Source organism: Luxibacter massiliensis, from assembly GCF_900604355.1.
Taxonomy (GTDB): Bacteria; Bacillota; Clostridia; order Lachnospirales; family Lachnospiraceae; genus Luxibacter; species Luxibacter massiliensis.
The window spans coordinates 2,475,930-2,533,600 of record NZ_UWOE01000001.1 but is presented as its reverse complement, the minus strand read 5'-3'; the positions used below and the strand labels follow the sequence as shown (position 1 = coordinate 2,533,600).

At 40.8% G+C, this 57,671-nt stretch carries 41 protein-coding genes and 2 pseudogenes (1 of these 43 only partly in view); 37 read left to right on the top strand and 6 right to left on the bottom strand.

Annotated elements, in window-relative coordinates:
• From EFA47_RS11665 to EFA47_RS11565, 18 genes and pseudogenes are all read left to right on the top strand, one after another.
• On the top strand, nt 1–1,020 hold the 3' portion of the coding sequence (locus EFA47_RS11665) for an aminopeptidase (protein ID WP_122643433.1). 411 nt of this gene lie to the left of the window's left edge; only the last 1,020 of its 1,431 coding nucleotides appear in the window; its start codon lies beyond the left edge, outside the window; its stop codon occupies nt 1,018–1,020.
• 273 nt (nt 1,021–1,293) lie between these two features.
• Nucleotides 1,294–3,918, top strand: coding sequence for a pyruvate, phosphate dikinase (gene ppdK / locus EFA47_RS11660; RefSeq protein ID WP_122643432.1), 2,625 nt, complete (start codon nt 1,294–1,296; stop codon nt 3,916–3,918).
• A gap of 158 nt (nt 3,919–4,076) precedes the next feature.
• Complete coding sequence (locus EFA47_RS11655; RefSeq protein WP_122642779.1) at nt 4,077–5,684, top strand: IS1182 family transposase; 1,608 nt, start codon at nt 4,077–4,079, stop codon at nt 5,682–5,684.
• A gap of 553 nt (nt 5,685–6,237) precedes the next feature.
• A complete protein-coding gene (locus tag EFA47_RS11645; RefSeq protein WP_122643430.1) occupies nt 6,238–9,537 on the top strand; it encodes an ATP-dependent DNA helicase in 3,300 nt (1,099 codons plus the stop codon).
• A gap of 706 nt (nt 9,538–10,243) precedes the next feature.
• Nucleotides 10,244–10,915: a response regulator transcription factor gene (locus EFA47_RS11635; protein ID WP_122643428.1), complete on the top strand. Its 672-nt coding sequence runs from the start codon at nt 10,244–10,246 to the stop codon at nt 10,913–10,915.
• Nucleotides 10,899–12,314, top strand: a complete 1,416-nt coding sequence (locus EFA47_RS11630; RefSeq protein WP_122643427.1) for a sensor histidine kinase — start codon at nt 10,899–10,901, stop codon at nt 12,312–12,314. Before EFA47_RS11635 ends, EFA47_RS11630 begins: the two co-directional genes overlap by 17 nt.
• A 146-nt stretch (nt 12,315–12,460) precedes the next feature.
• Nucleotides 12,461–13,222: a hypothetical protein gene (locus EFA47_RS11625; protein WP_122643426.1), complete on the top strand. Its 762-nt coding sequence runs from the start codon at nt 12,461–12,463 to the stop codon at nt 13,220–13,222.
• Between the two features lie 413 nt (nt 13,223–13,635).
• Nucleotides 13,636–14,061 carry a DUF3788 domain-containing protein gene (locus EFA47_RS11615; RefSeq protein ID WP_235853256.1) on the top strand — a complete coding sequence of 142 codons (426 nt, stop codon included), beginning with the start codon at nt 13,636–13,638 and terminating at the stop codon, nt 14,059–14,061.
• A gap of 32 nt (nt 14,062–14,093) precedes the next feature.
• Nucleotides 14,094–14,351, top strand: coding sequence for a kinase to dihydroxyacetone kinase (locus tag EFA47_RS11610; RefSeq protein WP_122643424.1), 258 nt, complete (start codon nt 14,094–14,096; stop codon nt 14,349–14,351).
• Between the two features lie 203 nt (nt 14,352–14,554).
• Nucleotides 14,555–15,211 (top strand): flavodoxin, encoded by a 657-nt coding sequence (locus EFA47_RS11605; RefSeq protein ID WP_122643423.1) that lies wholly within the window; start codon nt 14,555–14,557, stop codon nt 15,209–15,211.
• A gap of 100 nt (nt 15,212–15,311) precedes the next feature.
• On the top strand, nt 15,312–16,076 hold the full coding sequence (locus tag EFA47_RS11600) for a DeoR/GlpR family DNA-binding transcription regulator (RefSeq protein ID WP_164689988.1): 765 nt from the start codon (nt 15,312–15,314) through the stop codon (nt 16,074–16,076).
• A 205-nt stretch (nt 16,077–16,281) separates the two neighbouring features.
• Entirely contained in the window at nt 16,282–18,696 is a 2,415-nt protein-coding gene (locus tag EFA47_RS11595; protein ID WP_122643421.1) for a glycyl radical protein, read from the top strand.
• Between the two features lie 146 nt (nt 18,697–18,842).
• Nucleotides 18,843–20,048 (top strand): DNA cytosine methyltransferase, encoded by a 1,206-nt coding sequence (locus EFA47_RS11590; RefSeq protein ID WP_122643420.1) that lies wholly within the window; start codon nt 18,843–18,845, stop codon nt 20,046–20,048.
• The gene (locus EFA47_RS11585; protein WP_235853255.1) at nt 20,033–21,085 is read left to right on the top strand and encodes a DNA cytosine methyltransferase; all 1,053 of its coding nucleotides are present in this window, start codon (nt 20,033–20,035) and stop codon (nt 21,083–21,085) included. Before EFA47_RS11590 ends, EFA47_RS11585 begins: the two co-directional genes overlap by 16 nt.
• A complete protein-coding gene (locus EFA47_RS11580; RefSeq protein WP_122643419.1) occupies nt 21,075–22,724 on the top strand; it encodes an AAA family ATPase in 1,650 nt (549 codons plus the stop codon). The genes EFA47_RS11585 and EFA47_RS11580 overlap by 11 nt, the downstream gene beginning before the upstream one ends.
• Nucleotides 22,721–24,199 (top strand): LlaJI family restriction endonuclease, encoded by a 1,479-nt coding sequence (locus EFA47_RS11575; protein WP_122643418.1) that lies wholly within the window; start codon nt 22,721–22,723, stop codon nt 24,197–24,199. Before EFA47_RS11580 ends, EFA47_RS11575 begins: the two co-directional genes overlap by 4 nt.
• Before the next feature lie 104 nt (nt 24,200–24,303).
• A pseudogene (locus EFA47_RS11570) lies at nt 24,304–24,984 on the top strand (carboxypeptidase-like regulatory domain-containing protein); the annotation flags it as partial.
• Nucleotides 24,985–25,348: 364 nt separating this feature from the next.
• Nucleotides 25,349–27,388, top strand: a complete 2,040-nt coding sequence (locus tag EFA47_RS11565) for a phage NrS-1 polymerase family protein (RefSeq protein WP_164689987.1) — start codon at nt 25,349–25,351, stop codon at nt 27,386–27,388.
• 105 nt (nt 27,389–27,493) lie between these two features.
• On the opposite strand, the gene EFA47_RS11560 is transcribed toward EFA47_RS11565, so the two are convergent.
• Nucleotides 27,494–27,685, bottom strand: coding sequence for a hypothetical protein (locus tag EFA47_RS11560; RefSeq protein ID WP_122643415.1), 192 nt, complete (start codon nt 27,683–27,685; stop codon nt 27,494–27,496).
• A 288-nt stretch (nt 27,686–27,973) separates the two neighbouring features.
• Nucleotides 27,974–28,294, bottom strand: coding sequence for a helix-turn-helix domain-containing protein (locus tag EFA47_RS11555; protein WP_122643414.1), 321 nt, complete (start codon nt 28,292–28,294; stop codon nt 27,974–27,976).
• A 151-nt stretch (nt 28,295–28,445) separates the two neighbouring features.
• Here EFA47_RS11555 and EFA47_RS11550 point away from each other — a divergent pair, with 151 nt between their 5' ends.
• From EFA47_RS11550 to EFA47_RS11515, 8 genes and pseudogenes are all read left to right on the top strand, one after another.
• A complete protein-coding gene (locus EFA47_RS11550) occupies nt 28,446–28,694 on the top strand; it encodes a helix-turn-helix domain-containing protein (RefSeq protein WP_122643413.1) in 249 nt (82 codons plus the stop codon).
• Nucleotides 28,691–29,536 (top strand): hypothetical protein, encoded by an 846-nt coding sequence (locus tag EFA47_RS11545; RefSeq protein ID WP_122643412.1) that lies wholly within the window; start codon nt 28,691–28,693, stop codon nt 29,534–29,536. Before EFA47_RS11550 ends, EFA47_RS11545 begins: the two co-directional genes overlap by 4 nt.
• 21 nt (nt 29,537–29,557) lie before the next feature.
• Nucleotides 29,558–30,568 carry a hypothetical protein gene (locus tag EFA47_RS11540; protein ID WP_122643411.1) on the top strand — a complete coding sequence of 337 codons (1,011 nt, stop codon included), beginning with the start codon at nt 29,558–29,560 and terminating at the stop codon, nt 30,566–30,568.
• Nucleotides 30,569–30,577: 9 nt separating this feature from the next.
• Nucleotides 30,578–31,417, top strand: coding sequence for a hypothetical protein (locus tag EFA47_RS11535; protein ID WP_122643410.1), 840 nt, complete (start codon nt 30,578–30,580; stop codon nt 31,415–31,417).
• Nucleotides 31,418–31,629: 212 nt separating this feature from the next.
• Nucleotides 31,630–32,232: a recombinase family protein gene (locus EFA47_RS11530; protein WP_122643409.1), complete on the top strand. Its 603-nt coding sequence runs from the start codon at nt 31,630–31,632 to the stop codon at nt 32,230–32,232.
• Nucleotides 32,233–32,416: 184 nt separating this feature from the next.
• Nucleotides 32,417–32,680: a hypothetical protein gene (locus tag EFA47_RS11525; RefSeq protein ID WP_122643408.1), complete on the top strand. Its 264-nt coding sequence runs from the start codon at nt 32,417–32,419 to the stop codon at nt 32,678–32,680.
• Complete coding sequence (locus tag EFA47_RS11520; protein ID WP_122643407.1) at nt 32,677–34,368, top strand: recombinase family protein; 1,692 nt, start codon at nt 32,677–32,679, stop codon at nt 34,366–34,368. Before EFA47_RS11525 ends, EFA47_RS11520 begins: the two co-directional genes overlap by 4 nt.
• A pseudogene (locus EFA47_RS11515) lies at nt 34,340–34,933 on the top strand (peptidoglycan-binding protein); the annotation flags it as partial. The gene EFA47_RS11520 and the pseudogene EFA47_RS11515, both read left to right, overlap by 29 nt.
• A 31-nt stretch (nt 34,934–34,964) precedes the next feature.
• On the opposite strand, the gene EFA47_RS11510 reads toward EFA47_RS11515, so the two are convergent.
• Both EFA47_RS11510 and EFA47_RS11500 read right to left on the bottom strand, forming a co-directional pair.
• On the bottom strand, nt 34,965–36,506 hold the full coding sequence (locus EFA47_RS11510; protein ID WP_164689986.1) for a response regulator transcription factor: 1,542 nt from the start codon (nt 36,504–36,506) through the stop codon (nt 34,965–34,967).
• Entirely contained in the window at nt 36,481–38,196 is a 1,716-nt protein-coding gene (locus EFA47_RS11500; RefSeq protein WP_122643406.1) for a sensor histidine kinase, read from the bottom strand. Before EFA47_RS11500 ends, EFA47_RS11510 begins: the two co-directional genes overlap by 26 nt.
• 197 nt (nt 38,197–38,393) lie before the next feature.
• On the opposite strand from EFA47_RS11500, the gene EFA47_RS11495 reads away from it, so the two are divergent.
• The 6 genes from EFA47_RS11495 (at nt 38,394) to EFA47_RS11470 (ending at nt 47,942) form a co-directional block, all read left to right on the top strand.
• The gene (locus tag EFA47_RS11495) at nt 38,394–39,722 is read left to right on the top strand and encodes an ABC transporter substrate-binding protein (protein ID WP_122643405.1); all 1,329 of its coding nucleotides are present in this window, start codon (nt 38,394–38,396) and stop codon (nt 39,720–39,722) included.
• 150 nt (nt 39,723–39,872) lie between these two features.
• A complete protein-coding gene (locus EFA47_RS11490) occupies nt 39,873–40,760 on the top strand; it encodes a carbohydrate ABC transporter permease (protein ID WP_122643404.1) in 888 nt (295 codons plus the stop codon).
• 19 nt (nt 40,761–40,779) lie between these two features.
• Nucleotides 40,780–41,625, top strand: a complete 846-nt coding sequence (locus tag EFA47_RS11485; RefSeq protein ID WP_122643403.1) for a carbohydrate ABC transporter permease — start codon at nt 40,780–40,782, stop codon at nt 41,623–41,625.
• A gap of 23 nt (nt 41,626–41,648) precedes the next feature.
• Complete coding sequence (locus EFA47_RS11480; protein WP_122643402.1) at nt 41,649–43,640, top strand: putative glycoside hydrolase; 1,992 nt, start codon at nt 41,649–41,651, stop codon at nt 43,638–43,640.
• A 117-nt stretch (nt 43,641–43,757) separates the two neighbouring features.
• Nucleotides 43,758–45,230: a leucyl aminopeptidase family protein gene (locus EFA47_RS11475; protein WP_122643401.1), complete on the top strand. Its 1,473-nt coding sequence runs from the start codon at nt 43,758–43,760 to the stop codon at nt 45,228–45,230.
• Between the two features lie 141 nt (nt 45,231–45,371).
• Nucleotides 45,372–47,942, top strand: coding sequence for a transglutaminase-like domain-containing protein (locus EFA47_RS11470; RefSeq protein ID WP_122643400.1), 2,571 nt, complete (start codon nt 45,372–45,374; stop codon nt 47,940–47,942).
• Nucleotides 47,943–48,073: 131 nt separating this feature from the next.
• Here EFA47_RS11470 and EFA47_RS19895 read toward each other — a convergent pair whose 3' ends face one another.
• Complete coding sequence (locus EFA47_RS19895; RefSeq protein WP_164689985.1) at nt 48,074–48,223, bottom strand: hypothetical protein; 150 nt, start codon at nt 48,221–48,223, stop codon at nt 48,074–48,076.
• Between the two features lie 567 nt (nt 48,224–48,790).
• Between EFA47_RS19895 and EFA47_RS11465 the strand changes: the two genes are divergently transcribed.
• From EFA47_RS11465 to carB, 3 genes are all read left to right on the top strand, one after another.
• A complete protein-coding gene (locus EFA47_RS11465) occupies nt 48,791–50,011 on the top strand; it encodes a transglutaminase domain-containing protein (RefSeq protein ID WP_122643399.1) in 1,221 nt (406 codons plus the stop codon).
• Between the two features lie 176 nt (nt 50,012–50,187).
• Nucleotides 50,188–51,258 carry a carbamoyl phosphate synthase small subunit gene (locus EFA47_RS11460; protein WP_122644516.1) on the top strand — a complete coding sequence of 357 codons (1,071 nt, stop codon included), beginning with the start codon at nt 50,188–50,190 and terminating at the stop codon, nt 51,256–51,258.
• Nucleotides 51,258–54,458 (top strand): carbamoyl-phosphate synthase large subunit, encoded by a 3,201-nt coding sequence (gene carB / locus EFA47_RS11455; protein WP_122643398.1) that lies wholly within the window; start codon nt 51,258–51,260, stop codon nt 54,456–54,458. The genes EFA47_RS11460 and carB overlap by 1 nt, the downstream gene beginning before the upstream one ends.
• Before the next feature lie 85 nt (nt 54,459–54,543).
• On the opposite strand, the gene EFA47_RS11450 is transcribed toward carB, so the two are convergent.
• Nucleotides 54,544–55,551: a YeiH family protein gene (locus EFA47_RS11450; RefSeq protein WP_122643397.1), complete on the bottom strand. Its 1,008-nt coding sequence runs from the start codon at nt 55,549–55,551 to the stop codon at nt 54,544–54,546.
• 267 nt (nt 55,552–55,818) lie between these two features.
• Here EFA47_RS11450 and EFA47_RS11445 point away from each other — a divergent pair, with 267 nt between their 5' ends.
• Nucleotides 55,819–56,703, top strand: a complete 885-nt coding sequence (locus EFA47_RS11445; protein ID WP_122643396.1) for a LysR family transcriptional regulator — start codon at nt 55,819–55,821, stop codon at nt 56,701–56,703.
• A 338-nt stretch (nt 56,704–57,041) separates the two neighbouring features.
• Nucleotides 57,042–57,437: a cytidine/deoxycytidylate deaminase family protein gene (locus EFA47_RS11440; protein WP_122643395.1), complete on the top strand. Its 396-nt coding sequence runs from the start codon at nt 57,042–57,044 to the stop codon at nt 57,435–57,437.
• The last annotated feature ends 234 nt before the right edge of the window (nt 57,438–57,671 follow it).

Below are 57,671 nucleotides of genomic sequence, written 5' to 3'. Positions count from 1 at the left end.
CCTCTTGCAATTCACGGAGTGGTGGTCAGAAAGGATGGGACTAAGATTGAGGTTAAAATTGGAGAGAAGGATAAAGAGCCGGTCTTTGTAATTACGGATTTACTGCCACATCTGGGAAAAGAGCAGAATGAGAAGAAGGTTAAAGACTTTATTAACGCAGAAAAAATGGATTTGCTGATAGGGAATATGCCTGCAGCAGGTGATGAACGAAAAACCATTGGAAAAAATAATACAAAGTTTTGTGCAGAAGAAAAAGAAACAAAATACGTGAAAAAGATGGTTTTAAATTTACTAAAAGAGCATTATCAGATTAGAGAGAGTGATTTTATATCAGCTGAGCTGGAAATTGTCCCTGCGGGCAGGGCAAGGGATTGTGGACTGGACCGCAGCATGATCCTGGCATATGGGCAGGACGACAGAAGCTGTGCTTTTGCATCTCTGCTTGCGTTGCTGGAACTGAAAATTTCAAAGCGTACTTCATGCTGCCTCCTGGTGGACAAAGAGGAGATAGGAAGTACTGGGGCGACTGGGATGCGGTCAAAGTTTTTTGAAAATACAGTTGCTGAAGTACTGGAGCTATGTGGGGACTATTCTGAATTGAAACTGCGGCGGGCCCTGGCCAATTCCAAAATGCTTTCTTCAGATGTCAGTGCAGCTTATGATCCTATGTTTGAGGAGTATTTTGAAAAAAAGAATTCTGCATATCTGGCAAATGGACTGGTATTTAACAAATATTCTGGAAGCGGGGGGAAATCAGGCGGAAATGATGCAAACCCTGAGTTTATGGCAGAATTGAGGCGGATTATGGATAAGTACAGAGTGATTATGCAGACAGCAGAACTGGGTGCTGTTGATAAAGGCGGCGGGGGCACTATTGCTTATTTTATGGCAGACTATGGGATGGATGTAATAGATTGCGGGATTCCTGTGCTGAGTATGCACGCCCCTTGGGAAGTATCAAGTAAAGCAGATATTTATGAGGCCCTTAAAGGATATCTTGCCTTTCTAAAAGAGGCATAAAGCTTACAGGACGCAGCATGGCCCAGACAGCGCTAAGATGTGCCTGGTGGGGAGCAGGATAAATTTTCATTTAATTGTTTGGTGCTGAAAAATATAAAAAAACAGAAATATAAAAATAGGAAATACCAGAAGAAAAAATTGTTAAACCAAACCCGCAAAAATTGTAGGAATTTACTGACAAAATGCTTGACTAGCCTAAATAAAACCTTTAGAATATATATGCGACTCAGAGTAATTTTAAATTGAAAAATATTTTTAGGAGGTCATTGAGACATGGCAAAATGGGTTTATATGTTTACAGAAGGTAACGCAACCATGCGAAACCTGCTTGGTGGTAAGGGCGCTAACCTTGCTGAGATGACAAACTTAGGTCTTCCGGTACCGCAGGGCTTTACAATTACAACGGAAGCTTGTACACAGTACTACGAGGATGGCAGAAAGATTAATGATGAGATCATGGATCAGATTATGGATGCCATTACAAAAATGGAAGAGGTTACTGGCAAGAAATTTGGAGATAAAGAGAATCCGCTTCTTGTTTCCGTACGTTCAGGAGCAAGGGCTTCCATGCCAGGTATGATGGATACAATCCTGAACCTTGGCTTAAATGAAGAAGTTGTTGATGTTTTAGCTGCAAAGTCCGGCAATCCCCGTTGGGCATGGGACTGCTACAGAAGATTTATCCAGATGTACTCTGACGTAGTTATGGAAGTTGGTAAGAAGTATTTTGAAGAACTTATCGACAAGATGAAAGAAGAAAAAGGTGTTACACAGGACGTTGAACTGACTGCAGATGACCTGAAAGTTTTAGCTGAACAGTTTAAAGACGAATATAAAGAGAAGATCGGCGAAGGGTTCCCGACTGACCCCAAGGAACAGCTGATGGGCGCTATTAAAGCTGTTTTCCGTTCATGGGACAACCCCAGGGCGAATGTATACCGCCGGGACAATGATATTCCATATTCCTGGGGAACAGCTGTCAATGTACAGATGATGGCATTCGGTAATATGGGCGATACATCTGGCACAGGTGTTGCATTTACACGTGACCCTGCAACAGGAGAGAAGAAGCTGATGGGTGAATTCCTTATGAATGCACAGGGAGAGGACGTTGTTGCCGGTGTCCGTACACCTCAGAAGATTGACCAGTTAAAGGAAGTTATGCCAGAAGTTTATGAGCAGTTTGTAGGCATCTGCAATAAACTGGAGGATCATTACAGAGATATGCAGGACATGGAGTTTACCATTGAGGACAAGAAGCTGTATATGCTCCAGACACGTAATGGTAAGAGAACGGCACAGGCAGCTCTGAAGATTGCATGTGACCTGGTTGACGAGAAGATGATCACAGAAGAAAAAGCTGTCGCAATGATCGATCCTAGAAACTTAGACACATTACTCCATCCACAGTTTGATGCTGCAGCACTTAAAGCTGCCACACCGATGGCAAAAGCACTGGGCGCTTCACCAGGAGCTGCTTGTGGTAAAGTTGTATTTACAGCTGATGACGCTAAGGAGTGGGCTGCGAGAGGTGAAAAAGTCGTACTTGTACGTCTTGAGACTTCACCAGAAGATATCGAAGGTATGAAAGCTGCCCAGGGAATCTTGACAGTGCGCGGAGGAATGACATCCCATGCAGCTGTTGTTGCACGTGGCATGGGTACATGCTGTGTATCAGGCTGCGGCGAGATTGCAATGGATGAGGCAAACAAGAAGTTCACACTTGCAGGCAAAGAGTTCCATGAAGGGGATGCGATTTCTCTGGATGGTTCCACAGGAAATATATATGATGGCTTGATTCCAACTGTTGATGCTACAATTGCAGGCGAGTTTGGAAGAATTATGGGGTGGGCTGACAAGTACAGGACCATGAAGGTACGTACAAATGCAGACACACCGGCTGACGCTAAAAAAGCACGTGAGCTGGGTGCAGAAGGTATTGGACTTTGCCGTACAGAGCATATGTTCTTTGAAGGCGACAGAATTGATGCATTCCGCGAAATGATTTGTTCAGATACAGTTGAGGCAAGAGAGGCAGCTCTTGACAAGATTCTGCCTGTACAGCAGGGAGATTTCGAGGCACTTTATGAGGCTCTGGAAGGAAATCCGGTGACAATCCGTTTCTTAGATCCTCCGCTCCACGAGTTTGTCCCAACTGAGGAAGATGATATTAAGAAGCTGGCTGATGCCCAGGGCAAAACTGTGGAAGAGATTAAGACAATCATTGATGGCCTCCATGAGTTTAACCCGATGATGGGACACCGTGGATGCCGTCTGGCAGTGACATACCCAGAGATTGCAAAGATGCAGACAAAGGCTGTCATCCGTGCAGCAATCAATGTGCAGAAAGCACATGCAGACTGGAATGTTTGCCCTGAGATTATGATTCCTCTGATTGGGGACATTAAAGAGTTAAAATATGTAAAGAAAATGGTTGTTGAAACTGCTGATGCTGAAATTAAAGCGGCTGGAAGCAGTCTGAAGTATGAAGTGGGTACTATGATTGAAATCCCAAGAGCTGCCCTTACAGCTGATGAGATTGCGAAAGAGGCTGATTTCTTCTGCTTCGGTACAAATGACCTTACACAGATGACATATGGATTTTCACGTGATGATGCGGGCAAATTCCTGGATGCATATTATGATGCTAAGATCTTTGAAAACGATCCATTTGCTAAGCTTGACCAGATAGGTGTTGGAAAACTGATGAAGATGGCAATTGATTTAGGAAAGCCAGTTAATCCGAATCTGCATATTGGTATCTGCGGCGAGCATGGTGGGGATCCAAGTTCTGTAGAATTCTGTAATACTCTTGGCCTGGACTATGTGTCCTGCTCACCATTCCGTGTGCCAATTGCAAGGTTAGCAGCAGCACAGGCAGCTATTAATCAAAAGTAATACACCGCATAGAACTGAATAAGAAATTAATTAGTTTCATGTAGAAGAGGGGGCGTTGCAAAATAGGTGAGTAATCACCTATGGAGCAGCGCTCCTTTTTTGTACCCTAAAATAGAAAACGGACTCCGAAGAGTCCGCAATCCATGGTATAATAAGATATGTCAAGTAAATTAAAATACCATAAAAATTATACCGAATTTGGCGAACCTTATCAACTGGTTTTGCCATTAAATTTGGAAGGTTTGGTTCCTGATGATGATTCTGTTCGACTGCTCAGCCACGAATTGGAGGATTTAGATTACAGCTTGCTGTATCAGGCTTACTCTGCAAAAGGCAGAAATCCCGCAGTCGACCCAAAGACCATGTTCAAGATCCTGACCTACGCTTATTCTCAAAACATTTATTCTTCAAGAAAAATGGAAACAGCTTGCAAAAGGGATATCAACTTTATGTGGCTGTTAGCTGGACAAAAGGCTCCTGATCACAGCACGATTGCCCGCTTTCGTACCGGATTTTTGGCAGATGCCTGTGAAAATCTCTTTTACCAGATGGTAAAACGTTTGGGGGATTCCGGGGAACTGTTAAAGGAGACTGTATTTATTGACGGGACAAAGTTAGAGGCCTGTGCAAACAAATATACGTTTGTCTGGAAAAAATCCGTAGGAAAGTGGGAAGAAAAAATGTTTCGGAAGATACAGGAAACCATACAGCTTCTGAACAAGGAATACCTGCAGGATTTTTCTGTCACTTCAGAATCAAGGACCCAGGATTTACAGAACATAGTCCGGTTTTTAGAAAACCGATGCCAGAGAGACAACACCGTTTTTGTCCACGGACGAGGAAAAAAGAAAAGCAAAAACCAACGGTATTTAGAGCTTTTTCGCAGATTTCTTGAACGACAAAGCGTTTATGACTGGCATACGGCAAGTTTTCAGGGAAGAAATAATTATTGTAAAACAGATCCGGATGCAGCCTTTATGCATATGGAAGATGACCATATGAGAAATGCACAGTTAAAGCCCGGGTATAATGTACAGATTGCAGTAGACAGTGAATATATCGTAGCAGCAGATATTTTTCAGGATCGAAATGATGTCTGGACATTGGTTCCTTTTTTAAAGACAATGGAAACGAATCTGGGTTTCCGTTATCCGAGTGTAACGGCTGATTCAGGATATGAAAGTGAAGAAGCGTATACTTATCTGAGAAGTGCAGAGCAAAAACCATACATAAAACCACAGACTTATGAGAAATGGAAGAAACGGAGCTTCAAGCAGGATATCAGCAAACGTGAAAATATGGGATATGACCAAGAAGCAGATATATACATTTGTCATGCAGGGAAATCCCTGTCCCCACTTTTTATCAAAAAGCAGAAAAGCAAGAGCGGGTATGAATCGGAAGTAACCGTTTACGAATGTGAAGACTGCAACGGATGTGCTTATAAAGAAAAATGTACTAAAGCAAAAGGAAATAAGCGGTTATACATTTCAAAAAGCTTTCTGGAAAAACGACAGGAATCCTATGAAAATATCCTAAGTGAAACGGGAATCAAATATCGGATGAACCGTTCCGTCCAGGCAGAGGGAGCCTTTGGTGTTTTGAAAAATGATTACGAATTTCAAAGATTTCTGCTGCGAGGGAAAACCAAGGTAAAACTGGAGATTATTTTGCTGTGTATGGGATACAACATCAATAAACTGCATGCAAAAATCCAGAGGGAACGCACTGGAAGTCATCTTTTTCCAGTAAAAGAGACCGCTTAAAAAACAAGAAAAACAAAGCATTATTAAAGTACGCCAAAAATCCGGAAGGATTCCTGAAACAAAAGGATTCCATCCGGATTTTTCATATATAGAGCGAGGGTGCCGCTCAATCATCTAATTTGATGATTTTGCGACACCCTCTTTTGTCTTGTCTTTTTTAGGAAGGTCAAAAAAGAAGTTTCGCATGTGGCGTCTTTCATCTTGCAGTAGTTGTTATGTAAAGATTTTGAGAATGGTTGGGAGGTGATTGGAATTTGTACTTCAAAAAGGCTTTCATTTTTTATAATAGTGAATACGATTATACGATATTCATCGAACCAAGTATGAATATTGTAATCCACCAGAAACAAGGTTATACTATACTTAAAAATGATTGGAAAGGAGGAGCGGTTTATTCCAATGACAATGCAAACATTGCTAGCAGATTAATCTATTAATAAAGGGGAACAGATATAGATAAGTATAAAAACTCCATTTTATGCTACTATAGTTCTAAAATGAAAGTATAAAATAAATAGCATTTAAAGCATAGCTGAAAAAGCGAGGTGATTTTTTGCAATCAAATAGTAGTGAGTTATATAAACGTCATCTTTCAACACATTCTGAACATTCAGCTGAAGATCGGGCAGCAGTTTCAACTTTAGAAACATTCCTGACTTCAGGCGGGAAAATTAATACAAATTTCTCTTGCGATGATAAATGGCCAAATCATGATGGTACATTCGAGTTTGTTTCAAATCCTGAAATATCTAGATGCCCAGAACAGAACTTTATGGTTCAGATAAAAGGAACACATGATTATAAAGAAGTGAACGGTATTATTTCATATAGATTAACAAGCTTGGCGTTTCCGGCATTTATAGCGAATAATGTGACTGCAGATCCAGGAATTTTATTTATTGTTCTAAATCCAGATGTGAGGGGTGAAAAGCGTGTTTTTTGGAAATATTTATCCCCAAGTTTTATCCAATCAATAGATTTTGGAAAGAATAGTACTACAATCAAATTCAATTCTGAAGATGAAATAAAAGATACAGATGAAAGTGTTAGTATATTCTGCTATAAACTCCAAAGGATTATCAACATGCATTTGTTCTTAAATAAATTAAATAAAGAGAATCTCAGAAAGGATGATGCTATAAAAATCATCAAGGTTCGATGTGAAGATATAGCGTTTGAACTTGACAGGCTGAATGACGGTAATAAATCTCGTGATAATATATCAAGAAAGATTATAAATGGACTATATGATTTGTGCTATGCTGCTTTAGTTTTATATGCAATAAATTTGGGATATAGTGAGGTAAGCGAAAGATTAGCATGGGAGTTATCTCAGTTTAATATTGAAACTAAATATTTGAGTAACTTTTTGAAAGGACTTAGATATATTGGGTCAAGAATTCCGGAGGAAGGGCAATCTGAAAGGTTGATGCTGAAATATTACAGTTATCTTTGGGAAATTAGAAAATTCTTAAAAAATAATTTCAATATTATTGTATTGGCAAATCTGGAAATATTTCCTTTGAATACGGATACTCTTGATATTGAGTATTATGAAATGGTAGCTTCGAGTATTCGTGCAATTGACTTATCACCGAAAGTAGCGGGAACTTCCAGATATTATATTCAAAAAAAGACCCCTTTCTTTGTAAACGGAGAGAGATATTTTGAAATTACATTACAGCTTGCTGGGATATATGCAACGAAATTTAATCGTATAACTGTATATAGCAAGCAAAATATATCAACTAATTATTCAATACAGTTTGCATATGCCGATGCAGAAATTCATCTTTGGGGTGTGAAAAGTAAAATTAAAGTAGTAACCAATTGGAAAGTATCCATTGCCCCTTCCTGTTTAAATAAATTAGGGAAAATTTTGGGGGGTGACATTAAATTAAGCAAGAATTATGGCGAGTACAATTCATTGATGAATTTTCTAACCAGGACAGGTATGAATTTGTTCGACTTAATTAACTTACATGATAATCACTTTCAATATGTTATAAATCAAATCTATGGAGAGACAAAAACTAATATTTTTAAGGATATATTGATAAAACTGAGAAGAGACTATTCCCTATCTTCAAACAAAAGAGGAAAGCATACAATACGATACATATTACTAAACCTGCGGGAAGAGACATTGGCGTCCGTATTGCCCAATACATTTGATAAGTATTGCCTTTCTGACGAGCTTTATATTACGAGTAGATGTTATCCGTTTGAGAAAAAGCCTTTTATTTCAAATTTAGCAGGAAGGAAAACCAGTAAAGGCAATTTAAAGGATATTCTTGAAATAACAAATAGTTCCGCCATGTTTAATATAGTACGCCCTTACTTAGCAATTGAAAGTATGATATGTGAAACTGGAGAATTGTACTTTGACGTCGATTCGGTAGCAAGCCGGGAGGAGGTAAAAAAGTACAATTCTAGTCTGGATCAATGGGAGCGCAGTAATGGCTTTATGATAAAAGAAGAAAATGGTTTCTTATCCATTGACTCTTACGAAAGTACAACTATATTTATACTTAGTGTATTGTTAAAGCTTTCAAGTATGAGTAATAGAGGCCAAAAGGAATCCAACCTGCGGTATCTGAGGCAATGTAATATAAATTTCGAAGATCCGTTAAAAAAGGCTGCATTGCAAAAACTATTTGTAAATTCTCAGGTAATGCTCATTTACGGAGCAGCTGGTACTGGAAAAACTACATTGATTAATTATATTTCTAATATGATGAATCAATCTAAGAAACTTTTCCTTACGAAAACACATACTGCTTTGCAGAATTTGAAAAGACGTATTGAAAATCCCGGTGTTGACTCTGATTTTATAAGTGTTGATAGTTTTACCAAAACAATTACACTTACAGATTATGATATAGTTTTTGTTGATGAATGCAGTACTATAGATAATAGGACTATGAAGAGGCTGCTTGAAAAAATTGATGAAAGTACATTACTTGTTTTAGCTGGTGATATTTATCAAATTGAATCCATTGATTTTGGCAACTGGTTTTATTATGCAAAGGATATTATTAAAACAGATGGTGCTAATGTTGAACTTTTAAATACATGGAGAACGGATAAAAAAGAGTTAAAAGGCTTATGGGATGAAGTTAGAAAAATTCAGCCTATTATCACCGAAAAACTTGCAATGGATGGTTCATTTTTGGCTGATATAGGAGAAGAAATATTTGCATCTCAGGATGAAGATGAAGTTGTACTATGTTTAAACTATGATGGCAAATTTGGTTTGAACAACATGAACCTTTATTTTCAAAATGCTAATACGAAAAGCAAAGTATATACATGGGCTGAGTGGACATTCAAAGTCGGAGACCCAGTGATTTTTTTTGATACTAAGCGCTCTCCTTTACTGTATAATAATTTGAAAGGAAGAATTGTAGATATCTCGAAAAGAGAATCGGCCATAATATTTACCCTTGATATAGATACTATTTTAACGGAGCGGCAATGCAGAAATGAAAGCTTTGAATTTGTTGACGTGACAGATTTTAGGACAAGAATACGCTTAGAAGTGATTGCAAGTGAGGATGAAACAGAAGCAGAGGAAGAACGAATCAAGACAATTATTCCGTTTCAAATTGCATATGCTGTTTCTATCCATAAGGCTCAGGGTTTAGAGTACAATTCTGTAAAGATAATTATCCCTTCTTATAATGCAGAAAAAATATCGCATTCTATTTTCTATACTGCGATAACCCGCGCAAAAGAGAAACTTAAGATATTTTGGAGTGCTGAAACAATGAAAGCCGTAGTAGACAGTTTTGACAAGGAAAAAGTTGGACAGCGTACACTTGGACTAATACAGAAAAAATTGCAATTATAATAGCCTAATCACACATATAAGACTAAGAATACAAAATGATTTGATGAATTTTTAGTTTTATTCCCGCAAGCAACGAGCCAAGGGGACATATTTACACGTCCATTTTGGCGACTGCCGCGAGCTTCTAATACCCCGATGCCTGCATCGCTGCTAGTTTGATGCCCCGTATGCTTGCATCGGGGTCTTTGACTTTGGGAGGGGTGTGGACGGATATCATAGAAAGAAACTGATTATTGGCCCAGACTTCCTGATTGCAATGCCCGCATTGGATATGATGTTTCTTATGCCCTGGATATTTGATAAGGGCATCTTTGTATGGACTCTTTTACGGTGGATTACAATTGAGAATGGCCAGTGGACAAACATTTGTTTTTTGTTTGCCCCTGGCTTGTTTTCATTAAAGCTTCGTCTTTTTGTTTTGGCTGCTCATAGAGAAGGCTTCCTTTCTTTTTGCTATTATAAATTAAATTACTATAATATATATTGATTAATGCGCAGATAAAATAATACTATGATTTATAGAGGGTGCCAAGAGGGGAACGAGAGGAGTTTTATTGCGGCCGGTATTTGTGCCATCTGGAACAAAACTGATTAGAAAATCAAGAATCTCAAGTAAAGGATTTTGAACCGGATAAACGCAGAAGTTATGTAAACTACATGTTAATCACAAATTACTTTGTTATACTCATATTGAGGAGATGATTTTATGACCAAACTTTTAATCGTTGAGGATGATTTAGATATACAGGAATTACTACAAAATTTTCTGCAGGATGCAGGCTATGATACAAGTGTTGCCAACGATGGCGTTGAAGCTATTTCCCTTTTCACATCCGTTCAATTTGACCTGATACTGCTGGATGTTATGCTTCCTAAAATTGATGGGTTTGCTGTCTGTGAGTTGATACGCAGACAGTCACAAGTACCAATTATTATGCTTACTGCATTAAGCGGAGAAGAGGAACAAATCAGGGGATTGGATTTACAGGTTGATGATTATATTACTAAACCGTTTTCTATGCCTGTCCTTATTCGCAAAATTGCGGCTGTTCTACGCAGAAGTAGCCACTTATCAGAAGATCAGCATCGAACCATCTTTTATAGAAATCTAGTATTGGATCTGGAGAGTTATTCTGCTTGTGTTGACGGAAATGTGTTTGGACTGACTCAAAGGGAATTCGATATATTGCGTGAATTATTGATGAATCAGGGGAGGGTTATGACAAGGCAGATTTTATTGGATAAGTTATGGAAATATGATTTTTACGGGGATGAACGTGTTGTTGATACTCATATCAAGAATTTACGTAAAAAATTAGGAATCGATTTTATTCAAACAATCAGAGGAGTGGGGTATAAGATTGATAAGGAAAATTAAAAGCAGCCTATTTATTAAGGTTTTTATAGTTACTACGATTCTTTTGTTCAGTGTTAGTTTATTTGTATATGGAGCTTTGGCATTTATAATGCCGAAAACATATTCCAGCGAATTGAACCGTGCATTAAATAAGCAAACACAGATTTTTTTGGGAGAACTAGAACAGACAACAAGAGAAAATAGTGGAGGATTATTTGACCAGTTCCAGCAAAAAGATAATATTAGTTTTGTAGAACTGTATACAGATAATGGGCAGCAAGTATTTTTGCCAACAAATATTGTGGGAGGTACTGAGGCAGGAAGTGCATCAGAAACAGCAGATCCAGTGTCAGAAAATGTTCCTGTACTGTCAAACAGCTATTATTTTTCATTTCACAATGAAAGTACACGTTATTTGCTTGTGGTATATGGGGCGGCTGCGCAGGTGGCAGAATTACAGAAGTCTTTTCTGCAGGTTTTACCAGTTTTACTTTGCATAATTCTCGTTGTTTCTTTCATGTTTTCATGGTTATATTCATGGATTATTACAAAGCCTGTGTTGAAAATAAGCCGTATATCGAAACAGATGTCTGAATTTGAATTGGACTGGCGGTTAGATGAGCGGCGTTGTGATGAACTGGGAACTTTGGAAAAAAGCCTGAATACACTTTCTTACAAACTCTCAATTACATTATCAGAATTGCAAGATGCAAATAAGCAGTTAGAAAAGGATATAAAACGGGAAAGAGAGCTTGAACAGGCAAGATTAAGTTTATTTTCTGCAGCATCCCATGAATTAAAAACGCCCATAACAATTATAAAAGGTCAGTTAGAGGGGATGATACTTGGTGTAGGGGCATATAAAGATCATGAAAAATATCTGGCCCGTTCATTGGAAATTGCCAATACTCTTGAGACGATGGTGAAGGAAATATTGACAATTTCAAGATTAGAAACTTCTGGAACAGATTTCCGTATGGAAATAATAGAGTGTGTTTCCCTGGTTCAATACTATTTGGCCGAAACCGAGGATTTAACGATACAGAAAAATTTGACACTGTGTCTTGATTTACCTGAAACTGCTGAGATAAAAGGTAATCGTTTCTTAATAGAGAAAGTTTTTTCAAACCTGATTGGCAATGCAATCCAGTATACACCTCAGGAAGAGTCCATTAACATTGTTTTGCGCAAAAATGTCAATAGTCTTACATTTTCTATAGAGAATACGGGGGTAAGTATACCAGAAAGAGAGCTGCCGAGATTATTCGATGCGTTCTATCGGTTGGATTTATCACGAAGCAAAAAATCAGGTGGAAGCGGCCTGGGTTTACATATCGTTCAGAAAGCTCTTGAGCAACATGGAAGTGTATGTAATGTTTGCAATACGGATAGGGGTGTCCAATTTAGCTTCAGTTTATAAATATATGCAGTATAAATGTCAGTAGGGAGCAAGGTATAAAAGTCAGCCATTTTTTTCATTCTAATCACAAATGAATCCCAAAGGTACCACAAACTGTTCGGATATACTTTAATTACAAGAAAAGAAAGAAGGATGGGTGGTATACTATGAAAAAAATAATAATTTGCGTTCTGGCTTGTTTATTTCTTCTTTTTTGTCTGCCGGGTTGCAGTGCAAAACAACCTGCAGCGGCAGATGAGAAAGTGAATGCGAAAGGCGTAGCTTCTGCGGCAATAGAACAGGCCAGTGAAGATGCCAGTGAGGTGCCAGACGGAGAGCAGGAAAAAGAAGAATCAGAACAGAGAGAGGAAATTGCACATCAGTACTCAATCTATAAGAAGTTTGGTTTATCTTACGATGAGGAAAAAGACAGATTTTTCTATGAAGGGAAAATGGTACGCTTTTTTAGCGATAAAATCAGTGAAGAAAACACGAATGCATTTTTTTATGCAGATGGTATAATAGATTTGAATCCCCTGCGGGATGCATCTGGAAAATTGACGGGTTTAACCCCTGCGTCTGAAACAGAGTTTGAAAATCGCACGGCCAAACAACATGAGACGGAGGAGGAGTTAAAAAATGCCGGAGCGGCTGACATAGCAGGATCCTTTGAACTTGGTAATCCTGATGAAAAAGATGATACCCTGAGTGCATATTCAGATTATGGTGTTTCCTATGATTTATCAACAGATAACTGGATTTATAACGACGAAGTGATTCATTTCTTTTATGACGCAGATACTAGTATGACCTATATCGACTGCAAAGCTGCGGATGGCCTTGACTTAGAAGTTGTACGTGATAAGAAAGGAAATGTCAAAAAGATTGTAAATATGACAGATGAAGAAGTATCTAAAATTCTAAATTGATAATCTGTTAGGCAGGGGTAAAAGAAGAACTATAATTTAAGGGTAGAATATTTCCAGAGGATGCCTGCTTTTTCAAACTGTTTATCTAGTGACACAGCTTGCTCTGCCAGGCTGGAAGGAAATTTTACAGGCTGGGAGTAAAAGTCAGAAGCTATATAAAACAAGTTCTGGCTGTATGGTATATGGCTATCCTAACCATGGAGTTGGACACTGTCCCTATAGAAGGAGAGGTTTATTATATAGCCGGAAGGTGTATAAGTCTTGTGTTTTTTGTAGAGAACTAGAAACATGACGGGCAGATGTCATATTTATGGTGATATAATCAGAGAGTAAATTGCTGTATTAAAAGACGAGTAGGGGCAGGAAAAGAAATGTAGCTCCAATAACCTGGAAAGTGAGGAGGTTAGGAAAGGATGATGCTGGATATAAGGGATATGAGTTATGAGCCAGATTTAGATGAGATTAGTGATTATATCGGGAACCCACTATTTGGCCAGTTTCTTCAATTTATGCTTGATACATACAAAGCGCTCTGTAAAGTTGAATATAGTAAGGATAGTTGGGCACGGGGATGGAATATAAAATTGAGAAAAGCGGGGAAAGCTTTGTGTGTTATTTATCCACGTAGGGCATATTTTACAGTGTTGGTTGTGGTGGGCAGGAAGGAGAAAGAAAAAGCTGAAAATTTACTGCCACAGCTTTCTGGGGATATGCAGAAGGTTTATAATGAAACAAAAGAAGGAAACGGGCAGAAATGGCTTATGATAGACGTGGATTCTGATAATTCTCTGTACCAGGATACACTAAGACTAATCCAAATCCGCAGAGAGAGCAAATAGAATTTCGGAAAATATAGATAGGGGGGTTTAGCATGGATAAAATTGAGTATATTTACGACACACAATTATTAATTGAAGGTGAGAATCTTGATGAGGACATAATAAGTGAGTATTTTATCGAGCATTTTAAAGGCGACTGCCTGCTGGCAGTTGGGGATGAAGAGGTAATAAAGATCCATTACCATACAAATGAACCTTGGAAAGTACTTGAATACTGTGCGACATTAGGAGCAATTTACGATATTGTTATTGAGGATATGGATAGGCAGGCAAGAGGGTTAAAAGGATAGATTTTAGCTTACCTTTCTTTAAAGATGACCGAATGGCTTTATTTTAAAGTGATTGGCCTGATATTTGCAGCACTATTTGGGGATTCTTGAAATAAAGTAAAATTATATAAAAATCTATTGATACATTGCAGGGATATAGGTACAATTGTAACAGAGGACGTAATATACATCCTATGATGCAATATTAGAGAGGGCCCCAAAATATGAAGAAGTTATTTTCTGTTATTATGGCTTGCACATTGTTGCTGAGCTTGACAGCGTGCAAAAACAATGAAAATTTTAATAAGGACAAGGACTTATCAGCAGAGACAGACATCTCCTCAAAGGAATCAGTCCAGGCAGGAGATACAGAACCAGCTGAACCAGGAGAAAGTACTAACAAGGAATTAGTTGTGTATTTTTCTGCCACGGGGAATACGGAGTCTGTTGCTGAAGTACTTGCCCAGATGCAGGAAGCTGATCTGTATAAAATAACACCTGAGCAGCCATATACGGACGATGATTTAAATTATGGCGACGAAACTACCCGTGCTACTGTGGAACAGAATGACAAGAATGCCCGGCCTGCAATTTCAGGAGGTATTGATAATATTGAGAAGTATGATGTGATTTATTTAGGCACCCCAATATGGTGGGGAGATATGCCGCGTATTCTGTATACATTTTTTGATACCTACGACCTGTCTGGGAAAACTATTGCACCTTTCTGCACCAGTGGAGGCAGTGGGGTCGCTGAGATAGTGGAGACGATAGAAGGACTAGAGCCTTCTGCAACAATTACAGAAGGCTTAAGAACAAGCGCATCAAATGCAGAAGGTGATATTACACAATGGCTTCGCAATATTAGTTTGGCAGAATAAAAAATTAAAATATCCCTCCAACATTATAGGGATAGAACAGCTATTTATAGAGGAACTGTTGTGTCAGGATAAGCAGAGAGAGGATATTGGAAAACAAATTATGAAAAAAGACCGTTTTTCATCCATACTAAAAATACTGGATGAGGAGGGCAGTGTGTATGTGGCCCAGCTTGCTAAAAAGCTAAATGTCTCGGAAGTCACAATCCGGTCAGATTTAAATATACTTGGAATGCAGGGACTCTTAAAGCGGGTTCATGGAGGCGCCAAAAAAGCCGGGGACAATCTGTACAAAGGTAATGTACAGGAGACGGTGTACCGTTATGCTGCCAATAAGATGGCAATTGCGAAGGCAGCATATTCTTTATTGGAAGATGGCAGTACGATTCTGGTTGATGATTCCTCTACCTGCCTGTATCTTATAAAACAGATTAAAAAGAATAAAGAAAAAAGTATGTATATATATACAAATTCAGTTTATGTGGTAATCGAACTGCTGGAAACAAAGCATGTATCCATCCATATCCTTGGCGGGGAAATTTCCAGGAATCTTGGTTCCACGTCTGGGAGGGCAGGTATGGCAGAGTTACAGGAAATCCACACGGATTATTGCTTCTTGGGGGCAAATGGAGTTTCGGCGGATAAGGGCGTCAGTATTATTGGTTATTCGCAGATGAAAACAAAGCAGGCTATGATGGAGGCGGCAGGCAGAAGTATATTGTTGGCAGATTCCCATAAATTTGGATTAGATTTTACTTCTGTGGTGGCCCCAGTCCAAAAGTTTGACACTGTGATTACAGATAATTTTCATCCATCAAAAGCACTGGCGGCAGTATGCAGTGCAGGGAATGTCTATATTGCAAAATAATTAAATTTGGTTTGACCGGTATTTGGGCCTGGGTGTCTGGATACCGGTTTTTGTATGTGCAGTAATCGTAAAAAATAATTAAAAACTTTCGTTAATATATCAAATTATAAAAAAAACAGGGTATCCTTTCTTGCTGTCAGGATCCGGTGAAACTAAAATCATATGTAGAGACCGGGCAATAATAAAATAGGGAGGATATAGCAGGATGAGAGAGAAAAATAAAATTTTTCTTCCAGAGGGATTGGCAAGAGAAAGGCGAACAGAGTTTTTAAATGGCCGGATGCGGGAAAATGTACCTGGGATATGTGTGGAGAGGGCAAGACTTGTCACAGAAAGCTACCGTATGACAGAGGGGGAACCCTATATACTCAGAAGGGCAAAGGCATTAAAATATTTGCTGGAACATATGACAGTTTTTATCGATGAGGAGGAGCTCATTGTAGGGAACCATGCTTCTAAGCCAAGGAATGCTCCCTTATTTCCAGAATATGGAATATTTGACAAAAAGGAACTGGATCTTATGCCTGAACGTAAAGTAGATACTCTGCAGATTACGGAGGAGGATAAGAATTTTTTGTTAAACGAAATTTTTCCATATTGGAAGACAAGGGCTACAGGGGAGAGGGCGGCGTATTATTTTAATAGGACGCTTTTAGACGTGCTGGATTCTCCATATCGGGTGTTTAATCCGTTGAGCCGTACACGCAGCGGACATGGGCATTATCTTCCAGACATAGAGAAAGTACTTAAATATGGTTTTATAAAGATAGAAAATGATGCAAAGGAGTTTATGGAGCAGTTGGACTATTGTGATATAGACTATGCCGAAAAAATGCAGTTTTATCAGTCTGTCCTAATCTGCATAGAAGGAGTGAAAATATTTCAAGAGCGTTATGCCAGGCTGTCAGAGAAGATGGCCTGGGAGTGTGGATGCCGAAGACGCAAAGAAGAACTGCTTTTAATTGCTGCCTGCTGCAGAAGGGTGCCATATAAACCGGCAGGGAATTATTTTGAGGCTGTGCAGTCCTTTTGGTTTGTCATACTAATTGACTATTGCAGCCAGAATGGATCTTCAATTTCTGGAGGAAGAATCGACCAGATTCTTCGGCCGTTTTACGAAAATGATATAGAAGAGGGAATCCTCTGTAGGGATGAAGCCAGGGAAATCTTAGAGTGCCTGTGGATAAAGCACAGTGACATCATAAAGGCATGTACGTATTCCAGTGCCCGCAACAATGGAGGTTTTTCTACAGCCAATAATATTGTAGTGGGAGGGGTAGATCAGAAGGGGAAAGATGGGGTCTGCGATTTTACATATGTTTGTCTCGATGCGGAAGAGGCTGTATTTAACTCGGAGCCTAATACCAGTATCCGGGTGTCTTCTAAAAATCCAGATTGTTTTATTAAACGGGTGATAGAAATACTTGTACGGCACGAAGGGGGGAAAATGCCGTTTTTCAATGATGATATTATCATCCGGGAATTAATGGCAGACGGGCTGACAAAGAAAGAGGCTCTGAATTATGGGATTGTGGGATGCGTAGAACCTACGGGGTCAGGAAATACGATGGGGAGCACAAATGCAGGATTTTTTAATGTTGCGAAATGTCTTGAGCTGGCTTTATTTGACGGAGTATGCCAGATGTCTGGAATGCAGATGGGACCTAAAACTGGTAAATTGAAAGATTTTTCGGAATTTGAGGATATTTGCAAGGCTTTTAAGGCACAGATGGAATATTTTAGATCGATGATGGTTTGTTCCCTGAACTGTACTGAAAAACTGATTGGGGATTATGGCCCCCATATTTTTTCTTCTATGCTTCTGGAAGGGTGTATGGAAAATGGAAAAGACTGTACCCGGGGAGGGGCAAAATATAATTATATTGGTATCCAGGGAGTAGGTATTGCCGATGTGGGGGATTCCCTGACAGCCATCAGGCAGGCGGTGTTCAAGGAGAAGAGAGTAAGCCTGGATGAACTGGGAAAAGTACTGTGTACGGACTACAAAGGGCAGGAGATGCTCCGGCAATATATGATCAACAAAGTGCCTAAGTATGGGAATGATGTAGAGGAGGCAGATAGAATGGCTGGCTGGGTGGCAAAACTGTACTGTGATCTTGTGAGCGCCAAACAGACTGCCAGAGGCGGACATTTCCGGCCCGGCCTATTTTGTCTGTCCTCTAATACACCTTTGGGCAGACAAGTATGCGCCCTGCCAAGTGGAAGGCTTTCCGGTATGCCTTTAGGGGATGGAGGAATATCCCCCAAACACGGCATGGATATAAAAGGCCCCACAGCGGCGGTTAAATCGGTATCGAGTATTCCTCAGGAATTGGCCTCCAACGGGGTAAATTATAATCTTAAATTCATGCCTTCTATGCTTAAGACTGATGAGGAGAGGCAGAAATTAACATATTTAATCCGCACATATTTTCAGTTGGGAGGCGTGCACATACAGTTTAATATTCTCACAGGAGAAAAATTAAGAGCGGCGCAGAAACACCCAGAAAAATACAGAAGCCTGGTCGTAAGGGTAGCCGGATACAGCGCCTTTTTCACTGAGCTGGATAGGGATATACAAAATGAAATTATCAGCAGGACACAGTACGGAGAGATGTAAGAATAAATGGAAAATAGCAAAAACAGTTATTAATTCAAATAAACATGTTTGAAATCATACAAATCAGTGATACAATGAACCTTGGCAAACGCACTCTAACCTAATGAATCAAAAGTATAGAGGGCAACATTTGCTTAGGAGGAAATATGTCAACTTATAAAATAGAAAAGCAGTATTTTGAGAATATCACTCCCCATCAGAGGGAGGAGATGCTTGCAGCATTTGACTTAGACGGCAGCGGAAATATTATAATTCCCTTTGAGCATAAGGGTTATACGGTGAATGGCCTGGAGACAAAATACCGGCCGGGCATAAAAGCCATCAGCATGTTTTCGGGTGCAGGCGGTCTGGACATTGGCGCACAGCTGGCAGGCGTAAAGGTTCTTGCAAGTTTGGATATATTTGAGGACAGCGTTGAAACTTTAAAGATGAATTCTTTTTTTCACGATACATTGCATGAAGCTGGTGATATTACCCAGATAACAGGTGCCCATTATAAAGAAATACTGGACAGAGAAAAACCTGAGAAGCTGATTATAATTGGCGGGCCGCCCTGCCAGCCCTTTTCTAAGGCCGGTTATTGGGTCACCAATGAGAAACGGAATTCCAGCCAGGATCCTAGAAACCTGATTGAACCTTATTTTAAAATTATTTCTGAACTGAAGCCAGACGGCTTTGTCCTGGAAAATGTGGAGAGTATACTTCACCCCTCTAATAAAGAGGCGGTAAATGTGATAGAAGAAAATATGGATAAGCTGGGATACAAGTGCTCAATGCTGAGGCTCAATGCAGCAGAATATGGTATTCCCCAGAAGAGAAAAAGGGTGTTCTTCCTGGCAAGCAAAAAGGATATACAGGCCTTGCTTCCCCAAACTCACGGGTCGGAGAAAGAAGTCCTTGAAAATCCGGCTTTACGGCCATATGAGCGTGTAATTGACTGGATAGGTAAATTTGATGCGCCTGCATATTGTATAGGTGAGAAACTTGAGGCAGAGGGGAAATGGGAACATGAATTAACCTGCATTCCATATGGAAAAAACTATATTGCCCTGACCCAGCGCGCAAACCATCCGGATCCCGTGTTTGTGGCTGGAAAAAGATACTGGCTTTCTCTATTGAAACTGCATCCCTTTCTGCCCTCCTGGACAGTGATTGCCAGTCCTGGACATTGGGAGGGCCCTTTCCATTGGAAAAGCAGGAGGCTAAATATAAGAGAACTTGCTGCAATACAAACATTTCCCGATGATTATGTCTTTTATGGAAGTGTGAGTTCACAGCATAAGCAGATCGGCAATGCAGTCCCTCCATTATTAGCAAAAAAGGTGGTTGATGAATTATGCAGATGGATATAAAGGAACCCCGGATTATCAGCCTCTTTTCAGGGGCCGGGGGTTTGGATATCGGGTTTGGACAGGCTGGCTTCCATACACTGTATGCGTCAGATGTCTGGGACGTTGCTTGTAATACCCTAATAGAGAATCATATGGCTGACGAAGTATTTAATGGGGATGTGAGACAAATTGATTTTAAAGAATTAAAGAAGAGGTTTGGCGAAATTGATTGTCTGATCGGCGGGCCTCCCTGTCCCCCCTATAGCCAGACAAGACACTATTTAGTGGGCAAGGCCAAGGGATTTGAGGATGAACATGCGGGTTTTGCAGTCCCTGAATATTTCAGGGCTTTAGAAGAACTAAAGCCAAAAGTATTTTTATTTGAGAATGTGGATGGCTTTACTTTCAAAACCCATCAGGAGGAATTTGAGTTTTTGAAGGAAAAGGCAGAAATGCTTGGTTACAATATATCCTGCAGAGTAGTCAACTGTGCAGATTATGGGGTGCCTCAGACAAGAAAAAGATTTTTCTGTGTGGGGAGCTTAAAAGGACTTCCTAAATTTGTGTTCCCAAAAGAAACCCATGGGGATCCCCAGAAGAATACAAATAAGCTCCCATGGGTTACCTGTGGGGAGGCCATAGGGGATTTTGACAATATTACTGAAGAAGAATCACTGCAGAGGCCCGGGGCAAAGGATTACGAATTGCTTTTAGAGATACCGGCCGGCAGCAATTATTTGTACTTTACTGAAAAGAGAGGCTATCCTGAGCCAAAATTCAAATGGAAGTCACGATATTGGACCTTTCTTTTAAAACTAACTCCAGACAGGCCATCCTGGACAATACAGGCAAGCTTCTCAAATAACCAGGGACCGTTTCATTGGAGGAACCGGTTTCTGAGGATAGAAGAACTGAAAAGGCTGCAGACCTTTCCTGATGAGTACATCCTGACTGGAGAGATGAAGGAACAATGGAGGCAAATTGGAAATGCAGTGCCTGTGAAGATGGCATATATTCTGGCTTCAAGGATAAAGGAGGTATATTTCCATGGCAGATAATACTCGTTATGAAATTAACCATGATGGCGAAATAGTACAGAAGACAACTGCATTAAGCAATAAATTAGAAGTTCTGATCCAGGAATTGTTCTCTCAATATGGATGGAGCTATACTGTACTTGGTAAACATAGTGTGCATTGGAATATAAAGCTGGAGAGTCCTCTGGGCGATGCTTTTGATATTGATTTATTTGCAGGAAACATTAGAAACGAAAGCAGGAGCCCCTATGAGAAGAAAATACAGCTGAGCAAGATGGATCCCCGCGAGTATAAGGATGGGGTGACGCTGATTTTAGGTTTTTATGTTTTCGAGGAGGATGACGATATCCAGGATGCAATTATTGTGGGATACCCTGTTGATGAGAAGATAAATTATAAAACAAATCCCAGTATCCGGGGTGTGTTTGTGAATGATATCCTCCTGAAAGCTAAAAATATTGGTGTTTGTGTGGATAAGGCCAGGAAGCTTGTGGGATTTAGGCCAGAGTTTATTTTTTATTATTTGGAAAATTATAAGGATTTCCATGGGTACTCCGAAGGGGAGGATTCTGTAGGTGATTTGGGCCATCTTAATAAAGAGGAACTAGTATTTGAAAGCGATTTTCCCCGCAACCGTATCTTATTTGGCGCCCCGGGGACTGGGAAAAGCTATACCCTGAACCAGGACCGTAAGAGCCTGCTGGGGGAGGATGAGGATACAAATTATGAACGTGTCACCTTTCATCCAGATTATTCTTATGCGAATTTTGTGGGCACATATAAGCCTGTCCCATATAAAGATTCGGATGGGAAAGATTCCATTACTTATGCGTATGTGCCGGGGCCATTTATGAGGATCTATGTTGAGGCAGTCAAGAGCGGCAGGACAGACCATGTGAAACCTTACCTTTTGATAATTGAAGAAATAAACAGGGCCAATGTGGCCGCAGTATTTGGAGATGTGTTTCAGCTTTTAGACAGGGAAAACTATGTAAGTGAATATCCTATAACGCCCTCCAAGGATATGAGAGAGTACCTGGCCAGGCCGGATGTGCTGGGCGGTTTGCCAGAAGACTATTGCTCTGTCAGGATACCTGGGAATATGTTTATCTGGGCTACAATGAATAGTGCAGACCAGGGTGTATTCCCAATGGATACAGCATTTAAAAGAAGATGGGATTTTACATATCTGGGAATTGATGATAACGATGAAAAAATAAGAGGTAAAAAGGTGATTCTCGGGAGAGGAGAGGCCAATAGCCGTGTGATTGAATGGAATGAGTTGAGAAAAGCTATCAATGACGAGTTATCTGATCATAAAATTAATGAAGATAAATTATTGGGTCCATATTTTTTGTCCAAAAGCATTATTCCCGAGGAGGGGGAAATTGATACGGACTCATTTATTGATGCTTTTAAAAGTAAAGTAATCATGTATTTGTTCGAGGATGCGGCCAGGCATAAGAGAGATACAATTTTTGCAGGATGCCTGCATAGGGATAGGGCGCTTAGATACTCGGAAATATGTGCGGAGTTTGAGGAGAAAGGTGTTTTTATCTTTTCTGATAAAATAAAAAGCAGATTTAATGAAAAGCCTCTGCAGCCTGCTGCACCAGAGGGCGCGGGTACTTCCCTAGGAGCCGGGGAGGAAGCTGAATGAAATCAAAGTTTGTTAGAGAACAGAAAAGGTATACTAAGAAAGAGCTAAAAGAGATCCTGGACTGTTCTGAGGCGGACATGATTCGTATGGCAAGGCGGCTGAAAGAATATGGTGTCCTAAAAACTGTAAAAAATACACGAGAACAGAGAGATATGACAGACTTAACTGAGGAAGACTTTGAAATCAGTACTGCAGAAGAGCCTGGGGATAAGAGCCTGTATATTTTTACTGTTGTAGGAATCATCATAATTGAGGGGAGGATATTAAAGTGTTATCCCAAATATCTGTCGAAATCCAGTGAACCTGCGGCAGAACTGAAGCAGATTCTGCAGGTTTTGCAAAAGTATAATACAAACAAGCAGATTATACAGATATATTATGAGGGAGGAGATGCCTCTGTATTTAACAGGCTGGGCATTATGTTGTTTTTATTGGGAGATTATTACGAAAATGGCCTTTATACAAATATGAGGGATATAATAGAAACAAATGGCCCAGGTGAGATACATTGGGATGAAACAGTACATAATACATACCCCGTTCTTGTAAAGAACAAGCCATATTATGTGGAGCTACAGACAAAGAAACGAATTCAGGATGAGGGCGACTATTTTCAGCGCCTTCATAAATGTGTGTTGTCTGTATGCAGCATGGAATTAAATGAGGCGGGTCTGTTGGATCTGTTTGGAATGGAAGAGACTAAATTATCTGATGAAAAACCAGATTTTTTTGGAGAAGATACTTATATTATATACCGGCTGGAAAAAGAAATGAATGTGCAGTTTAATACACGTAAACAAGCCATATTAAAGGCCCTTGCCTCATTTATTTCTAACCAGGGGGCCATCGATGATGTGTATAACTTTGGTATATTCGGAACGGCTAGTTTTAATCTTGTATGGGAGAAGGTCTGTGCGGAAGTTATGGATAATCAGCTCCATACACAATTGGGAGCGTTAAATCTGCCAGGAAACCTGGTAGTTCCGGCAAATGCATCCTATACGGCAGAATATGAATTGATAGAGATTATCGGAAAACCTATTTGGACAGGGTATGATGCCTGCCGTACAGAATTTGAAAAGGAAGCACATAAAACATTGGCTCCTGATTTAATAAGTATTTACAGTGAGCAGGGGGAGTTTACTTTTGCTATATTTGACGCCAAGTATTATACAGTGCAGCTGGAACCCGAAAAAGCACTGATGGGCCAGCCGGGCGTAGGCGATATAACAAAACAGTACTTATACCAACTGGCATACAGGGAATTTATTGAGGCAAATAAAATAAGCAGGGCCAGGAACTGTTTTCTCTTGCCCACAGAAGAGAATGCCATTATTGAAAAAGGTTCTGTAAGGATAGATATGCTTTCGGCTCTTGGACTGGAAAAGATTCAAATCAGGCAATTGCCTGCGGCAAGGATGTATGACTGTTATTTAAGGGGCCTGAAGCTCAATATGGATGAATTAAATTTATAGAGGAAATATTACAGGTGGGGATGGATTTCCTTTTCCGGCAGAGTCACCTTTTGGCACAATGAATCATATATATAATAGAGACGATTTATTGTGTAAGGAGAGCTATGAAAGTTTTAAAGGCAATGCAGAATGATTCAACATACAAGGGCCAGCTGCAGGTGAACGTAACCTCAGAAATTACATCCCTTCCTATTACAGGGGCAACTATTTCCATTTCATATACAGGGGTACCGGAGAGTACTCTGGAGGAGGTCAGCACAGACACATCCGGGCAGACGGAAATATTGGATTTGGCTTCGCCGCCCCTGGAATACAGCCTGAATCCCGCTATAGAAGAGCAGCCTTATTCAGAATATACGCTGGAAATCCGTGCTCCAGGCTATGAGACAATGAGTATAGCGGGAGCTGAGATCCTGCCTGACGTAAAGGCAATACAAAATGTGAGGCTGCGCCCTGACGACCAGACTGGCAGGGATGAGCAGGTGTTTGTGATTCCAGGGCATACTTTATATGAGGAGTATCCCCCAAAGATAGCAGAGGACGAAATAAAGCCTGTCAATGAGACGGGAGAAATTGTACTTAGCAGGGTAGTTGTGCCAGAGTATATTGTAGTCCATGACGGTTCTCCCAGAGATTCAACTGCTAAGAATTATTATGTGAAATACAAAGATTACATTAAAAATGTGGCCTCCAGTGAAATCTATGCCACCTGGCCTGCAGATACTATACGTGCAAATGTACTGGCAATTATGTCTTTTACCTTGAACAGGGTGTATACGGAGTGGTAACTCCGTATAGGGTGATTCAGGATAAAAATACACCTGAAAAACAGTTGCAAAAGAATAATCACGCAAAAGCTTCCTGTTTATATTTCTATAATCGTCGAATACTTATCATCAATGAATTGATTATTAAAATCATCGGTAAATCCCAATATCATATTGAATATCGGTAAATCGTCATTTTTTGAATTGGTAATAATTCACGAAATTTTTCCTGCTTTTCATTCGAAAAGCGTATTTTATCTGCGATTTTTTGTGCATAGTGCTGTTTTTTGCTCAAAAATGGCACTATCAGAAAGCAAAATCAAAGAAATTCAAAATCCTTTCGGTAGTTATATAAACTAACAAACCGAAAGGAGTAATGATTATGAAAAATCAAAAAAACATTCCACAAATGATGAAAGAACAAGCTTTATGGTGTGTATGGAAGTATGATGGAAGCCATGGTAAAATTCCATATAGTGCGATAACCGGCTACAAGGCGAAAACTAATGATAAAAATACCTTCACAAATTTTCAAACTGCTTACAATTATTATGAGAATAAGGGTTATGATGGTTTGGGCATGGGAATTTTTAATGGATTTTCTGCAATTGATATAGACCATTGTATAAATAATGGCATTTTATCGGATATGGCAAAAGACATTATTAACGAAATGAACAGCTATACGGAAGTCAGTCCAAGTGGTGAGGGAATTCGTATTATCTTCAAGACTAAAAATTTTGTATATGCCAAAGACAAATATTATACTATGAATAATGAGCGTGGATTAGAAATCTATGTATCAGGTGCTACTAATAAATATGTCACCATTACAGGGAATCTATATAAAAATTATGATGTGACTGTAGCAACGGATTCCTTACAAAAAATCCTAGATAAATACATGTTAAGAGATACTAAAAATACAGCTGCTAAAGATACAGAAAATCTTACCTCTCCTATTCAAAGTGACGATAAAGATTACTTGAAAATCGGTCTTGAAAAGGATAAGAAATTCAAATCACTTTGGAATGGAAATCGAGACCCTCAAAAGTCAGAAAGTCAAATTGATTTAGCTTTTTTCAGTAAATTAATGTATTGGTGTAATAATGATACTGATAAGGTGCGGAAGGCATTTTTTGAGAGTCCATACGTTGCAACAAAAGATGAAGCTCATAGAAAAAAGATAGAACGTGATGATTATATACGAAATACGATTGATACAGCTCGTTCCGATAGAACGGCAATCCAAGACGACCTAGATTATCTCTCTAAAAGGCACCAATATTCCGATAAAACAGAGAAGAAGAAAACAGTAACAAATAAAAATATCTCTTCCCTTATATCCGCTACAGAATTACATAATATGGATTTGCCACCCATTAAATATCTTATAGAGGATATTTTAGCAGAGGGAACCTCCATTCTTGTGGCTCCTCCGAAAATCGGAAAAAGTTGGTTTGTTCTGGATATGGGATTGAGTATTGCGGCTGGAAAACAATTCCTTGGGAAAGAAACTCATTCAGTTGGTGTGTTGTATTTCGCATTAGAAGATAGTAATAGAAGACTTCAAGACAGAATGGATAAAGTTTTAGGACTTAGTTCACCTCCTGCTAATTTCTACTTTCAGACACAAGCGCCTACATTAGACAATGGAGAATTGATAAATCTTCTGAAAATGTATATTGAAAAATATGACATAAAGCTGATTATCATTGATACATTGCAAAAAATACGGCGACAGGAGAGAACTTCAAAAAGCTCCTATCAAAGTGACTATCAGGATATAGGGGAATTAAAACAATTTGCAGATGAACACAATCTAAGTATATTTCTTGTTCATCATACACGTAAGATGAAAGACGATGATCCATATAATATGATTTCAGGTACAAATGGAATTATGGGGGCTGCTGATACCGCTTATGTCATAACCAAAAATAAACGTTCATCTGAAAACGCTGTTATGAATATCACAGGGCGGGATATAGAACAGAACGATTTCATGATTTGCTTTGATTCAATGCGTTTTCGTTGGAGAATGTCAGGTAAATTAGATGAATTTACTGAACAAGAGGAAAAGCACCAATATGAATCTAATCCAATTGTGCAAGCTATTTCTGTTTTACTAAAACAAAGTGAAAATCATCAATGGGCAGGTAAGGCAACTGAACTAATTGATATGGCAAGCGAAAATGGAATTGAGATTCAAGACACGCCTCAGGCAGTGGGAAGAGAATTGAAGAAACTAGAAAATTTACTATTACGTTACGATAACATTATATACAAATCTTCTACTGATGGAAATGCGGGTAAAAAACATCATTTTTCATATAGTCTTCCTGATTATACACCGGGTATAGCAAATACTATATGTCAAAATACGTTATATGATAAAGATGACGAGGAATGTATCTTCTAATATCTTAATAACCATTGAAATCATTGAAACCATTGTATTCGATTTATACGCAATGGTAAGCAATGATTTCAATGGTTATTTATACATTTATCAGTTCTTTCCTCTTTAGTTTCGTACCTGATATGAAGTTTCACCGATGATAAATTCTACTGAATTATCCGAACGCGGTATAACTTCAAGATTACAGTTTTTCAGTTCATGTATTTGTGAAAGTAACTCAAAAATATCGTTTGACGTAAATAACATATCTACGCTGTCATTTTCTTGGGTTCCCATTATTTTTATTAACCTTTTCATAACCGTTACTCCTTTATTATATTTCATATTGATAGTACAATTATTCATATTCTTCATCCCAGTCAGATGTCCTTGGCAATTCAACAGTTTTGGATTCCAACGATAATAATTGAATAAATTTTCTATCTCAAAAATATAAAAGGTTTTTTGTGGATATATAAAAATTCCTTTATTAGGTTTGTTTACCGGGGAAATACGGCGTTCTTTTATGAGTATGGTAAATTAATGGGGAGATAAGATTCGCCCCCAGAAAACTCCATATAGCCGTATAGCAAGGCGTCATTTAAATTACTTATCCTCAATTTCTAAAAGTTTATCAACAGATTCTCGCATTTCTTTCTTTAGACGATAAGCATATATCACTTTTTGCTCTTTTTCAGTAAGTTCTTCTTTTCCAATTCTCATTCCCAGTAACGAACTTGGTGTCTGTTTCAAAACACTGCATAACTTTGGTAATATATCAACATCAGGTCTGTTTATTCCTTGTTCCCAATTAGATACCCGACTATTACTTACTCCGATAAGATTAGCAAGTTGTTTTTGGCTCATCCCCAGTTCTCTACGAAATTTTTTAATGCGGTTCCCCATTTCATATTTTGGTTTATCCATTTATTCACCACCTTTATAAAGTATAATTATACACAAAATCTTGAAATTAGCAATATAAAATACAGTATTTCTTGAATTTTGTGTTGATATTACAGAAATACTGTGATATTATGTATAAAAATCAAGTTATTCTGTGTTTGGAGGTGATTCTATGAAAGTGTACGAAAAGGTAAGGGCGTATATTGACGATAAGGGATATAAACAATTAAGCATTGCAGAAAAAGCAGGTATTCCCAAAACCACTTTTAATGCCATGATGAATGGCAAACGGACAATGTATGCGGATGATTTATGTTCTATCTGTATTGCCTTAAATGTCAGTCCTGAATTGTTCATTGAAGTTGAAAACCCATGTAAGATGACTTATGCCCACCAACATAAGGGAGGTGAAGTGGTTTGAATGTTAAACGTGAACAGACTCTACCTGATTTGATTCCTAAAATGGATAAGCATTTAAGGAAGATGTTAGAATTTGACACAAATAAATTTTGGGAAAGCACATTCATCTATAAGCAAATTGAAAAACGAAAAGAGAATATTACTTTTTCATTAAAAGATCATATTCGGGCAATGGTATATTCTATGTTGAGCTCTGGAACCTCTTGGAATAACATAATGTTAAATGCGGATATAGAAACGGGATATATCACTCCGGTAGACAAAATTTTTTACAATTATGACTTGGTAAAAATCTCAGACATTTCTCCTGAATATTTGCGAGATGAATTAAAAGAAATTCATTGTGCAAGTCAATATACTTTAAAACAAATGAATGCATTGATTAATGTCAATATTCCAAAATTAAAAGCTATCGAAACAGAATATGGCTCTATTGATACATATTATCAAGAATTTATAAAACTTGATACAACCTTGAAAACGCTGGTATTGGTATTATCAACTTCAGGAAGTAAAGATAAACTATTACAGATGGATATAGCGTTAGTATGTGAATATTTGCGGAATGTTGGTTATGATATGGCAAAGCCTGACAGACATATTAGACGAATTTTGGGAAGTAATATACTTGCCTGCTCTGAAAAAGAAGTGGTTCCGGTATACGCCGCATTTGACATTATTCAAGCGTGTGCCAAGGAAATAAATAAACCAGTAGCCGAAGTGGATTATATCTTATGGTCATACTGTGCGAAAGGGTATGGAGAAATATGTACATTAAATAATCCCAGTTGTGATGTGTGTGTTATGAAAGAAAATTGTAACTTGTATAACAACAGTAATTAAAAACGGAAAGAGAGAATCAAAATGGAAAGAACGCAAGAATTAGAGATTGTAAACACAGCATATTTTTTAGAGGACAGACTTCTGAAATTAGAAGATGAAAAAAAAGAACTTCAGTCTGAAAAACCACAGAAACCTACTCAACCCGAAGAGCCTGTGGAAAAATTTTTGAAAATAGAACCAATTCCATATCCGGAAATAACTCCTTCTATAGAAAGAAAACGTGGTATTTGGAAACGAGGGGCGTATATATGGGGTGGGAGCATTTTACTTCAGGTTGTAAGTATCATATTAGGAACTATACTTCCAAGCCTTACATTTCTTACATTGTTAAGTGGAATCCTTTCTTTAGGACCAATTGCAGGCATAGTAATTATCATCTTAGATTACATGAACGAGAAAAAGAATAATAAAATTGCTAATGAACAGTATAAGAAAGCAGTAGAAAATTCAACTGAGTATAGACAGAAATGTGAAGTTATTGATGAAGAAAACCGTATCAGGCAGGCACAAGCAGATAAAGAAACTCACGAAAAATACATTCAAAGATTTAATGATTATCAAAAATTATGTAAACAGTATGAAGAAAATATGGTAGAATATAAAGAACTTAAAATTCCTGAATGGACTGAATCGGTGAATGAATTACAATCTGTAATTCAATATACTGAAGACACCTTACGCGAAGTATATGGAAAAAACATACTGCCACAACCGTATCGGAATATCCATGCATTGCTTTACATATCATCATTCCTTAATACATCAGCGTATGATTTAAAATATGCCATTGAAAGGTATGATACTTATGTTATGCAGGTTGCACAGCGAGAACAAATTAATATAAGTAAAGCCCAACTAGAAGTATCGGAAGAAGTTTTACAAAATCAGCAATACGCAAATTATTTAAATGAACAACTTTGTGAGCTTACAGAGCATGGAAATAAAACGCTTAAAAGTATTAGTAATTGGCAAAAAGCCGACATTGCTATAAGAGAATATAGAAGACATAAACTAAGGAAGGGAAAACTTTAAAATAAGTATATGAAAAAAATATTGGTTGTATTATTGGTAATTTTGTTAGTATCTGTAAGTGGATGTGGAAATACTGAAAAGAAAGACTCTGTTCCTGCTAAAACTACAAAGAATAAAATTGAAACGGATAAGGATAAGAAGAACTCCCAAACAAAGGATAAATCTACGGACTCCCAAAATCAAGATAAAGTAAAACCACAAACGGAAAATACAACTGAAAAAGAGTCAGACTCCAGTTGGACTCCTATCACAATAGAACAGGCTCCAGAGGGGTATAATTGTGAATTTTGCTTAGGCTGCGGAAAAACAAGTGATCAAATTGAAATTACAAAATGGGGATATTGTAGTCCATGTTACAATATATTCAGACCATTTGGAGATTGTGCAGTATGTGGTAATCCACTTGACGGCAGCGATAAAAACCATTATGACGGAACTCGATGTTATGCATGTGCTTCCCGATGTGATTATTGTCAAATGGAAATCACAGAGGATATGTTTGCTTGGTATGGATATGTAGATGCTCTTTGTTATGCGAGATATATTGTTGGTTGTGTATCATGCGGAAGTAAAAATGACACAGTAGACGCATCAACAGGATTGTGCTATGACTGTATGAAAAGAAACGGAGCTTATGAAAATTGCCCGGTCTGCGGCACAGAATACATAAACACCGGAGATGGAATGTGTAGTTCATGTTATGAAGCTTCTATATCGCCTCCGGAGAATTTCGGTACTGAACCAAACGTATGGTGCCCAAATTGTGGATACAGCTGGTTTACCACAGATGTTGGAATTGATGGATTTTATTGTTCTCAATGTGGATATAACTGGCTCCCTGAATATTAGAGTATAGAGGAAAACATATACAAGAGAAGTAGCTTTATAAGCGTATTAAAGAAAACATCTCTTTTCGTTTATATTTTTTCATACCCAAAAACAACCTTAATTCAATCTTGTTAAGGTTGTTTTTTTTATGGCAAATATAAAAGAAACAGTTTATTTCTTTTCCTTTATATCTTATAATACATACACACAAAAGACGAATGGAGTGATTACAAATGAATTATGCTTATGCCAGATGTTCCACAAATGAGAAGCTACAAGATATTCAACGTCAAATCAGGGAATTGAAAAAGTATGGACTGACTGATGAATACATCTACTTAGAATATGAAAGCGGTATAAAGGAAAATCGTACTGAACTGAATAAACTTTTAAATATTGTGAAGTCAGGAGATACTATTTTCACAACAGAGGTCAGCCGAATTACCCGCAGTACAAAACAGCTTTGTGACATCATTGAACTTGCAAAACAACGCAAAATAAAACTGGTCTTAGGAAGTTTTATTGTGGACTGTAAGAAAGAACTTGACCCTATGACCGAGGGAATGTTAAAAATGATGGGCGTATTCGCCGAATTAGAGAGAAATATGATAAGTCAGCGTGTCAAAAGTGGAATGGAGAACGCAAAGGCGAAAGGGAAAGTGATTGGAAGACCTGTCACTACCGCTGACGATATTCCGCATATTTTTTACAAATACTATACCAAATATAAAAATGGTATGATAAACAAAAAAGAATTATCAAGACTATGCGCACTCTCCTATCCGACCATTTATAAATATTTACATATTATAGAATCAAAGAATGATACCTTTTAGAAATTGGCAAGAGAATTTGTCGGTTTTTAGGAGGTATTATTTTTTGTATTCGACAACATGAAGAAATTTTTTCTTATAACATAGAAATCAAAAACAGTATAGGACGTTTCAGACTGTCTTTCTCCATGTTGGTTTCTCCACAAAATCTAAAGGCATCAAGACCAATAGATTGGAGGACGATAGTTTGAGTGAAAAGATTTCGCCTGATATGACGGAGAGATATTTTTTCACCAAGGATAAGACATTCTTCGAATGTGACAAACTTACTGAGAATAATCATGTTATAAAACGTAATGTGGAGTACAACGGAATGAAAGTGATCATAGAATTCCCAAAAGAATCCGCAGATAAAACTTCTATCCATGAAGTAAAATCTATACTTTCGGATATGTTACAAGAATATTTGGTAAAACGTGATACAAAAGAAGAAAAGGAGAAAGCAAAATGAAGATTGTGAGAATGTTATTGCGTGTCAGTTCCGACCAACAATTAGAGGCAGACGGAGATTTAGGCATACAAAGACAGCTAGTAAAGGAATACATAGAAAGTCATTCTGACTGGAAACTGGACAATAAAGAATATTTTGAAGGGAGTAACAGCGGATATAAGAACTCCGTTGCAGACCGGATGGTATTGCAAGAAGCCTATAAAGACGCTGAACAAAGAGAATATGATATATTAGTCGCTTACAAAGATGACCGTATCGGACGTAGAATGTGGGAAATCGGCAGTTATATCATGTCTTTAAAAACTTTAGGGGTTGATATTTACACAGTGAAAGACGGACTGATTTCCCCTGAATCAAGTGATATGATGGGGCAAATGATGTTAGCTCTGCGATATGGAAACGCACAAAAAAGCAGTGCCGATACCGGAATGAGGGTAAGAGATACCGCAAAAAAACTTGTTGTACAAGGAAAATTTATGGGTGGTAAAGCACCTTACGGTTATACGTTAGAATTATCAGGTGAAATCAGTAAGCATGGACGTGCGCTGAAACATTTAGTAATAGTACCTGAACATGCGGAAGTTGTAAGGAAAATTTATCATTTATCTCTCAATAAGGAATTTGGTTCCGCAAAAATTGCAAGAACTTTAAATGAAGATGAACATTATAAGAATCTGGCACCTAATGACGTTTGGAAAAGCGGAACAATTACAAGTATTTTGACAAATCCTATATATGCCGGCTATACGGCATATAACCGAAGAGAAAGTTTGAATGGAAAATTTCATCAATTAGATAGTGAAAATTGGACAATTGCAAAGGAAAGAAATAATGATATTGCAATTGTGGATGAATCAGAATGGAATCAGGTTCAGTATACACGTAAACAAAGAGGAAACAAATACATAAAGAAACTAGAACACCAAGATGTGACAGTCATCACGAGAAATGACGGTCTTTTGCCTTTGGTAGATGTTATTTATTGTGGGTATTGTGGATGTAAATTAGTGAATGGAACAAAGTATAATTATTGGACTATTCAATCTACCGGAGAAAAAAGAGCCAGTAAAATTGCTACTTACAAATGTCAGAATGCATGGCAGGGAATTCCACATGATAAGACAAGGCAATTTCGTGCTGACTGGATTGAACCGATTGTGTTTCAGTCTATCTCTGAGTATATCGGGAAATTACAAGAATACGAAGATGTCTTTTCAAAGATTCAGGAAAATCATCAAAAAGAGAAACTGATAAAAGAAAAATCTCTGTACCGAGAAAAAAGTGAACTTGAAAAAATTCGTAAAAACATCTGTGTTATGGAAGAAAATATTCCTCTTTCTATGACAGGGGAATATCCTCTTTCTCTTGAAGAACTGGTTAAACTTATCAAAAAGGAAAAGCAAAAAGAAGAAGAACAATTAAAAATTATCTCTCAAAGGGAACGTGAAATTATGAATTTGGATATAACGGTAAATGACTGGGAGGACATACGGGATAGTATTCCAACATGGCAGAAGATTCTTACAAACGCAGATAACACCACCAAAAGAGTCTTAGTAAATAAGCTGATTGAGAGGATAGATGTCACAAAAGAGGAAGTAAAAATCCGGTTCAAAATCAACCTAGATTTTTTTTTAACTCAACCCCGAATGAACAATAACGGAGTGGTATCGGAACAAAGGCTATGATTTTACGATTACATCTTCTACAGCCTTTGACCACAAATGGATCCCAGAAAGGAATATCTATGACAGTATTTCCGTGATTGTTGATGAATTATTTGCCTCATATCTTTCAAGGCCCAATGTAAGGCAGCCCATTCTAACACAGTATTGTGATGGGAGAATGGTAACTTGCCCCAACTGGATGACACAGTGGGGGTCAAAGGCCCTGGGAGACCAGGGGTATACTCCTATAGAGATTCTCCGCTATTATTACGGGGATGATATGTATATCAATACTGCACAGGAAATATCAGGGATTCCGGCTTCCTGGCCGGGATATACGCTGGAGAATGGGGCCAGCGGGGATAAAGTACGGCAGATACAGGAACAATTAAACGTGATAGCAGGCGCATATCCGGCTATACCCAAAATTAATGTAGACGGCATCTACGGACCAGCTACGGCGGCCACAGTGACTAAATTCCAGTCTGTATTTGGCCTGCCCCAGACAGGGACTGTAGATTACCGGACGTGGTACAAAATCTCAGAGATTTATGTAGGGGTATCCCGGATAGCGGAGCTGGTATAGAGCTTTGCCCTGTGAAAGAGCAGGGAGTGTATCAGGAGGCAGGCGGCCCGCCTGCCTCCTTTTCTGCCTCATAGATTCGTATAAATTCCTTGGGAGGGCAGCCGAAGTTTTTTTTGAAAAGTTTACTGAAATAGAATACATCTGAATAACCTACTGCTGCCGCAACCTCGGACACAAGATATTCTCTGGTTATGAGCAGCTTTTTTGCTGCATCCATACGTACTCTGGTGATGTACTGGAGAATAGACTGGTCTCTTACATTCTTAAATACAGCGCCCAGATAAGAAGCATTCATCTGAAAATATCTGGCTATGGAGGACACAGTTAAATCAGGGTTAGAGTAATGTTCATCAATATAAGCCATGATTTTTTTGCAGTAGGTTACATCAGAAGGCTGTATTTTTTTAAGGCTTATGCATTGGCTGCCATAATGGATGACTGCCTCTTTCAGCCTGTCACAGGTGTATTCTTCTTCCAGCATGGCAGAGATAAAGTCAGAAATACTGCAGTCCAAGTTTGCCGGTACCTTATAGTGGATCTGGAATGTAATGAATAGTTCATTGAGGAAAGAAAACAAGATATCAATGTTTTTCTTTTGTACAATAGTATCAAAAGATTCTTGGATAAAATTTCTGAAATTCCTCACATCTCCTAGATTTAGATACTCCATGACAGTCTGCCTCAATTTTGCTAAATCAATTTTTTCGTTTCCCTGCTCTTTATGCCTGAATTCCATAAACAACTCGGAATAGGGGTGGAAGTAACGCTGGTTCAAGCTGGATAATATGCGCCGGTAATAAACGCCCCAATTTTCTTCCAGGGAAAATACATGATTGGCGGTGAGGAACATATAGCTTTGCGCATTGGCTACGTACTCAGTCAGCAGGCTCCCCAGATGGCTGATATCCATGCCAGTGCTGAAAAAAAGCTGAATAACATAGATGTGGCCAGATTCCTGGAAATGTTCACATCGAAGGCCGAGGCAGCGGTGGATACGGTCTGACAGTCCCAGGGCGCCTGCCGGGGTATCTTCCATGGTGTAGACACCGATATAGGCAGAGTATTTGTACTGTAGAAAATCAGGATACTGAATATAAAACTCTGCCATACACAGTCTCTCATCCCGCACATCAGTCAGGGCGTTACAGCACATGTGGCGGTCATAGGACTTTAATTTGGCATCTGCATTTTTACTGATGCTGATTTTTTCCACACATTTCTCCAAGGCAGCCAGCAGTGCAGAAGGGTCTACTGGCTTTAGCAGATAATCAGAAACCCCGTTCTGCAAAGCGGAGCGGGCATATTCAAATTCATTGTACCCGGAGAGGATGATTACTTGGGTGCTGGGAAAATTATGGCGGATATGGAGGGCAGTTTCAGTACCAAGCATTTTCGGCATACGGATATCTAAAAGTACAATGTCTACCCTCTGTTCATTCATCATATTTAAGACTTCCACTCCGTTTTCCGCTTCCCCCGCGAGCTGCAGGTTCAGCTCTGTCCACGGGATGATGCGCTTGAGGCGCTGGCGGATAAAGTATTCGTCATCAGCAATCAGTAGTGTTGTCTGCATGATCTGTCCCCTCCTTTTTAGGTATAGTAATGGTTGTGGTACAGCCGCCCTCTGGACGGTTGGCCATAGTAAGCCCATAATCTTCGCCATAGTATAACTGAATTCGCTGGTGTATGTTCCGTATACCAAAATGGCTGCTGCATTCCCATATTTTCTCGTATGCTTCCTGGGTGAAGCCTACGCCGTTATCCTGGACAGTAATAGCGAGGTTTTCACCCTGGTCTAAGACTTTAATCTCCAGATGCCCCCGGGCATCTAATTCCTTAATGCCATGGTAAATACTATTCTCTACAATAGGCTGAAGAAGAAGCTTGATGCAGGAGTATTTCTTCAGAGGGTCGGGGCAGTGGATGGTATAGTCAAATTTATGGAAATACCGGATCTGCATAATATGGAGATATGCAGTTGTAATTTCCAGCTCATCCTTGATTGTAACGTGGAATTTCCCGCTGCTTAACCCTACTCTGTAGAAGGTAGAAAGGCTCATGACAATATCTATCAGTGTCTGCTTTTCGTCCAGTTCAGCCAGAGAACAGATATTGTCCAGTGTATTGTATAAAAAATGTGGTTTTACCTGCTGCTGGATCAGATCTAAGGAAATCTGGTTTTTTAGCTTTGTAGTCTCCAGCAGGTTGTCCTTTAACTGCTCCTGGGCCTGGATCATGGCGTTAAACTCTGAGAAGAGAAGTGCAATATCCCGGTCATTGCAGCGGACATCAATGGTAGACCAGTCCCCCTGTTTAATTTTCTGTGTATGGTCGATCAGGCTATACAGCGGGAAAGTAATTGTCCTGGAAAGCTTTCTGGATATAACAAAACAAATTCCTGCGCAAAATATTGCTGCCAATAAACACAACATTAAAATTTGCATCAAAGGAAAGAAAAAAGTTGCAAAAGAAACGCTGTTTATTATGTACCAGTCAAGTCTTGGAAGGTATCTGGTAAACGTAATATTTTTGATGGAAATATCTCTTACCTCTGTAGTGAAATCGCCATAGACAGATTCTATGTCCAGGCTCTCATCCGTACTTTTTACTATCCCATGTTTATCAGTCACATAGATATGGTGGTTTTGGTCTGTATTATCTGCATAGATATCAGAAATTGTACTTTCAGGAATGGAGATTTCAATAAATCCGACTAAGCTGCCTGTGGCGATACTGTATACAGGCTGAATCATGGATAAAGTATACAGGGTTAAATTTTTATCTATATTGGAACGCTTCTGCTGGAGAAACCACACGCCATCCTCAGAAGCAGGCACGTCTGCCATATATGTGGAGGCATAATATTCTGTGGTGGCAACCCGATTGTGGTTTCCTGAATAAAAAGTCACAGAATAAATGAATGGGGTAGACTGTATCGTATGGTTGATGCTGTTTTTCATCTGCATCTCGTCCGTGGCAGAAAACTGCGACGGTGCGTCTTTATATTTCTTTAGGCCCTTCTGGATAGTGTCGTCTGTTATGAGTGACAGGGAGTAATTTGACACAGAATCCATGTAATAATTGAGCTGGCCGGCAATATAATCAAGTTGTGCCAGTGAAGAATCAGAAGTACTTTTCAGGAAATAGCTGTAATACATAAGGGATGTGGCGGCCGTCAGTAAAAGCATAAGGCCGGTAGTTGTCAAAGTCATGCTCCGGAAAATTTTTGTCCGGATAGAAAGGCTTGTGTTTGTATGTCTCATAAGTGTCTGCCTCCTTTGCAACTTAGTTTATATGAATCTGAAAAGAATGTCTACGAGGCAGAGGTATACAGAGATAAGTTATGTGGGAAATATACAAAAAAACTAGAAAATGACCATTTGGAATCTGGAAAAATTACGGTATATTAATGTCAGAAAAGCAAACATGCTGTGTTGACAGAGAGAAAAGGAGGAAAATTATGAAATTAAAGAGATTAATCGCATTGGGCCTTGCAGGGCTTATGTGCGCAGGGCTGCTTGCAGGCTGCGGCTCATCTGGAGGAGATAAGGGCAGCGGCGGAGGCGGGGAGGGCAAAGTAACTATCCGCCTTTTGACAAGGATGGCGGGCACGTCCCCCCAGGTAGATATTTACAATGATATTTTAGATGAGTTTAAGGAGAAACATCCAGAAGTGACAATCATTGACGATTCACAGAGTGATGAGTCTGCATTCAACAATATTCTCTCCACAGATATTGCGTCCGGGGATATGGCAAATATCTTCCGTATCCAGGGAGTGGCAAACCTGTCAGAATACATTGACAACGGACTGCTTTTAAATGTCCAGCCATATCTGGATGAGGATGAACAGTGGGGCAGCGGCTTCACAGAGGGGGCACTTTCTTATTATCAGGTCCCAGGGCAGGAAGGCACATACGCGATCCCCATGGAATCTGGCCTGATTGGAGTGTATTACAACGAAGATCTGTTTAAGGACGCAGGCATAGACACGTTCCCAGAGACATGGACAGAATTTTTGGAAGCAATAAAGAAGCTGAAAGATTCAGGAGTTACCCCCATTGCCATGGGAGCACAGACAACGTATATGGCAGGCCACCTGCACGACCAGATTTTCTATAAATGGGTCGGCACAGAAGCGGCAAAGGAATTAGGCAGCAGGGATATGAAATGGACGGATCCGGAAGTGGTTGAGACGCTGCAGTATGTCAAAGATCTAATTGATGCAGGGGCTTTTGACGAAAGCGCTGCAGGCATCCAGGACAATATAGCAATGAGCCAGTTCCAGAATGGGGAGGCCGCTATGGTGATCACTGGGCCCTGGAATATCAGTACATTTACAGATCCCGCAGAGACACCGGTGAAAGACAGTATCAAGGTTGCTAAATTCCCCTACTTTGAAGAAAAGCCAGAGTTCAAGAATGAAGATATGCAGACACTCAGTCCATACATGATCAGCGGCAAGCTGGAAGGTGAGGAGTTGGATCTTACAATTGAACTTGTGAAAATGCTGACAGATAAAGATGCTGCAAAACGATTTGCGGAGGAATGTGCATTCCTGATTCCCAGGACAGATATTGAACTTGACGAAAGTAAATGTGAGCCTCTGTTTATTGATAATATGGAGCTGGGAGGAACATCCACAGGTATCGGCGTTGATGTATTTGATTTTGACCCTCTCACATCTATGCAGGACAGGACAAGGAATTCTATCGTAAGTATGTTTACTGGGACATCTGCGGAGGATGCGGCGAAAGAGATTCAGGCGGAAATAGATAACGCAGAATAAAAAAGCTGCCGGGGATACTGTCTCCGGCAGTTTTTTCAGGAAATGGCGCTCTTAGGCCGCCATGGCCTGATGCCGGCCGGGAGTCCTTTGAAGAGAAAGACCCGGAAAGAATCAATGAAAGTTACATAAACAGGAAGGATATGTAAAACTATGATTAAGGTGAAAAATAATAAAATGAGGCTGACTTTGGCGCTGTTTGTGCTCCCGGCTTTATTGATCTATATTTTATTCCAGATACTGCCTCTTATTGGCGCTGTGTTCTTTTCCTTTATGGAATGGAATGGCATAGGTGGATCGGCCCTCCAGTTTGTAGGCCTGAAAAATTATACAGATGCCTTTAAAAATGCAGATTTTATCCTCTCATTAAAGAATATGTTTAAAATGGTTGTGTTCAGTGTACTATTCCATACACCTGTGGCCCTGGTCATGGCGGCAGTGATCAACACGAAGTGTAAGGGGTACCGCGTGTTTAAGGCGCTGTTCTTTGTACCCACAGTGTTTCCCCTGACAGCAGTCGGACTGATGTGGTATTTCGTGTTCATGCCTACAGGCGTATTTAATTCATTTTTGGAGGTTATTGGCCTTGGGGGGATCGCCCAGGCATGGCTTGTGAATCCATCCACGGCAATGAATACGATTGTATTTGTAAATATATGGGCCGGTGTGGGTTATTATATGGTCATACTGCTGGCAGGCCTGACGACTATTTCCGATGATGTATATGAAGCGGCGGCGATTGACGGGGCAAATAAACTGCAGTGCTTTTTCCAGATTACAGTCCCTATGCTCAAACCAACAATCGCAATGTGTATCCTGATGGACATTATCGGGTCTGTGAAAGTATTCGACCTTGTATTTGCCATGACAGGAGGAGGGCCTAATGGCCTGACGAACCTGCCTACGACACTGATGTACAATGAAGCATTTAAATATAGCCATTACGGCCTGGGAAGTGCCATTGGTATTATTATTATGATTATCTGTCTCGCAGGCACCCTGCTCAGTAATAAGCTGACCAGCAGGAAGAATGACCAGTAAGTAAGGAAAGGTGAAGATTATGAATAAAACAGCCAAAATAAAACATTCTCCAGTTGGGGGGATAGTAAAATATGTGTTTTTACTCTGTATGGCATTTGTATTTGCGATGCCTATGGTCTTTACGCTGCTTTCATCCGTCAAGACAAAGACAGAGATTTTTGCAAAACCATTCTCCCTTCCGGCAGTATTCCAGTGGGGCAATTATATAGAAGCATGGCAGGCCGCCAACATGAGCAGATATTTTATTAACAGTATTATACAGGCAGGCGCCACAGTCATCGGCCTGGCCATTGTCTCCTCTATGGCGGCATATGTCCTGTCCAGATTCCAATTCCGGGGCAATAAATTCCTCATGCTGTTTTTTATGCTGGGTATGATGGTGCCTATGCACACAGTATTAGTTCCGGTTTCTTATATTATTGGTACCCTGGATTTAAAAAATAATATTCCTGCATTAGTGTTAATTTATGTTGCCTTCAGCCTGCCCTTCAGTATTATGGTCATGAGCAATTTTATGCGGGGTGTGAACCACTCCCTGGAGGAGGCGGCTCTGATTGATGGCGCCACATATTTTCAGATTTACAGAAAAGTAATGCTGCCATTGTGTGTGCCGGCTATCTCAACCATTTCTATCTTTAATTTTTTGAGCGCGTGGAACAATATCCTGTTCCCTCTGTTATTTATCAATGATAAAGACCTTAAACCCATAGCGCTGGGACTTTTGAATTTCAACGGCGAGAGGGGGAGCGACTATGGCCCGCTGATGGCCGCCATAGTCATTACAGTTGCAGTACCCCTTGTCATGTACCTGCTTTTCCAGGAGAAGGTAGAGGGCGGCCTGGCAGCAGGCGCAGTGAAAGAGTAAAAACAACGTAAAGGAGAAATAAAATGTCATCTATTTCATACCGTCAGGTTCATTTAGACTTTCATACTAGCGAGTATATTCCTGAAATTGGGAAGGAATTTAATATGGAGGAATTCGGTAATACCCTTGCCAAGGCAAATGTCAATTCTATCACATGCTTTGGAAGGTGCCACCACGGATGGCTGTATTACCCATCCAGAAAATTCCCTGAATTGATCCATCCAGGGCTGAAGAACCATAATCTTCTGCTGGAGCAGATAAAGGCCTGCCATAAAAGGGGGATCCGTGTTCCGATTTACACGACAGCACAGTGGGATGGAAGGATTATGAGGGAGCATCCAGAATGGCTGTCCTTGGATGAAAATGGGGAATATATAGACACCCAGCATGTACCGGCCCCTCATTTTTACAATACAATCTGCCTAAACAGCGGCTACCGCCAGTTTTTCAAGGAACATCTGGAGGATATGATAGAGGTGGCAGGCCCCGAAAATGTGGATGGTATTTTTATTGATATACTTTTCCATGTGGACTGTAAGTGCCCTCAGTGTACAGCTAAGATGGAGGAGCTGGGCATGGACGTAGAAAGTAAATCTCAGAGACTGAAATATGCAGGACAAATGCTGGATAAGTTTAAGGAGGAAATTACAGCTTTCATACAGGGGATGGCCCCGGATGCCACTGTATTTTATAACAGCTCCCACATTGGCCCGGCCTATAAGAACAGCTTTAAAGACTATAGCCATCTGGAGCTGGAATCCCTGCCAAGCGGAGGATGGGGGTATGACCATTTCCCGGCCACCAGCCGCTATGCCCGTATGCTGGGTAAAGACATCATCGGCATGACAGGGAAGTTCCATACATATTGGGGGGATTTCCATTCACTGAAAAATAAAGCTGCCCTAGAATTAGAATGCAATAATATGCTGGCTATGGGGGCGGGATGCTCTATTGGAGATCAGCTGCATCCTTCAGGGAGGCTTTCTAAAGCAGCCTATGACTTGATTGGAAGTGTGTATGAGGGTGTGAAGCAGAAAGAGCCATATTGCCACGGCGCAAAGGCCAGGACGGAGATTGGAGTATTTAACCCAGAAGAGTTCTATCCTGACGATTCTTATGACTTAAGCATCTCCCCGTCTCTGATTGGGACTGTGCGGATGCTGCAGGAGATGAGTTACCAATTTGATATCATTGATACAGAAATGGATTTTTCTGCCTACAAAGTGCTGATTCTGCCAGACTGTATTTATGGAAATGAAAAATTAGAAGGACTTTTAAAGGAATATCTGGCCAGTGGAGGCAAGGTACTGGGTTCCTATGAATCCTGCTTAAAGAAAGACGGCAGTGAGAGTATATACGGTGTAACATATAAAGAGGAATCCCCATATTACCGTGAGTTTGTCATGCCCAATGAAAGAATTGGCAAAGAACTTCCCAAAGAAGAGTTCGTTATGTATCTGCGTGGATTAGATGTGGATGCAAAAGATGCGCAGGTATTGATGGATAAAATAAAACCTTATTTTGACAGGGCAGGGGAGAAATTCTGTTCTCATCAGCACGCCCCATCCTCAGGGATAACAGGGTATCCGGCAGCAACCATATATCATGGGGCAGTTTATTTTTCACATCCTATATTCCGCTGTTACCGGAAGAATGCAGCATCCTGGTGTAAGGCCATGGTAAAAGATGCATTGGAGATTCTCTTGGAAGATAAACTCGTGTCCCATACAGGCCCGTCCACTATCATGGCTGCTTTAAACTGCCAGGAAAAGGAAGAACGGGATATTCTCCACATCCTACATTATATTACGGAGAAGAGGTCTGAGGATATTTATACACTGGAGGATGTAATTCCCCTTTATAATACAGAATTTAAAGTTTATGAAGAGGGAAAAGAAATATGCACTGTCAGGAATATAATCAGAGATGAAAAACTGGAATTTAGCCGTGAGGGCGGATATATACGGTTTATTGTTCCTTTGATTGAAGGGCATGAAATGATAGAGATTAGCTGACATGACAGGCACAGTATATTTCCAGGTATACCCTACGCTGTATCTTTCCGGTAAAGGGGATAGGTAAAGGGTGCAGGGAAACCCATAAATTTATAGGAAGGATTCGAGGAGACAAATATGATCAGAATTGCGGCGGGTACAAATATAAAAGCAGGCGTTCTGTTCTTCACCAGGGAAGCGGCCAAAAAGCTGCATGACGGGGAGGGGGGCATATTCCAGGGGGAATATTTGCAGACCTTCCCCCGTGTATGTCCTGGGGGAGTACAGGAGTGCTGTGTGGGGATTGGGGAGGAAAAGCTAACAGGACGAATGCTCATGGAGGCAGCTGCCTGTGGGGCAGCTTTTTGGCACAGGCATAAAGTGCGAAAGTTTTATGTGGATCTTTCAGGACTAGAAGGAAAGCTGACAGGGGAAAATTTGGCTCATTTTGTCCAGGGACTTTATTTAGGGGGATATGAACAGCCGCAATTTCCAGTTAAAAAGAGCGGGGATGTAGATATTGTACTGCTTGGGTTAGATGTGAAGAAAGAAGGGGATGCAGTTTTAGAGGAACAGCTTAAGAGTGTGGCAAAGGGCGGGGAGGCGCCCTTTTGGGCCCAAAGCGTGTTAGAGCAGGGAACCCATGTGGCGGAAGGTGTTGCGTTTGCCAGAGATATGGTGAATTACCCTGGGAATCTCTTGAGGCCCTATGATTTTGCAGAGGCCATCCGAAAGCAGATGGCAGGCCTGGATATAGAGGTAGAAGTCTTACAGCAAGAGCAGTTGGAAAAGATGGGCATGGGCGGACTTTTGACAGTCGGCATGGGCAGCGGTTTTTCTCCTTGTATGGCCATTTTGCGGTATACTAAAAATCCAGGCGGGGAATGCCTGGCGCTGGTGGGAAAGGGAGTCACCTGTGATACAGGCGGCTACTGCTTAAAACCATCTGGATCCATGGCAGGTATCCGTGGAGACATGGCAGGGGGGGCAGCCGTAGCCGGGTGCCTGTATGCTCTGGCTAAGAATCAGGTCCGGGTAAATGTCACAGGGGTGATTCCTATTTGTGAGAACCGCATTTCCCCGGACAGCTATCTGCCGGGGGACGTGATTACCATGTATGACAGGAAAAGTGTAGAAATATGCAATACAGATGCAGAGGGCAGGCTTATCCTGGGAGATGCTGTGGCCTATGCTGTTGAAAAAGAGGGGGCCAGCCAGGTGATAGATATAGCTACACTGACAGGTGCAGTGGTAAATCTATTTGGGTTTACCATAGGCGGAGTGCTCTGCGATGACGACAGGCTATACAGAGAGTTTGAGGCGGCTGCAGAGAAATCTGGAGAACAGTATGCCAGAATTCCCTATTACCCGGAACATGAGGAGATGCTGAAAAGTGAAGTGGCGGATTTGAAAAATCTGGGGCCTGACTATTGCGGGACTATAACAGCCGGACTGTTTATACGCAGGTTTGTAAAGGGGAGGCCGTGGCTTCATATGGATATTGCAGGGACTGCCTGGGTGGATACTCCGGTATGGAAGTTTCAGAAAAAGGGAGCCACGGGTGCGGGAGTGGCCACACTATATGAATTGTGCAGGAAAATACAAAAATAGTTTTGCAGAACCAGTACTGCCGCAGAAATTGACGGCGCCCGGATATTCTTGTGGGACTGTCTGTAAGCAGAGATGCTATATACAGGCACAGGAAGGAAGCAAAGATAAGAGAAGCAGCAGAGGTGCTTGAGAGGAGTCAACATGTTTTCTGAAGAATTTATAAGAAAAATAAAGCAAGTTTATAAAGAGAAATGCAGAATTATTCCCGGTTTATTTCATAGAATTGATAGAAAGATTCAGTTGTGCGGGCCGTCAGAACAAATATTGCTGATGTACCTTTATGGCAATATGCCTTTATCGGATATGGTCAATTACCCCTTTGAGACATTTTTAGACTATGCCCGCCATGGAGTATTTCTATGGGAGAATGGTATCTATAGGGCAGAGGCCGGGGAGGAAATTTTTTGCCAATATGTAGTATACCACAGGATTAATACTGAGGATATTAGTCCGTGCAGAAGCTTTTTTTATGAAAAGGCAAAGGGAGAGGTGCCCATAAAGGCGGCGGTGGAAGACGCTGTGCTGGCCCTGAATTACTGGTGCGCCCAGGAGGCGTCATACAGGGCCTCCGATGATAGGACAGCATCCCCGATGACAGTATATAAAAGTGCCCGGGGACGATGTGGGGAAGAATCCACGTTTACTGTCAGTGTACTTAGAAGCATGGGAATCCCTGCCAGGCAGGTATACGCCCCAAGATGGTCCCATTGTGACGATAACCATGCGTGGGTGGAGGCATGGTGCAAAGGGACGTGGCATTTCTTAGGAGCCTGTGAACCTGAAGAGGTGCTGGATAAAGGGTGGTTTTTACATGCTTCATCCAGGGCAATGCTGATTCACTCCAGATGGTATGGAGATTTATTACTGGCAGGAGATGTGGTGTGCAGGGAGGACATTGTATCCACCCAGGGCATTACAACAGAAATCAATGAAATTAAGAGGTACGCACATACCCGCAGAGTGACAGTAAAGGTAATAGATGCAGAAGGCCGTCCTGGGGTTGGCGCAAAAGTAAGGATAGAGGTTTTAAATTATGCAGAGTTTTTCCCTGTGGCAAAGATGCTGGCAGGGGAAGAGGGAAAAGTGGATATAGAACTGGGGCTGGGAAGCTGCCGAATCCGGGGAAGCCTAGATAATGCGGAGGATTCATATGTTTTAGATGTCAGGGAATGCAGCGAGGTGACTCTGGCATTAAAAAAGAAATGGGACATAGGGGGCCAAGAAGAAAACAAAGAGGATTGCCAGGGTAGGCGCGCATATTTGAATGGCTGGAAGGACTTTCAGTTCTTTGCTCCAAGGGATGCGGTGATCCACAGTGGGTTTGTGACAGAGGAACAGAAAAAACAGCAAAAGAGCAAGCTTGCTGCGCGGACTGTAGCCAGGCTGGAGAAGAAGGGGACGGGGAATGAAGAGGAAGTAAGCAGATTCCTCTCAGGAAGTTTAAGTAAGAGGGGCAGGCCTGTAGTTTCTCTTGATAGCGCCGATTACAGAAAATTATTAATAGAAACTTTGAGTGAAAAGGATCTGCTGGATCTAAAAGCAGAAATTTTAGAGGCTCATTTAGAACATGCCCTTCAGTATAAGGATTTATTTCCCGGGGATATATTTGTAAAATATATTCTGGCTCCCAGGATTTTTAATGAAATGCTGACGGATTACAGGGGAGGAATTGACGGCCTGCTGTCCAAGAAGGAGAAGGAGGCCTTTAAGGCTGATCCGGTAAATATATGGAGGTTCATCAGACATGGAATTGAGGAAGCTGGGGAGGCTGAGTATAGTGCACTTTTGACCTGCCCTCTGCCTTGCCTCACTTATAAGGCCGGCAGCAGGCAGTCACAGGAAATCTTATTTGTGGCAGTCTGCAGGACTCTTGGTATTCCGGCAAGGCTTAACCCTATAGATGGGGAAATGGAATATTATAAAGAGGGGGCCTTTGTGAAGGTAATCTGCCCTGAAAAGGAAGGCAAATTAAAAATTTGCATGGAGGAGGGCGGGCGCTTTGTTTATTTCCAGAATTGGACGGTTGCCAGAGTATCCGGGGATGAGAAAAAGCTGCTGGATTTAAGTGGGATAAATTTTCAAAGTACAGCAGAAATCAGCGTGCCTGCAGGCATATACGAAGTTATCACTGCAAACAGGCTTCCCAATGGCAATGTGCTTGGAAGGATGGCAGCGGCTGCAGTCTGCCCGGACTGTGAAGTAGCCTTAGATTTAAAGCTTAAGGAAGCACGGCTTGACCAGATGCTGGAGTGTGTGCCAATCCCTTCCTTTACGGTCAAAAACCAGGAGGGAGAGGACAAGGTTATGGGGGAAGTGCTGGGGGGGAGGCCGGCCCTTGTGGCATGGCTGACGGAAGGCCAGGAACCTACTGAGCATATATTAAATGAACTGTGTGAACGCGGGGAAGAGTTTAACCAGGTGGAAAATCCCATTATCCTTTTTGTAAATAATAAGGCCGCCCTGGAGCATCCGACTGTACAAAAAGCGCTGGCGCTTTTAGATCATGCGGAGATACTGTACGATTCTACAGAGGAGCGTGTGTCTGAGCTGGGGAGAAGATTCTATGTTGACCCGGAAAGTGCTCCCCTGATTTTGGTGACAGATAAAAATATGAATTGTGTATATGCGGCTAGTGGATATAATGTAGGGACCGCAGACATGATACTTAAAATTCTTAAGATTGGGGAGGCAGCGCCTTCCCGGCAAATATAGCTCAGGAAATTTAAAAGTATCCCTGAAGTCAAGACAAAGAACCGGGGTTGGCATACCCACCCCGGCTCTTCTGTCAAAACTATAATTTTGTCTCAGGAAACCTCAGTAAAGGATTGTTTCCTATTGGCATGTTATTCACCGCCCGGGCCATCCCTTCTGGGAACTTCATCTGGAATTACATCCAACATGCTGGACTTTCCTGGTAGATCAATTTCTGGGATATTGCCGTCATCATAAACATTTGCTTCCGTAGTTTTGGAAGGCAGCTTGATTTCTCTCATAATAGGTCTCTCCTTTTGATATTTGAAGAAATGGAAAATAAATGAGTGTATTCCCTTTATAGCACACGCCAATACACTTATATCCAGTGTCCCCAAAAAAAGAAAGAATATGTAGACAAAACTATTCCGCAAGAGAATAAATCAGAAGAAAGGCCTCCCGTTCTTCACGGCTCATCTTAACAAAATCCGTGAATTCCACATCCACATAATACATAGGAACACCACAGCAAAGGGCATGTGACTTATTATTAGTATAATGGTATCTCTTGCATTTTATACAATAAAAAACATGCATCAATTGTATCACCTCTTTATAACATCATATCACAAAAAAGTGCAGCAGAGCATAAAAAAGCTGCGGAATGTGTCGGACTTTATAAAAAAATGTAAAATAGGTACACCACAAAAGTAAAACGAGGACGTATTAAAATTACACTTTATTACGTCCTCGTTCACAAAATCTTGAACTTTTACAGGCTCTCAATTATAATTATTATTAAAACAGTGGTTATTTAATTAGGCTGCTGCTAGTTTTTTGTAACAATAATTAGCATAGAAGGAACGTTTATGGCAAAGAGAAGAAAAAGAAGGCGCATATGGCCCGTGGTGATTGTGACAGTGTGTTTATTGGCAGGAGGTGCGGTGGCAGTATATAAGTTACTGCCGGGAATATCTGATTCTGCCCTGGAGGCAGTGGAGGCTGTCAGGACCCAGGCTGTGAATGCAAAGAATGTGGTGATGGGTGAGAGCGGGTCCGTGGCAGAGGAAGAGGTGGAAGGCGGGTACTATTACCAGCAGTTAGCTGATGAGGAAAAGAGCCTGTACCGGGAGATGTACCAGGGAATCAGAGATTCTGCGGACTCTATAACAGTGCACACGGATGATATTACCGTATTGAAAAAGATCTGTGATTTTATTTTTAATGATAGGCCGGAGCTGTTCTGGTGTAGAGGGGAAATGACAGTGAAGCGTTTTGACGGCTATTCTGCTGTTTCTATTTATCAGATGTATACTGGCGGAGAGAGGGCAGGAAAGCAGGCAGAAATCGAAGCTGCGGCTCAGGAATGTCTTTCTGGAATTACCCCTGAAATGACGGAGTATGACAAAATTAAATATATCTTTGAATATATTGTAAATACAGTGGATTATAATCTGGAAGCGCCGGATAACCAGACTATTTACAGTTCTCTTGTGGGAAAATCCTCTGTCTGTGCAGGATATTCAAGAGCGGCCCAGTATCTTTTGCAGCAGATCGGGATTGAATGTATTTATGTAACTGGGAATATACCGCAGCAGGGGGCACATGCATGGAACATTGTGAAATGCGACGGGCAGTACTACCAGATGGATATAACGTTTGGAGATCCGGTCTTTTTAGGCGGTGACGGAAGCACGGGCGTACCTCTGCAGGCGATTAATTATGATTATCTGTGCTGCAGTGATGCAGAACTTTTAAAGAACCATGTAATGGATACGGAAGTTGCCTATCCGCCGTGTACATCAATGGATTTAAATTACTATAAGCTCAATGGCATGTATTATGAAGCGTTTAACCCTGAGCAGCTTCTGCAGGATATGAATGAGTCTGTTTATAATGGCTCCCCTTCTTTTACCTGTAAGTTTGCCAATGATACTCTGTACCAGGAGGCCCATGACTATGTACTGAATAATCTGGTGCAGTCTGCGGCTCAGAACCTGCTGAACTATTATGGCCTGGAAAGTGTGCAGTATACATATCAGGATGACAATGTGATGAATAAAATCGTTATATACTGGAGCTATCAGTAATAGATTTCTTATAAAAATCAGCAGGAAACACATTGGATTGTTGTACAAAAATTTTGTTGAAATATGGTTTTAAATATAGTATAATCTTTACAATTTGAGAACGGGGGCGCTCTGGAATGGAAAACATCAGGAGTGCCTTTCTCATGTAAACTATTATGAAGGGAACAGGTGAGTCAATGAAAGCGTTTCTGATATTGGAAAATGGAACCGTGTTTACAGGGAAGAGCATAGGTTCCAGAAAGGATATGATCAGTGAAATCGTATTTAATACCTCTATGACAGGGTATTTGGAGGTGCTGACTGACCCTTCTTATGCGGGCCAGGCAGTGGCCATGACCTATCCGTTGATTGGAAATTACGGCATTACGCCAGACATGGAATCTTCCAGGGCCTGGCCTGATGGATACATTGTCAGGGAGATATCCCGTGTGCCCAGTAATTTCAGATGTGAGGGAACACTTCAGAGGTTCCTGGAAAAGCAGGGTATTCCTGGTATTGCTGATATCGATACCCGGGCCCTGACGAAACTGCTTAGAGAAAAAGGCACAATGAACGGAATGATTACTACAAATGAGCACTTCAATATAGAAGAAATACTGCCTAAGCTAAAGAACTACAGAGTGGGCGACGTCGTTACCAGAGTGACCTGCAGTGAGAAATATGTGCTGAAAGGGGACAAGAAGAAGGTAGCTTTGTTAGACCTGGGAGCTAAAAATAATATTTCCAATTCTCTAAATAAGCGCGGCTGTGAGGTGACGGTATATCCGGCGCATACAACTGCGGAAGAAATCATTTCAGCCAATCCCGATGGCATTATGCTCTCCAATGGCCCGGGGGATCCTGCGGACTGCGTATCTATTATCAATGAAATCAAGAAACTGTACAATACAGACATTCCCATTTTTGCAATATGCCTGGGGCATCAGTTGATGGCGCTGGCGACAGGCGGAGCTACACATAAGCTAAAATATGGGCATAGAGGAGGAAACCATCCAGTTAAGGATTTAAAGACAGGGCGGGTTTATATTTCCTCACAGAACCATGGATATGTGGTGGATACACAAAGCATAGACCCGGATGTGGCAGTGCCTGCATTTACAAATGTGAATGATGGGACTAATGAGGGCCTGGAATATATGGGAAAGAATATTTTTACTGTGCAGTTCCATCCTGAGGCGTGCCCGGGGCCCCAAGATTCAGGTTACCTGTTCGACAGATTTATTGAGATGATGGGAGGGACAAAATAATGCCAAAGGACAGCCGTATAAAAAAAGTACTAGTCATAGGCTCAGGCCCTATAGTCATCGGACAGGCCGCAGAGTTTGACTATGCAGGGACACAGGCCTGCCGCTCACTTAAGGAGGAAGGGATTGAAGTAGTTCTTTTAAATTCAAATCCTGCCACCATTATGACAGACAAAGATATAGCGGACCGTGTGTATATTGAACCCCTTACATTGGAAGTAGTGGAGCAGCTGGTCAGGAAGGAAAATCCCGATAGTGTGCTTCCCACATTGGGAGGGCAGGCAGGGTTAAACCTGGCAATGGAATTGGAGGAGTCTGGTTTTCTGAGGGAAAATAATGTCCGGCTCATAGGGACTACCTCGGAGACAATAAAAAAAGCGGAAGACCGCCTGGAATTTAAAGCTACAATGGAAAAGATCGGGGAACCCGTGGCAGCTTCATTAGTAGTAGAAAATGTAGAAGACGGACTTGCGTTTGCAAATAAGATCGGCTACCCTGTTGTCCTGCGTCCTGCCTATACATTGGGTGGAAGCGGCGGGGGCATTGCAAATAATGCTGGCCAGCTGGTGGAGATTCTGGAGAATGGCCTGCGTCTTTCACGGGTAGGGCAGGTTCTTGTGGAGCGGTGCATAGCGGGATGGAAGGAAATTGAGTATGAAGTTATGCGTGACGGGAGAGGGAATTGTATCACTGTCTGCAATATGGAAAATATAGATCCGGTAGGCGTGCATACCGGGGACAGTATTGTTGTAGCTCCTTCCCAGACCCTGGGCGACAAAGAGTACCAAATGCTGCGTACATCAGCCTTGAATATCATTTCAGAGCTGAATATTACTGGTGGGTGTAATGTCCAGTATGCGCTGCACCCGGAGAGTTTTGAGTACTGTGTAATCGAGGTGAATCCCCGGGTGAGCCGTTCTTCTGCCTTGGCATCAAAAGCTACAGGATACCCGATAGCGAAAGTGGCGGCTAAAATCGCCCTTGGTTATACTCTCGATGAGATAAAAAATGCTATCACAGGTAAAACTTATGCAAGTTTTGAGCCAATGCTGGACTACTGTGTTGTAAAAATCCCAAGGCTTCCCTTTGATAAATTTATCAGCGCTAAAAGGACATTGACTACGCAGATGAAGGCGACAGGCGAGGTCATGAGCATTTGTGATAACTTTGAGGGGGCCCTGATGAAAGCCATCCGTTCCCTGGAACAGCATGTGGACAGCCTTATGTCCTATGATTTTACGGCTATTTCAGAGAGCGATCTGCTGGAGGAGCTTGGGATTGTAGATGACATGCGAATTTGGAGGATTGCTGAGGCTGTCCGCCGGGGGATTGGTTATGATGTGATCCACAGCATCACAAAAATTGATAAGTGGTTTATTGATAAAATTGCTGTTCTTGTGGAAATGGAACAAATTCTGAAAACGGAGGAATTAAATACAGAACTCCTGAGAGAAGCAAAACGCCTGGAGTTCCCAGATCAGGTTATCGCAGGGCTGACAGGAAGGACAGAACAGGAAATCCACGATATGCGCTATGCCAGCGGCATCACCGCAGCCTATAAGATGGTAGATACTTGTGCGGCAGAATTTGCGGCAGCCACGCCCTATTATTACTCTGTATATGGCCGGGAAAATGAAGCTGAAAATAGGAAAAATAAGAAGAAAGTTCTTGTACTCGGGTCTGGGCCAATTAGAATTGGACAGGGTATTGAATTTGACTTCTGCTCTGTACACTGTACATGGGCATTTTCTAAAGAGGGTTACGAGACTATTATTGTAAACAATAATCCTGAGACAGTCAGTACAGATTTTGATATTGCGGATAAGCTGTATTTTGAGCCTTTGACTCCAGAAGATGTGGAGAATATTGTGAAGCTGGAAAAACCCCATGGCGCTGTGGTGCAGTTTGGCGGGCAGACAGCCATTAAGCTGACAGAAAGCCTGATGGAAATGGGGGTGCCAATCCTGGGGACTTCTGCGGAAAATGTAGACAGAGCCGAGGACAGGGAGCTGTTTGATGAGATATTGGAGGAATGCCAGATTCCCAGGCCCACAGGAGGCACCGTGTTTACGGCAGAAGAGGCAAAGGAAGTGGCCCGCAAGCTGGGATATCCGGTGCTGGTACGTCCATCTTATGTCCTTGGGGGCCAGGGGATGCAGATTGCTATTAATGACCATGATATTGATGAATTTATGGGGATCATCAACCGGATTGCACAGGACCATCCCATTTTGGTAGATAAATATTTACAGGGGAAAGAAATAGAGGTAGATGCTGTCTGTGATGGTGAGGATATCCTGATTCCTGGAATCATGGAGCACATTGAGCGTGCGGGGATCCATTCAGGGGACAGTATATCAGTATATCCGGCCCAAAGCCTGACAAAGGCGGCGAAAGATAAAATAGCTATTTATACGAAAAAGCTGGCAAAATCTTTGCACGTAATTGGAATGATTAATATTCAGTTTATTGTGTGCGGGGAGGAAGATGTATATGTTATCGAAGTGAATCCAAGGTCGAGCCGTACAGTACCTTATATCAGCAAGGTGACGGGGATCCCTATTGTGCCCCTGGCCGTAAAGGTTATGACGGGAAATACAATCAGGGGACTGGGATACATGCCCGGACTTCAGAAAGAAGCAGAACATACAGCAGTCAAGATGCCTGTATTTTCCTTTGAGAAAATCCGCGGTGCAGATATCAGCCTGGGGCCGGAAATGAAATCAACTGGAGAATGTCTTGGTATAGCCAAAACCTTTGACGAAGCCCTGTATAAGGCGTTTCTGGGAGCCGGAATCCACCTGCCAAAATATAAAAATATGATTATGACGGTGAGAGACGAGGACAAGTCAGAGGCAGTAGAAATAGGAGAAAGATTCGAAAAAATCGGATATCGCATATTCGCTACCGAAGGTACAGCCGCAGCACTAAAAGCAGGCGGAGTAAAAGCCATCCCGGTCCGTAAAATTGAACAGGAATCACCAAACCTGTTAGATTTAATCCTGGGCCATGAAATTGACCTGGTCATTGACACACCAGCACAGGGAGCCGAACACTCCCGGGATGGATTCATAATCAGAAGAAATGCAATAGAGACAGGAGTCAATGTACTGACAGCCATGGACACGGCACGGGCTCTCATAACAAGCTTGGAGAATACCAATATAGAAAAGCTGACGCTGGTAGATATTGCGGTAGTGTAGTAGATTTAGGACGTAGCCTATTTAAAAAGGCTACGTCCTAAATTGACTTTAGTGGTGTACCAAATCTATCTCCCCCCTGTACCTTTTACCAATATCCCATAATATGCTGTGCAGCCAGGCTGACGCATGTTATTCCCATCCAGCAGCAGAATCCGAGGAGAATCGGCTTTCCTCCTGTTTTTATGAGTCTGACAATATTTGTATTTAGGCCAATTGCTGCCATGGCCATGATGATCAGGAATTTGCTTAGTTCTTTGAGTGGTGCGGTGACAGTGGCGGGAAGGTGGAAAAGAGTGGTCAATGCTGCGGCCAATATAAACAGTAGGACAAAATAGGGAAAGGTTTTTTTTAAGCTGAATGAAGCAGCCTCATTACTTTTCGTTTTTTTGCCTTTGTATATGGCCAGTGCCAGGGTAATGGGGATGATGGCCAATGTCCGGGTCATTTTGACGATAGCAGCGGCCTCCAGAGTATTGCTGGCATGTATGCCATCCCAGGCAGTGGCTGCAGCAGTCACAGAGGAGGTGTCATTGATGGCCGTCCCTGCAAACAGTCCGAATCCAGTGTTGCTCATATGCAGCAGTCCTCCTAAAGTCGGAAAGATCAGGGCGGCAGCCACGTTAAACAGGAAAATGACGGATATAGACTGGGCAACCTCCTCGTCCGATGCACGGATGACAGGGGCTGTCGCTGCAATGGCTGAACCTCCGCAGATAGATGACCCCACTCCCACAAGTACAGCACTGTTGGGGGAGAGGCGCAAGGCCTTAAAGAGAATAAAAGCGATGATCAGGGAGGCGCTGATTGTCAAAATGATGATAGGCAAAGACTGGCGTCCCTGTGCAATAATTTCAGTTAGGTTCATACCAAATCCAAGAAATACTACGGCTGCCTGCAGAATTTTTTTTGAAGTGAATGTAATACCTGGCTGAACAGACTTTTTATTTTTGATCAATAATGTCAGAATCATACCCAGTAAAATGGAAAATACGGGCCCTCCCACAACAGGGAGTATCCGTCCCAATAAAAAAGAAGGAATCGCAATGCACAGGCAGAGCAGTAATCCGGGTATACTTGCTTTAAATGTTTTCATAATATGAAGCCTCCAATTTTCTATAATACCTCTTTCGGGGTATATACTATCACAATTTAGTGATAAAATATAATTATATAAATTTATTTTATCATAAAAATATATTATGATATTTAAAGTTATATTAGGTGAAGCCTTTCCGCGGGTTTATTTCTGCAATTTAAATATGGACTTTTCATAAATGAAAACATATATTACATAACCTTCAAGAGTAAAAGGACGAAGCGGAGATTTTTGTAAATTAAAATAGAGTAGGAGTGAAGAAGGATGCTGGATTTCAGAATAGAAACATTTCTGGCCGTATGTGAATATATGAATTTCACAAGGGCTTCTGAAGCGCTTAATATTACACAACCCGCAGTATCCCAGCATATACGGTTTTTAGAAAAATTTTATGGTGTCAAGCTTTTTTCTTATGAAGGTAAAAGGCCATGCCTGACGGGAGCAGGGGAACTGCTTAGGAGTACAGCGCTTACCATGGTTCATGATGAATCCTCTTTAAAGAGCCAAATGCAGCATATATCTAAAGATAGGGAGGAAATCAGGTTTGGGGCGACAATGACCATCGGAGAGGCCATAATGGGTAAGATGCTGGAGCATTTTTTGAGGAAATACCCGGAAGTTAAGCTGCATATGGAGGTGGCCAACACCCAGGAACTACTGGCTAGGCTGGACAATGGAGGTATAGATTTTGCCCTGGTAGAGGGTTTCTTTAAAAAGAGTGAGTATGATTTTCTTACATATTCAACAGAACCATATATTGCAGTGTGCAGTTCTTCATATCCATTCCATAAAAATCCTGAATGCTTGGAAGACTTATTTGGAGAACGGCTGTTGATAAGGGAATCAGGATCAGGTACGAGAGAGGTGCTGGAGAGGTATCTGGGCCTTAGAAATTACAGCTTGGAGGATTTTACAAAAATAGCCGAGATTGGAAGCCTGCAGACAATCCTGGAATTGGCTGGAGCCGGTTTGGGAGTCACATTTTTATATGAGGCGGCGGCTAGGGCAGGACTAAAAGACGGCACTTTAAAAAAATTATGCCTGAAGGACTGTACAATTACTCACGAGTTTACCTTTATTTGGAGGAAAGGCAGTATTTATGCAGAGAGATACCGGGCCTTATTCTGCCAGCTGTCCGGTGCAACATAATATTTGGATTCAGTACAATTATTCATTTATTGCACGATTTGAAAAAAGCATCTATAATAAAAAACAGTATTTGGATTCTTACTATTGAAAAGTAATGAACTATAAAAAGCCTTGAAAATGCTTGTTTTTTCGTCTGCTTAAAATGATTAAAGCCACAAAGTTTTATGGCACTTTGGTGCCTAAATGGCGCCCAGATATCCCTTGCCGATATAAAACGATATAGAAAAATATAAGGAAATACCATTTACACCAAAAGGGAAATGGTAGGGGAATTTGTATATGAATGCCATATATAGAAGCAAACAAATTAACAAACATGAATTTAGGAGGTTGAGAATATGAATTTATTCCAAGAAAGAGATTATGAGTTAATAGCAGAAGCGAAAAAAGCAATTCATCTAAACTACGATCAAGAGCACTATAATCATACTGTAGGAGCAGCTATACGTTGTAAAAACGGCAAAGTATATGTTGGAGTAAATGTTTATTCTTTGCATGGGGCCTGTGCGGAGCAAGTGGCAATAGGAGCAGCAATCACAAATGGAGAAAGGAACTTTGATGCTATAGTTGCAGTTAGAGGAAAAGAGGGCGAGGAAATCATACCGCCTTGTGGAAACTGCCGCCAGATATTGCATGATTATATGCCGGATTGTGACGTCATTGTGTCAGTACATGGAGAGCTTAAAAAAATTAAGGCAAAAACACTTCTGCCTTTTTCTTATTCGGTTGAATAAATTCCAGTTTGTGCAAGGGTTTGGGATATTCCCAACAAGTAGAAATCTATCTTATTGGCGCAGGCAAGACGAGGGATTTTTACGGAAAGGGTACTCCTTTCCTATGCTTGCTACGGAACTGCTTGTGGTGCTAAAATGGCGCCCAACTTTACAAAGCCAACATATGCGGAGGTATAAGAAGATACAAGCGAAAGTGGAAAAGACCTTGAAAATACAGGATTTTTTTACTTCTAT

Coding starts and splice junctions, on each gene's coding strand:
- EFA47_RS11565 (WP_164689987.1), top strand. CDS start 25,349: ATGAAAAATCAAAAAAACATTCCACAAATGATGAAAGAACAAGCTTTA.
- EFA47_RS11475 (WP_122643401.1), top strand. CDS start 43,758: ATGATCAGAATTGCGGCGGGTACAAATATAAAAGCAGGCGTTCTGTTC.
- EFA47_RS11600 (WP_164689988.1), top strand. CDS start 15,312: ATGAAAAAAGACCGTTTTTCATCCATACTAAAAATACTGGATGAGGAG.
- EFA47_RS11580 (WP_122643419.1), top strand. CDS start 21,075: ATGGCAGATAATACTCGTTATGAAATTAACCATGATGGCGAAATAGTA.
- EFA47_RS11485 (WP_122643403.1), top strand. CDS start 40,780: ATGAATAAAACAGCCAAAATAAAACATTCTCCAGTTGGGGGGATAGTA.
- EFA47_RS11440 (WP_122643395.1), top strand. CDS start 57,042: ATGAATTTATTCCAAGAAAGAGATTATGAGTTAATAGCAGAAGCGAAA.
- EFA47_RS11530 (WP_122643409.1), top strand. CDS start 31,630: ATGAATTATGCTTATGCCAGATGTTCCACAAATGAGAAGCTACAAGAT.
- EFA47_RS11605 (WP_122643423.1), top strand. CDS start 14,555: ATGAAGAAGTTATTTTCTGTTATTATGGCTTGCACATTGTTGCTGAGC.
- EFA47_RS11460 (WP_122644516.1), top strand. CDS start 50,188: ATGAAAGCGTTTCTGATATTGGAAAATGGAACCGTGTTTACAGGGAAG.
- carB (WP_122643398.1), top strand. CDS start 51,258: ATGCCAAAGGACAGCCGTATAAAAAAAGTACTAGTCATAGGCTCAGGC.
- EFA47_RS11470 (WP_122643400.1), top strand. CDS start 45,372: ATGTTTTCTGAAGAATTTATAAGAAAAATAAAGCAAGTTTATAAAGAG.
- EFA47_RS11495 (WP_122643405.1), top strand. CDS start 38,394: ATGAAATTAAAGAGATTAATCGCATTGGGCCTTGCAGGGCTTATGTGC.
- EFA47_RS11480 (WP_122643402.1), top strand. CDS start 41,649: ATGTCATCTATTTCATACCGTCAGGTTCATTTAGACTTTCATACTAGC.
- EFA47_RS11560 (WP_122643415.1), bottom strand. CDS start 27,685: ATGAAAAGGTTAATAAAAATAATGGGAACCCAAGAAAATGACAGCGTA.
- EFA47_RS11465 (WP_122643399.1), top strand. CDS start 48,791: ATGGCAAAGAGAAGAAAAAGAAGGCGCATATGGCCCGTGGTGATTGTG.
- EFA47_RS11575 (WP_122643418.1), top strand. CDS start 22,721: ATGAAATCAAAGTTTGTTAGAGAACAGAAAAGGTATACTAAGAAAGAG.
- EFA47_RS19895 (WP_164689985.1), bottom strand. CDS start 48,223: ATGAGAGAAATCAAGCTGCCTTCCAAAACTACGGAAGCAAATGTTTAT.
- EFA47_RS11450 (WP_122643397.1), bottom strand. CDS start 55,551: ATGAAAACATTTAAAGCAAGTATACCCGGATTACTGCTCTGCCTGTGC.
- EFA47_RS11585 (WP_235853255.1), top strand. CDS start 20,033: ATGCAGATGGATATAAAGGAACCCCGGATTATCAGCCTCTTTTCAGGG.
- EFA47_RS11590 (WP_122643420.1), top strand. CDS start 18,843: ATGTCAACTTATAAAATAGAAAAGCAGTATTTTGAGAATATCACTCCC.
- EFA47_RS11520 (WP_122643407.1), top strand. CDS start 32,677: ATGAAGATTGTGAGAATGTTATTGCGTGTCAGTTCCGACCAACAATTA.
- EFA47_RS11510 (WP_164689986.1), bottom strand. CDS start 36,506: ATGCAGACAACACTACTGATTGCTGATGACGAATACTTTATCCGCCAG.
- EFA47_RS11615 (WP_235853256.1), top strand. CDS start 13,636: ATGATGCTGGATATAAGGGATATGAGTTATGAGCCAGATTTAGATGAG.
- EFA47_RS11490 (WP_122643404.1), top strand. CDS start 39,873: ATGATTAAGGTGAAAAATAATAAAATGAGGCTGACTTTGGCGCTGTTT.
- ppdK (WP_122643432.1), top strand. CDS start 1,294: ATGGCAAAATGGGTTTATATGTTTACAGAAGGTAACGCAACCATGCGA.
- EFA47_RS11555 (WP_122643414.1), bottom strand. CDS start 28,294: ATGGATAAACCAAAATATGAAATGGGGAACCGCATTAAAAAATTTCGT.
- EFA47_RS11655 (WP_122642779.1), top strand. CDS start 4,077: ATGTCAAGTAAATTAAAATACCATAAAAATTATACCGAATTTGGCGAA.
- EFA47_RS11550 (WP_122643413.1), top strand. CDS start 28,446: ATGAAAGTGTACGAAAAGGTAAGGGCGTATATTGACGATAAGGGATAT.
- EFA47_RS11540 (WP_122643411.1), top strand. CDS start 29,558: ATGGAAAGAACGCAAGAATTAGAGATTGTAAACACAGCATATTTTTTA.
- EFA47_RS11595 (WP_122643421.1), top strand. CDS start 16,282: ATGAGAGAGAAAAATAAAATTTTTCTTCCAGAGGGATTGGCAAGAGAA.
- EFA47_RS11535 (WP_122643410.1), top strand. CDS start 30,578: ATGAAAAAAATATTGGTTGTATTATTGGTAATTTTGTTAGTATCTGTA.
- EFA47_RS11625 (WP_122643426.1), top strand. CDS start 12,461: ATGAAAAAAATAATAATTTGCGTTCTGGCTTGTTTATTTCTTCTTTTT.
- EFA47_RS11610 (WP_122643424.1), top strand. CDS start 14,094: ATGGATAAAATTGAGTATATTTACGACACACAATTATTAATTGAAGGT.
- EFA47_RS11635 (WP_122643428.1), top strand. CDS start 10,244: ATGACCAAACTTTTAATCGTTGAGGATGATTTAGATATACAGGAATTA.
- EFA47_RS11500 (WP_122643406.1), bottom strand. CDS start 38,196: ATGAGACATACAAACACAAGCCTTTCTATCCGGACAAAAATTTTCCGG.
- EFA47_RS11445 (WP_122643396.1), top strand. CDS start 55,819: ATGCTGGATTTCAGAATAGAAACATTTCTGGCCGTATGTGAATATATG.